The organism is Arsukibacterium sp. MJ3, assembly GCF_000987765.1.
Taxonomy (GTDB): Bacteria; Pseudomonadota; Gammaproteobacteria; order Enterobacterales; family Alteromonadaceae; genus Alishewanella.
In genome coordinates this window covers 1-57671 of sequence record NZ_LAHP01000006.1, presented here as the reverse complement: position 1 = coordinate 57671, position 57671 = coordinate 1, and the positions used below count along the sequence as shown (strand labels likewise).

The following is a 57671-nucleotide window of genomic DNA, read 5'->3' as shown; positions in this document are numbered from 1 at the left end:
CGGTCGTTGCCAGCCTTCAATGTGCCGCTGCTTAGCACGCGCGACGACCAGTTCGCCATCTGCTGCGTCTCGCGTAAGTACCGAGCCTGCACCAACGGTAGCATTTACGCCAACTGTTACCGGTGCTACCAGCGAACTGTTAGAGCCAATAAAAGCACCATTTTTAATGGTAGTAACAAACTTGTTGGCACCATCGTAATTACAGGTAATGGTACCCGCACCAACATTAACCTTATCACCAATTACCGCATCGCCTAAATAAGTTAGGTGGTTCGCCTTTGAGCCTTTACCCAGGGTGGTTTTTTTCATCTCAACAAAGTTGCCAACATGGCTGTCGTCCAACATTACTGATTCAGGACGTAAACGCGCATAAGGACCGACTGAGCAGTCGCTGCCAACGGTTGCATTATCTATCATCGAATTCGGTTTAATGTCGGTGTTAGCACCAATAGTACAATCTTTTAAAATGCAGTTAGCGCCGACAGTAACACCCTTACCCAGCACTACTTTACCTTCAAAAATAACGTTGATATCAATCATCACATCATTGCCAACTTCTACTGTGCCACGAATGTCCAGCCGGGCCGGGTCGCGCAGGTTTGCGCCGGCCAGCATTAACTTTTCAGCCTGACGTAGCTGATACGCTCGCTCGAGTGCAGCTAGCTGCAACCGGTTATTTGCGCCTTCAACTTCCATGGGATCTTGTGGCTGTGCGGTTGCAATGTCTATCCCTTCACTATGTGCCATGGCAATAATGTCGGTTAAGTAGTATTCACCCTGGGCGTTACTATTAGAAAGCTTCGCTAGCCAGCTTTTTAATTGTTTACCCGGCAGCGCCATAATACCGCTGTTTACTTCATTAATTTTCAGCTGTTCTGGGGTGGCGTCTTTTTGCTCGACAATGCCGACAACATGTCCGTTTTCACGCATAATACGACCATAACCGGTTGGGTTGGCTAAATTAACCGTTAATACAGCCAAGCCATTAGCGGGTTTAGCGACTAATAGCTGTTGCAATGTTTCCAGCCGGGTTAATGGCACATCACCGTATAAAACCAGTACAGTATCATCATCAGTAATATTGGGAACGGCTTGGGCTACTGCATGGCCAGTGCCTAACTGTTCAGCTTGTAATACCCAATGCAATGGTTGTTCACCCATAGCGGTTTGTAACGCTCCCGCACCATAACCGTAAACCAGCTGCGGTTTATCTGCACCCAGTGCCCGTGCCGTATCAATAACATGTTGCACCATCGGCCGCTCGGCCACTTTGTGTAATACCTTGGGTAAATCTGATTTCATCCGTGTGCCTTTTCCGGCCGCCAGAATCACTACATTTAATGCCATAAATAAATCTCTGTAATCATGCGTCTTTACACTAGTGTGGATATTCTAATAGATCTTGGCCAAGATTACAGGTTAGCACTAAGATTTTACTGAATGATAAAAACTATTTGTTTAAGTAGTCTTGCAATAAAAAAGCCACCCGCAGGTGGCTTTTTGACAAGCGTAGACTTACTTTTTACGCAGTTTTTGAATTACTCGCAACTGAGCGATGGCTTCAGCCAATTGCGCAGCGGCTTCGGCGTAATTAAAATCTGCACCAGCATTTTTCATTTGCTCAGTTGCCCGCTTCTGGGCATCTAACGCGGCCTGTTCATCTAAGTCTTCGCCACGTACCGCTACGTCTGCTAGCACGATGATGCCGTCGGGTTGTACTTCTAGTACACCACCGGCGACATAAATTACGTGCTCTTCACCAAACTGTTTCACGATACGGACCATGCCAGGTTTCAGAGGAGTCAGTAACGGGGCGTGGAAAGGTAATACACCTAACTCGCCCTCACTGCCTGTGACCTGCACGGACTCGACAAGGCCAGAGAAAATTTTCTCTTCAGCACTTACTACATCCAGTTGCACTGTCATCGCCATTTCGCTCTCCTAAAGCCAGTTTGCTTAAAGCTTTTTCGCTTTTTCGATTGCTTCGTCGATAGAGCCTACCATGTAAAAAGCCTGTTCTGGCAGGTGATCATATTCACCTTCCAGGATACCTTTAAAACCACGAATAGTTTCTTTAAGCGGCACATACTTACCTGGCGAACCAGTAAACACTTCAGCTACGAAGAACGGCTGAGACAAGAACCGCTGAATTTTCCGCGCACGGTAAACCAACGTCCGGTCATCATCTGACAATTCATCCATACCGAGGATGGCAATGATATCTTTCAGTTCTTTGTAACGTTGCAGTACCGTTTGTACGCCACGTGCTACGTTGTAATGTTCTTGGCCGATAACCAATGGGTCTAACTGCCGTGAGGTAGAATCCAGTGGGTCAATTGCCGGGTAAATACCCAGTGATGCAATGTTCCGGCTCAGTACTACGGTCGCATCTAAGTGCGAGAACGTGGTAGCTGGTGACGGATCGGTTAAATCATCAGCAGGCACGTATACTGCCTGGATAGAAGTGATTGAACCAGTTTTAGTAGAGGTGATCCGCTCTTGTAGCGCACCCATCTCTTCGGCCAGCGTTGGCTGGTAGCCTACTGCAGATGGCATACGGCCCAACAACGCAGATACTTCAGTACCGGCCAAGGTGTAACGATAAATGTTATCGACAAAAAACAGAACGTCACGGCCTTCTTCACGAAACTTTTCCGCCATGGTTAAGCCGGTTAACGCTACGCGTAATCGGTTACCTGGTGGCTCGTTCATCTGACCATATACTAACGATACTTTATCCAGTACGTTAGAGTCTTTCATCTCATGATAGAAGTCGTTACCTTCACGAGTCCGTTCGCCTACACCAGCAAATACTGAGTAACCACTGTGCTCGATAGCGATATTACGGATTAATTCCATCATGTTTACGGTTTTACCAACACCGGCACCACCGAACAAACCTACTTTACCGCCTTTAGCAAACGGGCAAACTAAGTCGATAACTTTAATACCGGTTTCCAGCAGAGCGTTTGACGCGGCTTGCTCTTCGTATGAAGGTGCAGCACGATGGATTGACCAACGCTCTTCTTCACCGATAGGGCCAGCTTCGTCAATCGGGTTACCTAATACGTCCATAATACGACCTAAGGTCGCTTTACCGACAGGCACCTGAATGGCTTTGCCTGAATTTCCAACCAGGGTACCACGACGTAAACCGTCGGTAGTTCCCATTGCGATAGTACGTACTGTACCGCCACCTAACTGTTGCTGCACTTCCAGCACTAAACCAGCCAGATCACCGTCAGTTACGTTTAACGCGTCATAGATGCTAGGTACCGCTTCTTGTGGAAAGTCTATATCCACAACGGCGCCAATGATTTGGACGACCTTACCTTGACTCATGATGTTTCCTCAAATTTCTCAAAACTGTTCACCTTAGCCTACAGCTGCCGCACCTGCGACAATTTCGCTGAGCTCCTGGGTAATAGCGGCCTGACGAGCTTTGTTATAAACCAACTTCAGGTCGTCCATTAAATCACCGGCGTTGTCGGTAGCGGCTTTCATTGCCACCATTCGCGCTGCATGTTCACTGGCAGCGTTTTCGACTACACCCTGATAAACCTGTGATTCAATATAACGGTCCAGCAACATATCTAAAATAGGTTGCGGATCCGGCTCGTACAGATAATCCCAGTTATGCCCTTGTTGAGCGATATCTGCTTGGGGCAAAGGTAAGAGTTGATCGATCACTGGCTCTTGCTTCATGGTATTAACAAAGGTGTTATATACCAAAAACAAACGGTCAATTCGGCCATCAAGGTAAGCCTGCAGCATTACCTTGACCGAACCAATTACATCAGCCAAACGTGGTACGTCACCTGAACCCGATTGTTGTGCTACAACTTTACCGCCAAACCGTTTAAAAAAAGTAGTAGCTTTGTTACCAATAACGGCAAATTCAGCTTCTACATTTTGGTTTTTCCAGCTTTTCATTTCCAGCACAACTTTCTTAAACTCGTTGGTATTCAGGCCACCGCAAAGACCGCGATCGGTTGAAATAATAATGTAGCCAACACGTTTAATATCACGTTCCGATAAATACGGATGACGATATTCGATGTTACCCTTAGCAATATTACCGATTACTTTGCGCATACCTTCAGCGTATGGGCGGGTTGCAGCTACGCGCTCTTGCGCTCTACGCATTTTACTGACCGCAACTTTTTCCATAGCACTGGTGATCTTGCGAGTATTATTAATACTCCCAATCTTACTTTTAATCTCTTTACCACCGGCCATGACTGTATCTCCGTTTCATTCAACGAACGGGGTGGCCGAAACCACCCACGTAACTTACCAAGTCTGAGTTGCTTTAAACTTCTCAATCGCTGCTTTGAGCGTAGACTCGATCTGATCGTTGTAGTTACCGGTTTTCGCGATATCAGCCATCAGCTCGGCGTGTTCAGCTTTCATATAGGACAGTAAAGCGTTTTCAAAATCGAGGACTTTGGCCACTTCAACGTCTTTCATAAAACCTTTTTCGATAGCAAAAATAGATAAACCCATTTCGCCAACCGTCATTGGGCTGTACTGCAGCTGTTTCATTAGCTCAGTAACCTTTTGACCATGCTCTAACTGAGAGCGGGTAGCTTCGTCAAGGTCAGACGCAAACTGGGCAAACGCTGCCAGTTCAGAGTACTGTGCTAAAGCCAGACGAATACCACCACCCAATTTCTTGATGATTTTGGTTTGCGCTGCACCACCTACCCGCGATACTGAAATACCGGCGTTTACCGCAGGACGAATACCGGCGTTAAACAAGTCTGACTCTAAGAAAATCTGACCATCAGTAATTGAGATTACGTTAGTAGGTACGAACGCCGATACATCACCCGCCTGAGTTTCAATGATGGGCAATGCCGTTAATGAACCAGTTTTACCTTTCACTTCACCATTGGTTAAACGCTCTACGTAGGCAGCATTAACTCGTGATGCGCGCTCCAGCAAACGAGAGTGAAGATAAAATACGTCGCCAGGGTAAGCCTCACGACCTGGTGGACGGCGTAACAGTAATGAAATTTGACGATAAGCAACAGCTTGCTTCGACAAATCATCATAAACTATCAGTGCGTCTTCACCACGGTCACGGAAGTATTCACCCATGGTGCAACCAGCGTAAGGTGCCAGAAACTGTAATGCTGCAGCTTCTGAAGCTGATGCTACTACCACAATGGTGTTAGCCAGCGCGCCGTGCTCTTCCAGCTTACGTACTACGTTTGAAATAGTAGAGGCTTTCTGACCGATAGCAACATAGATACATTTAACACCAGTATTTTTCTGGTTAATGATGGCATCAATTGCTAAAGCAGTTTTACCCGTCTGACGGTCACCGATTAATAGTTCGCGCTGACCACGCCCAATTGGAATCATCGCATCAACCGACTTATAGCCGGTTTGCATTGGTTGGTCGACCGATTGACGATCGATTACGCCAGGAGCTATTTTCTCAACTGGTGCATAGCCCGCAGCTTCAATTGGACCTTTACCATCAATAGGCGCGCCCAACGTATTGACCACACGGCCTAATAGTTTTGGGCCTACCGGCACTTCTAAAATACGACCTGTGCTTTTTACTTTAGTGCCTTCGGTTAAGTCCGCATACGGACCCATCACTACCGCACCCACTGAATTACGTTCTAAGTTCAGTGCTATTGCATAACGGTTGCCAGGAAGCTCAATCATTTCGCCTTGCATACAGTCTGCCAGGCCATTGATTTTGATAATACCGTCAGTAACCTGCACGATAGTACCTTCATTACGAGCTTCACTGACCACGTCGAACTGAGCAATACGACTCTTGATCAGTTCTGATATTTCAGTGGAATTCAGTTGCATTCTCTGTTCCCCATTACGACCGCAGCGTAGTTGCTAAACGATCCAGCTTTCCGCGGATCGAGCCATCAATTACCATGTCACCTGCTTTGATCAGCATGCCGCCGACCACTTCAGGATTTACACTACAGTTCAATTTAACCTTGCGAGCCAAACGTTGCGATAATGCAGTTATTAACTTGTCTTGTTGAACCTTGCTAAGCGTGATAGCAGAAGTTACCTCTACAGTAAGTTCTTTTTCATGCTCAGCTTTGAGGTTAACAAAACCAATTAATACTTCAGGCAACGCCAACAAGCGGTGATTTTCGGCCATTACTTTAATAAAGTTACGGCCCTGCTCATTGAGTTGCTCACCACATACCTGAAGAAACAGGTCGGCTTGCTTTTCAGCAATGCCAGAAGTACGCAATAAGGTAGCAATTTGGTCGTTTTTTGCAACTTCCGAAGCAAAAACAAGCATTTGCAACCAACCATCTAAATCATTCTGCTCTAAAGCAAAATCAAAAGCGGCTTTCGCGTACGGACGAGCAATATTCGTCAAATCAGACATAGCTCATCCCCATTACAGTTCTTGTACCAGTTTTTCCAAAATGTCGCTGTGAGCAGCTTCGTCGATAGAGCGACGCAGAATTCTTTCTGCACCAGCAACAGCTAATGCTGCAACTTGTTTGCGTAAATCTTCACGTAAGCGATTTCCTTCAGCTTCCAGCTCAGCTTTTGCCTGCGACAGGATATGATCCCGTTCGGCATTTGCTTTGGCGATAGCTTCGTCCAGCATTTTCGCTTCACGCTTTTTCGCTTGCTCGATGATCTCAGCCGCTTGGGCTTTAGCATCTTTTAGCTGATCTTTCGCTTTGTCCTGAGCTAACTCCAGGTCTTTTTCAGCGCGATCAGTTGCCGCCAGACCGTCAGCAATTTTTTGCTGGCGTGCTTCGATGGCATTCATCAAAGGTGGCCAAACAAACTTCATGCAGAACAGTACAAAGGCTGCAAAAGCAATCATTTGACCGATTATAGTCAGAGTCAGATTCACGTCCGCTCCTCCTCAGTTAAAGTGTTCGATTTCAGGATGTGCGCGGCTGCTTATCCAACGAACAGAATATACATGGCGATACCAACTGCGATCATAGAAATCGCATCGATCAAACCTGCCAGGATGAACATTTTAACTTGTAGTGAAGGTGCTAACTCTGGTTGACGCGCACATGACTCCAGGAATTTACCACCCATGTTGGCAAAACCTAAAGCAGTACCTAAAGCACCAAAACCGATTAACAGGGCAACAGCGATTAATTTTACCGCTTCTACCACTGCTTCTGGCATAGTTAAGATTGTTTCCATGTTTTACTCCGATAGTTAAAGTTAAAGTTAAAGTTTAAAAAATTAATGATTATCTGCGCTGGCCATACTCAGGTAAACAATGGTCAGCATCATAAATACAAAGGCTTGTAACACAATAACCAGAATATGGAATACCGCCCAGATAAAGTGTAAAGGTAACTGAAACAAACCAATGATACCGATTAAGATAAAGATCATTTCTCCGGCATAAAGGTTGCCATACAAACGCAACGCCAACGAGAAAGGCTTAGTAATTAGCGCTAACACTTCCAACAGCAGGTTAAATGGTACCAGCAGTATCTGAAGCCAAACAATTTTCGTATTAAAAGGATGTAGGGTAAGTTCTTTAATAAACCCAACAACACCTTTAATTTTAATTGAATAGCCGATCATCAGTAGAAACACACCTAATGCCAGTGACACCGTGGTGTTAATATCGGTGGTCGGAACTACTTTCATATAAACGTCTTTCGCTTCCATACCAAAAAAAGTAGCACCAATCCAGCCAGCCAGGGCAGGCAGAATATCAACCGGTACTAAATCCATTAGGTTCATCAGAAAAACCCAGACAAAAATAGTCAGTGCTAATGGCGCAATGAGTTTACTTCGGCCCTGGAAAGTAGATTTAACGTTGGAGTCGATAAATTCAATCAGCATTTCAACAAAACACTGAAATTTACCCGGAACTGCCAGAGTATCTTTGCTGGCTTTCACCGCAGCGATTCTGAACAGCCAGAGGAATAAGATACCCAAACCAATAGACCACGCTAAGGTATCGATATGTAATACCCAGAAACCCGACTCACTACACGCTTTGTTAAAAACGGTTTCGCCATTAACGGAACACATTTTTGCGTTAGTAAGGTGGTGCTGAATATGACTTGAAATGGTAGTTTCACCTGCAGCCATGTTTCTTCCCAATTATCAAAGTTTAAAAAAAATCGCCGCTGTCCATTGCGCCAGTAATGTCAGGATATATCCTGTTAATACGGCTGCTGCAACAATATCTGCTTGCTGCATTACCAGAACAAAAAAACCAATGGTCAGCAAAATTTTTAGCGAATGACCACGCATAAAGGCCGTTTTCGCTTGTTCTGCAGTGCCCCATCCCAGATACCAGAACGCAAACAGTGCAAAAACTAAATTTGGTATGGCGGCTATTAGGCCCCCTTTAAACGCCGAGCGGGCTGCCGGTTCGCCGTTTATTATGTAAAAAATCAGTGCCACTAATGCAGCTATAATAACCTGACAAGCAACCATTTTATATGCTGAAAGTCTTATCTGACGCGGGCTCAGTTCCATAACTACTCCGGCTACTTTGTCAGCGCTACTTTCAGGGTAAAAATCAGCCGCAAGTATACTTATTTAGCTTTATTTTGCAACTAAAAGCCATTTACTGACCTTTATGCCATTTATAGTTGCTCGCCCAGTTGTAGTTTTTCAATAATTCCATCAAATTCATCCAGGCTACTATAACGAATAACCAACTGGCCTTTACCTGCCTTATTGCAACTAATTTCTACCGCCGTAGCAAAGCGCTCGCTTAATCGTTGTTCAAGTGCTGCAACATCGGCATCTTTAATTTTAGGTGGTATTGCAGCTGCAGGCTCAAGGATCCGCCGTACTAATTTCTCTGTTTCACGAACAGTTAATTGCTTGTGCGCCACTAAACGAGCAGTGTCTGACTGGTTTTCATTTGCCAGTGCCAGTAACGCTCTGGCATGCCCCATTTCTATATCGCCGTGTTCAAGTAAAACTTTTACGTCCTCATTCAGGCCATTAAGTCGAAGTAAATTTGTTACTGTGGCACGCGATTTACCCACTGCGTCAGCTACCTGCTGATGAGTTAACTCAAATTCTGTTAATAAACGGTCTAGCGCTACAGCTTCTTCCATAGCATTAAGATCTTCTCGTTGAATGTTTTCAATCAGGGCAATTGCTACAGCAGCTTCATCGGGTACATTTTTAATTAAACAAGGAACATCGGCTAGTCGTGCCAGTTGTGCTGCTCGCCAGCGTCGCTCGCCGGCAATAATTTCATAACTGTTATCGCCAATAGCGCGAACAACGATTGGTTGAATAACACCTTGCGCCCGAATAGAGCTTGCTAAATCTTCTAAGGCATCTTGCGACATATCTTTTCGTGGCTGATATTTACCCGGCCTTAAAAATTCAACAGGTATTTTTTGCAATTCAGCAGAGTGCTGGTTTGCATGATGTTGTTCCGTCGTTTTATTTGACGTAAGTAAAGCATCTAAGCCCCGTCCTAAACCGCGTTTTTTCACCGACATGCGCAAAAATATCCTTTAACTTTCGTGGTTATAGTGGGATCGTTTTGTTACTAATTTTTTTATCTGAACGTCGTAACATTTCCCCAGCAAGCGCCAAATAAGCCTTAGCACCGGTAGAGTTTTTATCATAATACATAACTGGAGTACCGAAACTAGGTGCTTCTGCTAACCTAACATTGCGCGGGATCACGGCTCGGTAAACTTTATCACCAAAATGTTGTTTTAATTGCTCTGATACATCATTAGCCAACCGGTTTCGTGGGTCGTACATCGTGCGTAAAATGCCTTCAATTTTCAAATCGGCATTAATTACCGCCGCTAGCTTGTTAATAGTATCCACTAATGCCGTCAGTCCCTCTAAAGCAAAATATTCACATTGCATCGGCACTAATACGGTATCAGCAGCTGCCATGGCATTAACTGTTAACATATTAAGGGAGGGTGGGCAGTCAATAAAGATAAAATCATAGTTGTTGCGATACTCTTTTAGCGCGGTACGCAGTCGTAGTTCACGGGCAAACACATCCATCAAACGAACTTCTGCAGCAGTTACATCAGAGTTTGCTGCAACCAGGTGATAACCACCACTGGTTTCTTTTACTATTACTTCTAATAATGGTTTTTGTTCAATTAATAATTCATAAGCTGTGGCATGTACTTGATATTTATCAACACCACTACCCATAGTAGCATTACCTTGAGGGTCAAGGTCTATTAGTAACACCTTGCGTTTTGTTGCCGCCAATGATGCTGCTAAATTAACAGCTGTGGTCGTTTTACCTACTCCACCTTTTTGATTGGCAATGGCAATGATTTTTCCCACAAAGCTCCCTCGTTATGGTTTGTTGCCGGTAATAATAATCAGATGCCTGCTGGCATCAAGTTCCGGTACTTGCAATGGAATAACAGCGGCTACTTTAACAAAATCCGGCAAAGCTGCAATTTCTTCTTGCACAATGGCGCCTTTCATTGCGTAAAAACAGCCTTTTTCTGCGGGTAAATGCCGACACCAATGTACCATATCGTTAGCAGAAGCAAAGGCGCGGCTTATTACGCCATCGTAAAGTTGCACAGGTATATGATGTTCTACTCTACTTTGTACTGGGGTAATATTTACTAAACCAAGTTGCAACTTAACTTGGTTTAAAAACCTTACTCGCTTGCCTAAACTGTCAAGCAACGTAAAGTGTTTAGCAGGGTAATAAATTGCCAGTAGTACTCCAGGCAAACCCGGGCCTGTTCCGACATCAATAAAATGATCGCCTTGCAAATAAGGAGCAATAACCAGACTGTCCAATACATGTTTAATTAACATTTCTGTAGGTTCACGTACTGACGTTAAATTATATGTACTGTTCCATTTGGTTAGCAGTTGAACATATTCAATACATTTTTCTACTTGCTTATCATTTAATTGCAGACTGGTTTGAGTCAGCAACTGTTGCAGTTTATCCAACATAGCGATCCTTTCAGGCAGACCTGCGCAATAAGCCTTGTTTTTTCAGATATACCAGTAATAAAGAAATGGCAGCTGGTGTAATGCCTGATATTCGTGAAGCTTGCCCTACAGTGGTTGGCTGGTGTTGATTTAACTTCATAATTACTTCGTTTGATAAACCTTTCACCGTTGTGTAATTAAATTCTGCTGGTAATTTAGTTTGTTCATTACGTTGTTGTTTGGCAATTTCTTCTTGTTGACGATTTATATAGCCTGCATATTTAATTTGTATTTCAACTTGTTCAGCTGCTATTGGATCGGCAAGTGCAGGACCTAAACCGTCAATTTTCATCATCTCTTGATACGTCATTTCTGGTCGGCGTAGTAATTCTTCTAAACTAGCTTCTCGACTTAATGGTGTTTTAAGCAAACTATTAATGGCTGCTAAGGTACTGTGCTGCGGATGAATCCAACTTTGCCGGAGTCGTTGTCTTTCCAGCTCTACTTGGTTCATTTTTTCATTAAATATTTGCCAACGTTGATCATCAACCAGCCCTAATTCACGGCCCTTAGTTGTTAATCTGGCATCGGCATTATCTTCCCGTAGCATAAGTCGGTATTCTGCTCTGCTGGTAAACATACGGTAAGGCTCTTTAGTACCCTGCGTCGTTAAATCATCTACCAATACGCCAAGGTATGCTTGATCACGGCTCGGCGACCAGCTATCCCGTTCGGTAGCAAATAAGGCCGCATTTAAGCCGGCAAGTAGTCCTTGCGCTGCGGCTTCTTCATACCCTGTTGTGCCATTAATTTGTCCTGCAAAAAACAGTCCTTTAATGTGCTTGGTTTCTAATGAGCTTTTTAAGTCTCTGGGATCAAAAAAGTCATATTCAATGGCATAGCCTGGCCGGGTTATATGCGCATTCTCCATGCCTTTTATTGAGCGGACTATTGCTAGTTGTACATCAAAAGGCAAACTTGTTGAAATACCATTAGGATAAAGTTCGTGAGTGGTTAAGCCTTCTGGTTCAATAAAAATCTGGTGATTATCTTTATCGGCAAAACGCATTACTTTATCTTCAATTGATGGGCAATAGCGTGGGCCAATACCTTCAATTACGCCGGTATACATTGGTGAGCGATGCAAATTATCACGTATTACCTGATGGGTACGTTCATTAGTGTAAGTAATGTAGCAAGGTATTTGTGTTGGTTGATCTTTGTTGCTGCCTAAAAATGAAAAGACTGGTGTTGGTGTATCACCAGGTTGAGCTTGCATCACAGAAAAATCGACTGTTCTGGCGTCTACCCGTGGTGGTGTTCCGGTTTTTAATCGATCGACTCTGAATGGTAATTCCCGTAAACGTTTTGCTAACGCAATTGAGGGCGGATCGCCTGCTCTGCCACCAGAGAATTGTTCTAACCCAATATGTATTTGGCCACCTAAGAAAGTGCCTACTGTCATTACAACGGACTTAGCCCTAAACTTTAAACCCATTTGGGTAACAACACCTCTAACCTGATCTTGTTCAACAATAAGATCGTCGCAGGCTTGTTGAAAAATTCTTAGGTTAGGTTGATTTTCGAGTGTTTGACGAATGGCAGCACGATATAACTGTCGATCAGCCTGAGCGCGTGTTGCTCTTACAGCAGGGCCTTTTGAACTATTTAATGTTCGAAATTGAATGCCGCCCTTGTTAGCGGCAATCGCCATAGCACCGCCTAGTGCATCGATTTCTTTAACCAGATGTCCTTTGCCAATACCGCCTATTGCCGGGTTGCATGACATTTGGCCTAGTGTTTCTAAATTATGAGTAAGCAATAGTGTTTGCAAACCCATTCTTGCAGCAGCCAAAGCAGCTTCAGTGCCGGCATGTCCACCACCGACCACAATTACATCAAAGGTTTCTTGATACAACATATCTGCCTCAGCTTTGGCACAAATGCCGGTTTAAATCAGGGGGCGTATTGTAGCGCGATATAGCAGGTTTTGAAACGTCTAAAACGGCTTAGGATCCGTTTAATATATATAAGATCTTTTTAAAGATCTTTTTATTATTATTACTATTAAGCAGCCTGTTTTCAGTGGATAAGCCATTATTGCAACTGATGATCAATAACTTAAATAGGATCAGATCCTGTGATCAAGGTTGGATCAAGCGTACCTGAACGGGTGGATAACTTAACTAGTTATCCACAGGGTAAGCGGGAAATATTTTTATTAAGTGTGTAAGTACAGGTTTATCACCGCTTTTAAGCTTACTTATACACATTCTCATTTTTTATTAAGAACTTTGTTTATAAGGTGAGGATAAGCTGTTCAGTTAACCGGCGAGCCTATTTGCGCAATACACTAATTTATCAAGGTTTAAGCAGAGTATTGTTAATTTACGGTTATTTATAATGGCTAAGATGGCATTTGGTTGGTTTGATTGTGGTTTCAATTTTTATGTCTTGATTTGTTTATCTGTACTTCCTGAGAGACGAGTGGTTTTCACTCGCTTTTTTTTAGTTGCTGAATAAATTCTGGCAACCAGCTTAGCGCGTTCTCTTCTGGTAATTCTGCTGTTAATACATCAATTTCTAGGGTAAATAACAGTGGTTTTGCACCGCGTTGTTGTAATAACCGGAGCAATGTTTTGCCTGCCTGACAAAAAGTATCGTAACTGGAATCACCTAAAGTGATCACGGCGAAAGAAAGTGTGTTAAGATCACGCCGATCTTGTGCTAATTGATCCGCAAAGGGTTGAATATTATCAGGCAGATCTCCTGCGCCATAGGTGGATGTGATCACTAACCAGATGTGAGTCGGGTTTAGCTGATCCAAATCGGGTTGAAGATGAAGTTTAGTCTCATATCCCGCTTGTACCAGTGTTTCAGCAACTTGTTCTGCCACATATTCCGCTGCGCCCATTTGGCTGCCAACAAGGATTTCTATCATGGTGATCCTCTAGGTGGTAAATGTTCGACTATACTACTGGAATAAAACCGGGAAAAGCGATGTCTTTTGCCCGTTTTCGTGTTTTTACTGCATTGCAGGCTAGGTAAAAACAACAATAGCACTTACCAACAAGCCTGCGTGTGATTGAGGTTATAACAACGTATGTCTGAAATTTTGTCTTTTTCCCAGCTAATGCTGCCGGAACCGCTGGTTCGAGCGGTCACTGAACTTGGTTATGAAACGCCATCGCCTATCCAGGCGGCTGCTATTCCAAAATTGTTAGCTGGTGAAGACGTGTTAGGTCAGGCGCAAACGGGTACCGGTAAAACCGGCGCATTTGCACTGCCTTTACTTGCCCGGCTAGACCCGGCGCAAAATGATCCACAAATTCTGGTGCTGGCACCAACCCGTGAACTGGCTATTCAGGTGGCGGAGGCTTTTCAGGCTTATGCCCGATATATGCCAGCATTTCATGTGTTACCACTATACGGTGGCCAAAGCTATACCAACCAACTTAAATCGTTAAAACGTGGTTCACAAGTTATAGTTGGTACCCCAGGCCGTATTCTTGACCACTTAGATCGTGGAACATTAAAACTTGATAAACTACGTGCTATCGTGCTGGATGAAGCCGATGAAATGTTGCGTATGGGCTTTATTGACGATGTGCAAACCATTATGGATGCTACTCCGCCAGGCCGCCAGGTTGCTATGTTCTCTGCCACCATGCCCGCGCAAATTAGAGCTATTGCACAAAAGCATTTAAAAAATGCTGAAGAAATAAAAATTGCATCGAAAACCAGTACTGTTGAAAGTATTACTCAGCGCTATGTATTGCTTGATGCTAATCAAAAATTGGACGCGTTAACTCGTTTACTCGAAGGTGAAGAATACGATGCCAGCATCGTGTTTGTTCGTACCAAAAGTGCCACTGAGGAAATTGCTGAAAAATTGGGTGCTCGCGGTTATGCTGTGGCCTGTTTAAACGGTGACATGAATCAGGCGCATCGTGAGCAAACCATTCGTCGCATGAAAGCTAGCCAGCTGGATATTATTGTCGCAACTGACGTTGCTGCCCGTGGTTTAGACGTTGAGCGAATTAGTTTGGTTGTAAATTACGATATTCCGTACGACAGTGAAGCTTATGTACATCGAATTGGCCGAACGGGTCGTGCTGGTCGTGAGGGTAAAGCAATTTTATTTGTGTCACCACGTGAACGTCGTTTGTTACGTACTATTGAACATTCTACTAAGCAACCAATAGAACAAATGTCATTACCTACCGGTCAGGTAATTGAACAGCGTCGGATAGAATCATTTCGTGAACAACTGGCACAAACCATTGATTCTCAGAATTTGAGTTTTTTCCAAGAGCTGGTAACTGATTGGCGCGAAAAGTTGGAAACAACAGATGTTGATCTGGCAGCAGCTTTGTTATATCTGGCACAAAAAGAACAGCCTTTAAATGTGGCGAAACAATTTCCGGAATTACGTCAGCCGCACGCCCGTGGTGAACGGGAAGAGCGACCACGCAGTGACCGCAACGATCGTTCTGAACGATCAAGTGAGCGCTCAAATGAACGTTCAGGCGAACGGCCAGATCGTGGCCCGCGGGTGCGTCGTGAAATGAAAGGTGATTACAATAATTACCGCATTGAAGTGGGTAAAGAGCATGGTGTCCGAGCCGGTGATATTGTGGGTGCTATAGCCAATGAGGCTAACATTGACAGCCAGTTTATCGGTAATATCAAGTTGTTTGATCACTTTAGTACGGTTGAATTGCCAGCCAATATTCCGGCTGAAATTTTTCAGCATCTAAAAAAAGTTTATGTGCGAAAGCAAAAGCTGAATATTAGTATTGATACTGGCAGTACACCTGCCAGCACACCAGGTAGTACTGCAAAAAGTACTACCAATAGCGCCAGCCAAAATAGTGGTGGTGAGCGCCGTAGTGGTCCTGGTCCGCGTCCTGGCGCCGCGCCACGTAAGACAAGAGATTAACCCCGCTTTACCCTGTTAAAAATATAACCCCGCATTTGTGGGGTTTTTTTTGGCGACAGAACCACCAATAAACGTGCTAAACGGGTTTGTTTGCCAGCATGAAGTTCCTTATTGTAATGAGCGTATTTAAGCGCTAAAAATAATAAGAGATCCTTCAATTATGCTCGTTATCTTGTCTCGTGTTTCGTTACTTAGTTTGCTTGTTGTCCTGCTCAGTAGTTCTTTCAATGCCGACAGTGCTATTCGTCAAACCAAAGGTGACTTTGACGATAAATTTCGCCAACTAGAAGAAGTGTTACCCACGCCCAATATTTATCGTAATGCCGCTGGTGAACCGGGTCAGCAATATTGGCAGCAGCAAGTTAACTATAAAATGGACGTTGTGCTTGATGAAGCGTCTCGTCGGCTTAGCGCTTCGCAGCAAATAACCTATAAAAATAACTCACCTTATACCCTGAAGTATCTATGGCTGCATTTGGACCAGAATATTTTTAAGAATGATTCGATGGCCGAGATGACGACCGATTTTGGTGGTGTTGGCCGACGTGGCCCGGCAACGTCAATTGGCGACGGTGATATTACTGCCCGCCTAAGCCTGGACCAATAAAGAGTTTTTAGGTCGTGGCGAGTTTACCCTAGAATTTGGTGATTATGACGTTAAGTTAGCCGTACCAGCTGATCATATTGTGTCAGCAACCGGTGAGCTACAAAACAGTGCCAAAGTGTTAACCTCCGACCAATTAACTCGGTTAGAACAGGCTAAAACGGCGAAACGGCCGGTATTTATTGTGACCGAGCAAGAGGCGCTTGATAACGAAAAAGCAGGTACAGCTGACACAAAAGTATGGCATTTTAAAGCCAATAAGGTGCGGGATTTTGCTTGGGCTTCGTCTCGTAAATTTATCTGGGATGCGAAAGGCTATCAGCAGGGTGGTAATGAGCAACCATTTGTTATGGCCATGTCGTTTTACCCGAAAGAAAGTGGTTATTCATGAAGTAGGGCATATTTATTTCCCAATGGTGGTTAACTCGGATGAGCGGCAATGGACCTGGATGGACGAAGGGTTAAATAGCTTTCTCGATGGTGTTGCCGGTCGGGAGTGGGACCCTACCATACCATGGGGTGTTGAACCGCGTGATATTGTCGATTATATGAAGTCAGACGTGCAAGTGCCGATTATGACGCAGTCTGACAGCGTGTTAAAACTTGGCCCTAATGCCTACACCAAACCTGCGGCAGCGCTTAATATTCTGCGTGAGGTGATTTTAGGCCGCGAGTTGTTTGATTTTGCGTTTAAAGAGTATGCCACGCGCTGGAAATTTAAGCGGCCAACCCCGGCCGATTTTTTCCGCAGCATGGAAGAAGCCAGTGGTGTTGATTTGGACTGGTTTTGGCGTGGTTGGTTTTACAGCACTGACCACGTTGATATTTCGTTAGACAAAGTATACCAGTTGCGTTTAGACACGAAAAACCCCGATATCGACTTTTCTCGTGAGCGCCAGCAAGATCAAGATAAACCGATGCCGCTGTTTGTTGAGCGAAACAATGTCGAAGGCAAAGTGCTGTGGATTGATAAAAACCCGGATGTACGGGACTTTTATGACGACAATGATCGTTTTGCCGTTACTAACAAAGAACGTAATGCCTATAACAAGTTCGTGCATGAGTTAGAACCTTGGGAGCGTAAGGCGTTTGAGCGGGCAGTATCTGAAGATAAAAACTACTATGTGTTGCAGTTTAGTAACAAAGGTGGTCTGGTCATGCCTATTTTACTGCAACTGAACTATGCTGATGGTAGTTCTGAGCAGCAGTATATTCCGGCCGAGATCTGGCGCCGTAGTCCGAAAGCGGTAAATAAGCTTATTGTTAGCGCCAAAGGTAAAGTACTGCAAGAGGTGCTGGTTGACCCGAAATGGGAAACGGCAGATGTCGATATTGAAAACAATTTTTATCCGCGGCGTATTGTGCCATCGCGCATAGAGGCTTATAAAGCTGAGAAGAGTAAAGCCAAGGTTAGCCGGGATATTATGCAAGATAGTAAAACGGAGCTAAAAGATCCGGCAACAAAAGCAACAGAGCAAAAGGAAAATAATTGATCCGTTTAATATGTAGCCTGCTGTTGCTGGCCTGAGGTTTCAGCATCGTGCATTGCAGGAGTTGTGGCCGGCCCAGGTTAATACCGTTAATATTGAAGGTAATGGCGAGATTAAAAGCCTGATCTTCGATTATAAAACCGATTGGCAGCAGGTGAGTTTTTAATTTTGGCTTTAAATTTAGCTGAGCTGACACTATACAAGAAGCCCAAAGACGTATTGGAGATTATCATGATTATTGCCTGCCCTTATTGTAACGGCCTTAATCGCTTACCGGCTGATAAGCCCGCCACACAATCGCGTTGTGGTAAGTGTAAGCAGCTGCTGTTTAACGGTCAGCCTATTGAACTTACCAGTGGTAATTTTGCTGCGCATGCCGACAAAGCGCAATTGCCGCTGGTTGTCGATTTTTGGGCTAGCTGGTGTGGTCCATGTAAGAATTTTGCACCCGTGTTTAGTCAGGCGGCCAGTGAGCTAGAGCCGCAATTTCGTTTTGGTAAAATTAACACTGAGCAACAACAACAACTGGCTGCACAGTTTTCCATTCGCTCAATTCCAACCTTAATGGTGTTTAAACAGGGGCTAGTAGTAGCGCAGCAAGCCGGTGCATTGCCAAAACAAGCCTTTTATCAATGGCTTTCTACACTTAAGTAAGTACTTACTAACATTAGTAATTTTGATGGAGCTAATATGACTGAATTGCGTTTCACCCTTCGTAGCCCAGAGCTGCAAGAAGGTCATTTTATGGCGAAAGAGCATGAGTTTGATGGGTTTGGTTGTAATGGTAAAAATATTTCGCCTGAACTGAGCTGGCAACATGCGCCCTCGGCTACTAAAAGCTTTGCTATTACGGTGTTTGATCCAGATGCACCCACCAGCTCAGGCTTTTGGCACTGGCTGGTAACAGATATTCCGGCTGATGCCAAAGGCTTGGCCCGAGGTGCTGGTAAAGGCAGTTTACCGCCAGGTTGCCGCCGTTTTACGAATGACTATGGCAGTAAAGAATTCGGTGGCGCTTGCCCGCCTGAAGGCCATGGTATGCATCGCTATCAATTTACTGTGTGGGCGCTACCAGAAGACACTCTGGCGGTGCCAGATGCTGCCAGTGCCGCTGTGGTTAGCTTTATGTTAAACGCGAATGCGTTGGCTAAGGCTACCTTAACCGCTACTTACGCGCGTTAGTTATTAACGCTGGCACATTCAGAGTAATACACCCGACTAAGGCCGCATACCGTGGCCTTTTTTTCTGGGTTAAGCTGCCTTTTTAGCTACATGGATAGGTCATGCTGAGTAATTTCCTGCATCGGTATGTATTACCACAACGCTTTTATGTGTTGTTAGCCGGGTTTTTTAGCCAGTTATTGTGTCTGGGGGTAGCTCGTTTTGCTTATACCCCGTTGTTACCACTAATGCAGCAGCAAACCCTGCTGGACGATACCAGCGGTGGCATGCTGGCGGCAGTAAATTACCTGGGTTACATGGCCGGCGCATTGTTGGCAGCGAATCTTAGCGATCTAAAGCTTAAAGATCGCCTATACCGGCTAGGGCTTATATTGGCCATTGTTAGTACCTTGGGTATGGCGTTTACCGAGAACGTCTATTGGTGGGCTTGCTGGCGCTTTATTGCTGGTTTAAGCAGTGCCGGTTCAATGCTGCTTGCGTCTGCGCTTATTATGCATTGGCTATTACGCCATAAGCATCGTGCTGAGCTGGGTATACACTTTGCTGGACTGGGTTTAGGTATTGCCCTTGCTGCATTACTGGTAGAGCTGATGCTAGCCATGCAGCTTGAGTGGCACACCCAGTGGCAGTATCTGGCGGTGTGTGCGGTGTTACTGGCCATTCCGGCCTGGCGCTGGTTACCTGTACCAGAAATAAACACTTTCACCATTCAGACTAACGCCGCCGCTACGCTACCAACCTCACGTTTTATTCGTGTAATGCTGGCCAGTTATTTTTGTGCCGGCTATGGTTATGTGATTAGTGCCACGTTTATTGTCACCATTGTTGAGCGCATGCCGGGCTTGGCGGGTAGTGGTAATCTCAGTTTTATCATATTAGGCTTGGCTGCAGCGCCAGCAGTGTTGTTGTGGGATAGGATAGCCCGAAAAATAGGCTATTTAAAAGCGATTATGCTGGCCTTACTGGCGCAAATGCTGGCCATTTTATTGCCGCTTTGGCTTAGTTCTCTTGTTGTGGTGTTATTCAGTGCAGCCTTGTTTGGTGCTACTTTTATTGGTGTGGTTAGTTTAGTGCTAACTATGGCGGGGCGCTTATACCCGAGTAAGCCTGCCAAGCTTATGGGGAAAATGACGCTGGCTTACGGCAGCGCCCAGGTTATTGCTCCTGCCCTAACCGGATATATTGCCGACACTACAGGCCAATACACTATTGGCCTTTATTTAGCCGCTTTTTTTGTGGGGCTTGGTGCGCTGCTTATAGCGGTATTAATTGCTACTGATCAGACCGCACAGCAGCTGGATGGCTTAAAGTAACTATTTCCCGATGCAAAATGAGCTAAATATACGACCCAGCAAGTCATCACTGCTAAATTCGCCGGTAATTTCATTTAGGTGCTGCTGGGTTAGTCGCAGTTCTTCGGCGAGGATTTCGCCGGCAATATAGCTGTGCAGTTGTTCCTGACCGATGGCAAGGTGCTCTGCTGCTCTGTCCAGGGCGTCTAAATGGCGGCGTCGCGCCAGGAAGCTGCCCTCGGTACTGGCATCAAAACCGATACAGTGTTTTAAGTGCTCGCGCAGCGCTTCAATGCCGGCACCGGTCTTAGCCGACAGGCGATAGACCGGCACTTTGTCGTTATTGTCCGTGGTCATGGTTTCGCCGGTAATATCAGCTTTATTGCGTATTACCGTAACGCCTAAACTAGCTGGCAGGCGGTCGATAAAGTCGGGCCATATATCATGTGGATCGGTGGCGTTGGTAGTGGTGCCGTCAACCATAAATAATACCCGATCAGCCTGGACTATTTCGGCCCAGGCGCGCGCGATACCTATTTGTTCAACCTCATCGGTGGCGTCGCGAAGGCCTGCAGTGTCGATAATATGCAATGGCATACCGTCGATATGAATATGCTCGCGAAGGACGTCACGGGTGGTACCGGCAATCTCGGTTACAATAGCCGCTTCGCGACCGGCTAAGGCATTTAGCAAGCTGGATTTACCCGCATTGGGCCGGCCAGCTATTACCACTTTCATACCCTCTCGTAAAATACTGCCTTGGGCTGCCTGTTTTTTTACTGTGGCCAGATAGTCGATTATTTCTGCTAAATCGGTAGCCACTTTACCATCTGATAAAAAGTCGATTTCTTCATCGGGGAAATCTATTGCCGCTTCAACATACATTCGAAGATAAATAACTTTTTCTACCAGCTGGTGAATGCGATTAGAAAACTCTCCTTGCAACGATTGCACGGCACAGCGGGCTGCTTGCTCGCTGGAGGCATCAATTAAATCGGCGATGGCTTCAGCCTGGGCTAAATCGAGTTTATCGTTTAAAAAAGCGCGTTCAGAGAATTCTCCTGGACGGGCTATTCGCACATTGGGTTGCGCTAACACTTGTTTTAATAGCATGTCGAGTATGACGGGCCCGCCATGACCTTGCAGTTCTAATACATCTTCCCCGGTAAAAGAATTGGGCCCCGGAAAGTATAGGGCAATACCCTGATCCAATACTTGGCCGTTGCCATCAAAAAACGGCAGATAATCAGCATAACGGGCGTTAGGTAATTTATGTAACAGTGCTTGAGCCACCGCTGTTGTATCGGGGCCAGAAATGCGGATAATGCCGACACCGGCGCGGCCAGGGGCGGTTGCTAATGCGGCGATGGTGTCGGTAGTAAACATTGTAGTTACCTTTTAATAGAAAAAGCCTGTCGCGTTATGCTGACAGGCTTAGGGTGTTATTTTCAGCTAGGATTAGGCTTTTTTAGTATGTAAGCCTTTCTTTTCCATGCCTTTGTAGATAAACAACATTTGCGCCAGTGAAATCAGGTTACTAACAAACCAGTACAACACCAGACCACTTGGGAACCAGATAAAGAATACTGAGAAAGCCACTGGCATCCACATCATAATTTTCTGTTGTAGCGGGTCGGTTACTTGCATTGGTGTTAATTTCTGCATGGCAAACATGCTGATACCAAACAGTACGGGTAGAATGTACCATGGGTCTTTAGACGATAAATCGGTTATCCATAACATGAAGGGAGCATGGCGTAACTCGACGCTTTCAACAAATACCCAGTACAAGGCTAAGAATATTGGCATTTGTACAATCATCGGTAAGCAGCCGCCCATCGGGTTTACTTTTTCTTTGCGGTATAATTCCATCATCGCGGGGCCCATTTTTTGCTTGTCATCTTTATGGCGGGCTTGCAGCTCTTCAATTTTCGGTTTTAAATTACGCATCTTGGCCATAGATTCATATTGGATCTTGGTCAGAGGGTACATAATGCCTTTAACAATAACGGTGATCAGAATAATGGCCAAACCCCAGTTCACCACAAAACCCTGAATGGTGGTTAGTAACCAGAATAGTGGCTGAGAAATAAACCACAGGAAACCGTAATCAACGGTTAAATCAAGGCCATTGGCTAGCGCGGCTAATTTGTCTTGTTGTTTCGGGCCGGCATAGAAAGTGCTACCGATTACGGTACTTTCGCCTGGTTGTAGCTCTATAACGTCGCTACGACTGCCAATTACCCCTTTATTACCGGCTACCATGCTGTATAAGCGATTTTGCATCTGTTGGTCTGGTACCCAGGCCGCAACAAAATAATGTTCTAACATGGCTACCCAGCCACCTGTGCTGATTATGGACAGGTTGTTTTTTGCCATATCGCCAAAATCATATTTCTGATAACGCTCTTCGCTGCTGCCATAAGCTGCACCACGGTAAATAGGCATCATCATGCTGCCACTTTCACCGTTATCAATATTTTGTACTAGGTGCCGATAAGGTTGAAAACGTTTACTGACATCGCTTTGGTTTTGTACGTAATACTCTACCCGGACATCATATTTTCCACGGCTAAAAATAAAGCGCTTCTCAATTTGTAAGCCGTTGAAGTTAGTTACCAGTGGCACTATCAGTTGCTCGCTGCCTTCTGCCAGTTGATGTTGTTGCTGAGTAAACTGATATGGCTGACGGCTATTTGCCTGGTCATCAGGACCATCGGCGCCAATTAACCCTGATTGAGCGGTATATTCGAAGCCGGCCAGTTTTCGCATTAGCACATAAGGCAGGTCACTGCCTTTAGTTAGCGGAAATTTGGGTAAAGTTAGACCGACAATATCACCGCGGCTAGTGTCAATTTCAACGTTTAATACGTCAGTGACGACTGTTACCGTCTGGGCTGATGTTGCAACAGCAGCACTTGCTTGACCCGGCGCGTCATCACCGGTAAGCCTGATATCGTCGCTACCATTGCTGCTGTTACCAATACCAATATTTTGCGCTTGCTCAACGGTAGTGGGGTTGGCTATTGGCTGCGGGCCGTAATCTTTTTGCCATTCCTGCCAGAGGAAAAAACTGACGATTGCCAGGGCAATTACTAAAAAACTGCGTTGTGAATCCATGGGTTAGCTTTTCTCATTATGCTTATCAGGAACGGGATCATCACCGCCCTTATGTAAGGGGTGACATTTTAATATGCGTTTGCTTGCTAACCAAGCACCTTTTACCGCACCAAAGCGTTCAATAGCGGTAATGGTATAGTGTGAGCAGGTTGGATAAAACCGACAGCGTGGTCCGAGCAGCGGGCTTAACACCATCTGATAACCACGAACCAGCATTATCATCAGCTTGATGGTAAAGCGATGTACTGGCGAGCGATTTTGCTCCATAGCCGTTCCAGTTGTTTCAAAAGTTCACTATTCGGGGTGTTACTGATATCACCCTTTACCATTAGTACCAGATCGACACCGGGTAACTGGTGTTGATGCAAACGAAAGCTGTCACGCACACAGCGTTTTATACGATTGCGTTGCACGGCCAATTTAACACGTTTTTTAGCGATAGTAAGGCCTAATCTTGGGTGAATAAGCAGATTTGGTTTTGCAAGAATGGTAAACAGGGGAGAAGCAACCCGAAATGGGTGTTTGAATACTGTATCAAATTGACTGGGAGTTAACAGGCGTAACTCCCGGCCGAAGTTCAAGCTGACCACGCAGCGCTTAACAGCCGATTACGCTGATAAACGCTGACGGCCCTTAGCACGACGACGTGCTAAAACCTGACGACCACTTTTAGTAGCCATGCGGGCACGGAAACCGTGGTTACGCTTGCGTTTTAATACGCTTGGTTGAAACGTTCTTTTACTCATAATTTCATCCGTCCGGTCGAAATATTTACTAAGATTACCTGTGTTCTAGTAAATGTACCAAAACGCAGCTGACAAAAATGAGCGCGAATTTTAAGTAGTTCACGCCACAAAGTCAATGCGATCCTTGTTTTTATTCTGATCTGATCATCGTTTAGTCTTACTCTTTAATAAGTTTTCCACAGGCATACTGATCTTACTGAATAAAATAGCAGTTACTTGTTCGTTAGGTCAGAAAGTGCAGCCTATTTTATTCAGTATTATTAAATAGAATAAGGCTTTAAAGCTTATATTAAACAATAAGTTATGCTTATTTTTTTTCTGTGCTTAGTTTTTTTGAAAAGTCAATATTGAACTTGTGGATAAGTTTGTATGATAATAGTAATCTAGCAAAATGACACCAGCCTTTATTATAATTTTAACCAGGGCTTCAGGAGAGACGGTGTACCAATCAGTTTGGCATAATTGTTTACAAGCGTTGCAGGCTGAACTTCCTGCCCAGCATTTCAGTATGTGGATCAGACCTTTGCAAGCCGATAGTTCGTCTGATGCATTGATCCTCTATGCCCCTAACCGTTTTGTGTTGGATTGGGTAAGAGAAAAATACCTGAACCGGATCCTTGAACTGATCCATGATTATTGTGGTGATGACGCGCCACGTTTACGTTTAGATGTTGGTAATAGCCAGCAACAAACTAAGCGCCCGCCAGGCAACAGTCATTTGCCTCAACCAGAAATTGTTGCTACTAACGCGCCGATTGTTCGGGAAGTTGCTGAGCCTGCACCAAAAACCATTGTACGAAGTAACGTGCGAGCTAATTATACGTTTACTAATTTTGTAGAGGGTAAGTCTAATCAATTAGCCCGGGCAGCAGCGAGCCAGGTAGCTGATAATCCGGGTACTGCTTATAACCCCTTGTTTATCTACGGTGGTACCGGTTTAGGTAAAACCCATTTATTGCATGCAGTAGGAAATGGTATTCTGGCCAAGAAACCGGATGCAAAAGTTATATATATGCATTCTGAGCGGTTTGTACAAGATATGGTTAAAGCATTACAAAACAATGCGATAGAAGAGTTTAAGCGGTATTATCGCTCTGTAGATGCATTGCTTATTGATGATATTCAGTTTTTTGCCAATAAAGAACGTTCGCAAGAAGAGTTCTTCCATACTTTTAATGCATTGCTTGAGGGCAATCAGCAAATTATTTTGACCAGCGATCGATACCCGAAAGAAATAGACGGTGTCGAAGACCGGCTTAAGTCACGTTTTGGTTGGGGTTTAACCATTGCCATTGAGCCACCTGAGTTAGAAACTCGGGTAGCGATTCTGATGCGTAAGGCGCAAGAGAACCAAATTCGTTTGCCGGAAGAAGTTGCGTTTTTTGTGGCTAAACGATTGCGCTCTAACGTGCGTGAGTTAGAGGGGGCATTAAATCGGGTTATTGCAAACGCTAATTTTACCGGCCGGCCAATTACTATCGACTTTGTGCGTGAAGCGCTGCGCGATTTGTTAGCCTTACAGGATAAGTTGGTAACGATTGAAAATATTCAAAAAACTGTGGCTGAGTACTATAAAATTCGTATAGCTGACTTATTATCTAAACGTCGCTCCCGTTCTGTTGCAAGGCCACGACAAATGGCCATGGCCTTATCAAAAGAACTTACCAATCACAGTCTGCCTGAAATTGGTGATGCATTTGGTGGTCGTGATCACACTACGGTGCTGCATGCCTGTCGGAAAATCGAATCATTAAAAGAAGAAACTCACGAAATTAAAGAAGATTTTCAAAACCTCATTCGTACGTTGTCTTCATAGCGGTTTTAACAAGGTCATCCTAACTAGGGTTTAGCCATGCAATTTATTATAAATAGAGACGCCTTACTCAAGCCATTACAAATGGTCTCGGGTGCGATTGAGCGCCGTCACACCTTACCTATTTTATCTAACGTGTTGCTTGAAGTTAGTGAGCAACAGTTGGCGCTTACGGGCACCGATTTAGAAGTTGAATTGGTTGCCATAACTGATGCAGTGCAAGTACAGCAAGTTGGACGTATAACCGTTCCGGCAAAAAAATTGCTGGATATTTGTCGCAGCTTGCCTGAAAACAGTGACATTAAAGTGGTTATGCAAGCGGAGAGTTGCATTTTAACCTGTGGCAAAACCAAATTTACCTTATCGACGCTAAGTGCTGCTGAGTATCCGAACCTTGAAAGCTGGCAAGGGGAGGTTGATATTAGTATTAGCCGTCAGCAATTGCGAAAGTTATTAGATGACACGGCTTTTTCAATGGCCAATCAGGACGTGCGCTATTACCTTAATGGCTTGTTATTTGAAGTTGATAACGGCAGCTTAACGGCGGTTGGTACTGATGGTCATCGTCTAGCATTAAGTAAGTTGGTGTTATCCGGCGTTAATTTACAACAAAAGCAAATTATTATTCCGCGTAAGGGCGTGCTGGAAATTATGCGTTTGCTGGCAAATGATGATCAGCTTATTCAACTTAGCCTGGGTCAAAATCATATTCGTTTGTCCGATCAAGGTTTCACTTTTAGCAGTAAATTAATTGACGGTCGTTTTCCGGATTACCGCCGGGTATTACCTCGTAATAGTACCAAGCTGGTTACTGCGCATCGGTCTGTATTAAAAGATGCCTGTACCAGAGCGTCTATTTTATCCAATGAAAAGTATCGTGGTGTGCGTTTTACATTAAACAGCGGTGAGCTACAAATTGTTGCCAATAACCCCGAGCATGAGCAAGCGGAAGAGATCATCGAAGTAGAGTACCAAGGTGAAATGCTTGAAATTGGTTTTAACGTTGGATATTTATTGGATGTGCTTAACACTTTAAATACCGATTTAGTTATTTTGCATTTAAACGATGCTAACTCTAGTTCGTTAATTGAAGGGGTAGGAAATGAAGGTGCATCGTACGTTGTTATGCCGATGCGTCTTTAATTAATGGCACTACTGTCGTTGCAACTGAGTCAGTTTCGCAATATGACGGCATTGTCGCTGACTGCTCATGCTGAATTTAATGTAATTTACGGTGAAAATGGTAGCGGTAAAACCAGTTTGCTTGAAGCTATTTACTATTTAGCGCATGGTCGGTCATTTCGAAGTAGGGCGCATCAACGTTTGATCAAAGATGACGCTGATCATTTTACGCTACATGCCAAAATTAGTAATAACCAACAGCAATATAGCTTAGGTTTGCAGCGTAATCGCTCAGCTGAATTGCTGCTACGTTTAAACGGTGCTAACGTACAGCGGTTGGCAGAGTTTGCCAGTTTGTTACCGGTACAACTGGTTACCCCTGATAGCTTTCGATTGTTTTTCGGTGGGCCGAAAGAGCGTCGCCAGTTTTTCGATATGGGGGTGTTTCACGTGGAACCTACCTTTTTTCCGGTATGGTTGCAATTTAGCCGGGTATTAAAGCAACGAAACGCGCTGTTAAAGCAACGTCGGCGTTATGATGATGAATTTGCCTATTGGGACCAGCAATTTGCAAACCAGGCCTGGCAGTTACAAAGTCTTCGTCAGCAGTATATTAACCAACTTAATGACGCTTACACTTTATTGATAGCGGCAAACCCAATGTTACAAGATGTGACACTGCAATTGCAAAGTGGCTGGCCTGAACGTATTACCAGCGAACAAGCTTTATTAGACTTACTTAAACAAAACTTTGAACAAGACTGTCGACAAGGTTTTAGTCAATATGGACCACAGAAAGCAGACCTAAAACTTAAAAAAGCTCATTTAGCTGTTGAAGAAGTATTATCCCGTGGCCAGCTAAAAGTGTTATTATTTGCTCTTAAAATTGCCCAGAACAATGTAATTAGTAATAGTGGTAGTAAACAGCCTTTATTACTAATTGACGATTTGGCGTCTGAACTGGATAGCAGTTCAACCCAGCTCGTTTTTGACTATTTAACCCAGATTAATTCACAGGTATTTATTACTGCAATTAATGCTGATCAGGTTTCACCTTTTATTGCAGCTTCAAGCAGCAAAATGTTTCACGTGGAACAAGGTCAGATAACAGCACGGACAGATGATGATGGCCGAACAACATAATTACGATTCCTCAAGTATTAAAGTATTAAAAGGGCTAGATGCCGTTCGTAAAAGACCAGGCATGTATATCGGTGACACCGATGACGGAACTGGCTTGCACCATATGGTGTTTGAGGCTGTCGACAACTCTATCGATGAAACGCTGGCTGGTTATTGCACCGATATCTGGGTAACAATTCATAGTGATGGCTCAGTGTCAGTGCGAGATAATGGCCGTGGTGTGCCAACTGAAATGCATGAAGAGGGTGTGTCGGCCGCTGAAGTTATTATGACGGTACTGCATGCCGGTGGTAAGTTTGATGAAAATTCTTACAAAGTATCCGGTGGTTTACATGGTGTGGGAATTTCAGTTGTTAACGCCCTATCCGATAAGTTAGAGCTTACCATCCGCCGTAAAGGCCAGGTACACAACCAAATTTATCATTTAGGTGTACCGCAAGCACCGCTAGGCGTAATAGGCGAAACAAACGATACCGGTACTGCAATTCGATTTTGGCCGAGTCCAACCGTCTTTAGCGATATTGACTTTCATTACGATATTCTGGCTAAACGCTTACGTGAACTATCATTTCTTAATTCCGGGGTTAGTATTAATCTGACCGATGAGCGTAATGATAAAAAAGACCACTTTAAATATGAAGGTGGTATTGAAGCTTTCGTGCAGTATTTAAACCGCAGTAAAACCAGTGTTCACCCGAAAGCGTTTTATTTTAGTGATCAGCGCGAAGATGGTATTTCTGTTGAAGTAGCAATGCAGTGGAACGACAGTTATCAGGAAAACGTTTACTGTTATACCAACAATATACCGCAGCGCGACGGTGGGGCGCATTTAGCCGGTTTTCGCGGTGCGCTAACGCGGGTGCTAAATAACTATATAGAGCATGAAGGTTATGCTAAAAAAATGAAAGTGCAGGCTTCTGGTGACGATGCCCGTGAAGGTCTAACCGCCGTAGTCAGTGTTAAAGTGCCTGATCCTAAATTTAGTTCGCAAACGAAAGATAAACTGGTTTCGAGCGAAGTGCGTTCAGCGGTTGAAGGTATTATGGGCGAGAAGCTTAATGAATACCTGTTAGAAAACCCTGGCGATGCACGAATTATTGTTGGTAAAATTGTCGACGCCGCGCGCGCTCGGGATGCTGCACGCAAAGCTCGTGAAATGACCCGCCGCAAAGGCGCGTTAGATATAGCCGGTTTGCCAGGAAAATTAGCCGACTGTCAGGAAAAGGACCCGGCATTTTCTGAATTGTACATTGTAGAGGGTGACTCTGCAGGCGGTTCAGCTAAGCAGGGTCGTAACCGCAAAAACCAAGCTATTTTGCCACTGAAAGGTAAAATACTTAACGTTGAAAAAGCCCGCTTTGATAAAATGCTGTCATCACAGGAAGTGGGTACTTTAATTACCGCGCTTGGTTGTGGTATTGGCCGTGATGAATATAACCCGGATAAAACCCGTTACCACAGTATCGTATTAATGACTGATGCTGACGTGGACGGTTCGCACATTCGTACTTTGTTGCTTACTTTCTTCTACCGGCAAATGCCAGAATTAATTGAACGCGGTTATATTTATATCGCCCAGCCACCGTTGTTTAAAGTAAAAAAAGGTAAGCAAGAGCAATACATCAAAGATGAGCCGTCATTGGTAGAGTATTTAACGACTTTGGCACTGGATGAAGCAAGCTTACACGTAAACGCCGATGCGCCAGGTATTAGTGGCGAGCATCTGGAAAAGTTGGTGCGTACCTATCATAAAGTTAGCACTATCATTAACCGTTTAAGCCGGAAGATACCTTACAATCTGCTCAACGAACTTATTTATGTAAGCGGCCTAAGCCCGGAAAATGTCAAAAATAAAGAAGTTGTTGAAGCCTGGGTTAAAACGCTGGCTAAACGCTTAGATGATAAAGAAGGCGACGGTTCCAGCTATAAGTATGACGTGATAGAAGATCGCGAGCGACAGTTGTTTCAACCTAAGGTGATTATTCGCCAGCACGGTATCGATAATGACTATACGTTGCATTATGACTTTATTACCTCGCGTGATTATCAAAATATTGTGGCTTTAGGCGATGAAATTCGTGATCTGATTGAAGAGGGTGGTTACATTCGCCGAGGCGACAAAGTTAAACCGGTTGAAAACTTCCTTGAAGCGTTAAACTGGTTAATGGCAGAATCTAAACGCGGTTTGTACATTCAGCGCTATAAAGGGCTGGGCGAAATGAACCCGGATCAGCTATGGGAAACCACCATGGACCCTCAAAATCGCCGTATGCTGCAAGTTACCATTGAAGATGCAGTGGGTGCAGATCAGTTATTCGCTACCCTGATGGGCGACCATGTTGAACCACGACGTGCCTTTATCGAAGAGAATGCACTGTACGTTGCCAACTTAGACGTATAACTTTTACCACAAAATAAGACAGGGGCTGCGGCCCCTCAGTCATTTTAGCGAGTTAGCAGCGCATGCTTAAATACGATATTAATACCTTTCAGGGCCTTATTTTGGCCTTACAAGATTACTGGGCCCGTCAAGGCTGTGTACTTATTCAGCCATTAGATTTAGAAGTGGGTGCCGGTACTTTTCATCCTATGACATTTTTACGGTCTTTAGGGCCAGAGCCGACCAATGTGGCTTATGTGCAGCCGTGCCGTAGGCCGACCGATGGCCGTTATGGTGAAAACCCTAACCGCTTACAGCATTATTATCAGTTTCAGGTAATGTTAAAACCGTCGCCCGATAATATTCAGGAGCTGTATTTGGACTCGTTGCGCGAGCTGGGTATTGATACTCTGGTACACGATATTCGTTTTGTTGAAGATAACTGGGAATCGCCCACTCTAGGTGCCTGGGGGTTGGGCTGGGAAGTGTGGCTAAACGGCATGGAAGTTACCCAGTTTACTTATTTTCAACAGGTGGGCGGTATTGAATGCCGGCCAGTAACCGGTGAAATTACTTACGGATTAGAGCGGCTGGCCATGTACATACAGGGTGTAGACTCAATTTATGATCTAATCTGGACCGATGGCCCACTAGGCCGGGTTACCTATGGCGATGTGTTTCATCAGAATGAAGTAGAACAATCGACTTACAATTTTGAGCATGCTGATGTGCCGGCATTATTTGCCCAATTTGATCAATGCGAAAAAGAAAGCCACTACCTGATAGAGCAAGGACTGGCGTTGCCCGCCTATGAAAAAGTAATGAAGGCCTCACATGCTTTTAATATGCTGGATGCGCGTCATGCTATTTCGGTTACTGAACGCCAACGCTATATTTTGCGGGTACGCACCCTGGCTAAAGCGTGCGCTGAAGCTTACTTTGCCAGTCGGGAAAAGTTAGGGTTTCCACTGTGTAATAACAGTGTAACGTCGCAGCAGGAGGCTAAATGAGTGCACAAGATTTTCTGGTAGAAATTGGTACTGAAGAGTTACCACCTAAAGCGCTTAAAACACTGGCTACGGCTTTTGCCGATAATATAACTGCAGAGTTGGCGAAGCAACAATTAAGCCATGGCAAGGTAATTTGGTATGCGGCACCACGACGATTAGCCGTGCGGGTAAATAACCTGGCAGCTAGCCAAAGTGATAAAACAATAGAGAAGCGTGGCCCCGCTATTGCTGCTGCTTTTGCTGCCGATGGCAAGCCAACTAAGGCCGCTTTAGGTTGGGCTGCGGGTTGCGGTATCAGTGTCGAGCAAGCCGAGCGATTAGAGACCGACAAAGGTGCTTGGTTACTGCATAAACAACTGCAACCTGGTCAAAGTACCATTGCCTTGTTAGCCGACATAGTAAAAACCGCGCTGACTAATTTACCCATTGCCCGGCCCATGCGCTGGGGTAATTCTGATGCCGAGTTTATCCGGCCAGTTCACACTATTGTGATGTTATTTGGTAATATCATCATCCCTGCCACTATTATGGGGCGTAGCAGCAGCAATAAAAGTTATGGTCATCGCTTTCATGCGCCGGCGTTGGTTAACATTGCCAATGCCGATGCTTACTTATCAACCTTAAGGCAGGCCTATGTAGTAGCCGATTACCAAGAACGTAAAGCCACTATTGCCATGCAGGTAAAAGCCACTGCCGAGAGCTTAAACGCTACCGCCCAAATGGATGATGCCTTACTAGACGAAGTAGCCTCGTTAGTAGAATGGCCAGTAGTACTGGTTGGTAGCTTCGAGCAAAGTTTTTTGCAAGTGCCGGCAGAGCCACTCATTTCAACAATGAAAGATAATCAAAAATACTTCCCGTTGCTGGATCAGCAGGGCAAGTTAATAAATAAGTTTATCTTTGTGACCAACATTGACAGTAAAGATCCACAGCAAATTATTAGTGGTAACGAGAAGGTGATTCGGCCACGCTTAGCCGATGCGGAGTTCTTCTTTAAAACGGACCGTAAAATTAAACTAGTCGATCGGCTAAAAAGTTTAGAAACAGTGTTGTTTCAACAACAGTTAGGTACTTTGGCCGAAAAGTCAGTGCGTATTAGTAAGGTAGCAGGCTTTATCGCCGCAAAAATTGGTGCTGAACAAGCGGCAGCGGAACGTGCTGGCTTGCTGTCGAAAACTGATTTAATGAGCAACATGGTGGGTGAGTTTCCGGAAGTACAGGGCGTTATGGGCATGCATTATGCCCGGCTTGATGGTGAAAGCGAAACGGTAGCACTGGCGCTAAACGAGCAGTATATGCCTCGTTTTGCCGGTGACCAATTACCCAGCCGTTTAGAAGGTGCAGCGGTAGCGATTGCCGATAAACTGGATACCTTGGTCGGTATTTTTGGTATTGGCCAAATACCAAAAGGCGATAAAGACCCCTTTGCACTGCGCCGGGCCGCCATTGGTGCATTACGCATTATGGTAGAGAAGCAATTACCGCTCGATCTGATTGATATTATTGCTTTCAGCCAGCAAACGTTTGGTAGTAAGTTAACTAACCCCAAGGTAGGCGACGAGGTACTGGACTTTATGTTGGGCCGCTTCCGCGCCTGGTACCAAGATCAAGGCTATTCAGTTGACGTTATCCAGGCGGTACTGGCGCGACGGCCAACCAACCCCAGTGATTTTGATCGGCGGGTTAGTGCGGTTGCAGAGTTTAGCAAACTAGACGCTGCCGCAGCGTTAGCGGCTGCTAATAAACGGGTGGCCAACATTTTGGCAAAAGTGGCTGAGGCTATTCCACATAAAGTAAGTACTAACTTACTACAAGAGCCTGCGGAAAAAGGGCTTTATCAGGCCATTACTGACGAGCAAGCCTATCAGGCGCAAGGCCACAACTACAGCGAAAGCCTGGCGCATTTAGCGGGTATGCGTGATGTTATCGACAGCTTTTTTGACCAGGTAATGGTGAATGCCGATGACAGTGCCGTGCGCTTTAACCGGCTGGCGTTGCTCCAACAGCTACGCGAACTGTTCCTGCAAGTTGCCGATATCTCTTTATTGCAATAACGCCCTGCAACAGTAACTCTGCCGAATGTTAAATAAAAAAAGCCAGCTTAATCGCTGGCTTTTTTGTTAAATAAATCAATTTTTAAAATAAACACTATTTCTAGAGTAACAAACGGCAGGTAAGCTTTTTAAGCAAACCGTAATAATTTTATTGCTCTGCCTGCTGCACAACTGCTTTAGCATGCTCTACCAGTGCCCTAACATCAGCTAGCAGTTGTTGTGCGTCGTATACAATGCCATCTTTAATCGTGTAGCGAACACCCTGAGTCCTTACCGCCTGATTGTCAGCATTAAGGCGGTAGTGGCCAGTGCCGTACAATACCTTAAAGTTGGCTAGCGGGTTTTCAGCAACAATCACCAAGTCAGCTTTTTTACCGGGCACCACACTGCCAATCTCTTGCTCTAACCCTAAGGCAATTGCACCATTTAGGGTAGCAGATTGAATAACTTCTAACGGATTAAAGCCGGCTTCACGTAATAGCTCTAGTTCCTGAATAAACGCAAAGCCGTAAATTTTATAAATATAACCGGCATCTGAGCCTGTGGTTATACGGCCACCGTGATTCTTGAAATCTTGCAAAAATTGCATCCAAATCCGATAATTTTCACGCCAACGCACTTCGTTCTCTGTGGTCCAATCAAACCAATATGAGCCATGTGCATAGCGATTTGGAGTGAAAAAACGGGTTAAGGTGGGCAGCGTATAATCCTGATGCCACTCTGCATTGCGCTGTGCCGCGGCATTACGGCTGGCTTCGTAAATGGTCAGGGTGGGATTAATGGTAAAGTCTAGTTTAATTAGCTCGTCGCGTACGGCATTCCATTTATCAGAGCCTGGTGCTGCAGTTTGAGCCCATAACTCACCCGCTGCGGCAAAGCGGTCTTGCTCATTTTGATAATTATAGTTTACCGGATAGTTTTGAATGACCTGGCCGTTAAACAGTGCTTCAGGTAAGCCATACCAATGCTCCATTGAGCCTAACCCCATACGGGCGCTATCAAGGACGTTGGTGCGTGCTACATTAAGCTGCGCATGGTGCATCATAGTACCAAGTTGTTGCTTATCGGCTTCATCCAATGCGGCTGCCATAATAGCTGGAGTAGCACCAAAAAACTTAATACCGGCAGCACCAGCCTTTTTAACATCTTTAACCCACTTTCTTGCCTGATCAGGGTTAAACACCGGTTGGGCCAAACCCTGACCAAAGCCGACATAAGGCACAATGCGCGGCGCCACTATGCTGTTTCTAGCTGAGGCTTTAACGTGTTTTAAGGTCCAAGCCAGGCCGTTAAAACTACCCGGCTCGCGCACGGTGGTAATGCCATGTGCCAGCCAAAGCTTAAACACATACTCGGCCGGAATACTGTTGGCCGAGCCGCCAATATGGCCATGCATATCAACAAAGCCAGGCAGAATATACATGTCACTAACGTCCATTTCGATATCACCGGCGTTGGCCTTTGGTCTGCCTTCGTTTAACACCGGCACTTCGGGGTAGCCCACTATCACTACCTGGCTAATCCTATCGTTTTCAATAACAATATCTACCGGGCCTATTGCCGGTGCGCCCTCGCCACTAATTAACGTGCCACCGCGAAGAATTAGTCGCTTATAAGGGCCCTCACCCTGGTTTCGCTCGGGTGCGGATGGGGTGCGTTCAGCAGTCTCTGCCATAGCGGGTAAGCTAGCCATGGTAGTAAAAGTTAATAGTAGGGTGCAAAGCAGCAGATGCTGGCGCATAGCGTATCCTAAATTGTTATAACCTAAAGCTCTGGTCTGGATGTAGAGTACTAAAACCAGTGTGCCAAGGCTTGAAAACTAACGCCAGCAATTAGCATTAAAATGCACTAACTAAAACGTGAGCGGTATAAATCGGCCACGGCACTAACAAAAGCAACTTCATCGTCAGTCCAGCGTTTAATCACCGCGGTTTGTTCACAGCAAATAATGCCGCTGAGTTTGTCGCCACGATAAATAGGCACATCGAGTAACGATTTAATATTAAATGGTTTTAAAAATAACTCGGTTAGATCTTTGGTAGCAGGGTCGTTCTGTGCATCTACCGCCCGTATCACTTTTTTCTGATCTAGTGCGGCAAAGTATCCCGGAAAACTCCAGCGGTCGATTAGCAGCGGTTCCTGACTAAAGCCAGTGTCTTTATCTAGCAACATTTCACAGCGTAGCAAATCATCATCGGTAAATAGCCATAATCCAACTTGCTGAATTTTCAGATCAGCAAGGCAGCACTGCAGTATTTGCTGCCGGGCTTCGCTGTTTGAAATGTTCTGATTTTGTAATGCATGGCGAAGTTGCCCAAGATCGGATGACATATAAGGTTCCATAACAACGTTAATCTCCAAGATAGCAAAGTGAAACACCGGCGTAACACTAAAAATAAATGGTTTTAGCCGATTTTGCCACTATCGCTTTAATCGGCATCGAATCTTTAATTAAAAGCCACAACATTACACGCTACTCCATAGCATGACATACAACGTAAACAGTATAAAATTGGTGTATTCAAGTCAAGTTGAGTGCTGCAAGGTAGTGTAACTAAACAAAATAGTGATTTTTATTTTAATTCTTACTCTTTTTCACCAAATACCGATACGGCAACACGCTTGTATCGCTGGCCAGTAACTGATGATCCATAAAGCGGCAAAATGCGGGGATATCGCGGGTGGTGGCCGGGTCGTCGGCGATGATCAGCAAAGTGTCACCGACTTGCATTTTTCGAATAGTTAAGCGAGTCATCATTACCGGCTCGGGGCAGCGCAGGCCTATGGCATCTAGGGTGTGGGTGGCGCTGTTAAAAAGCGGGTCCATCTTTACTCCGATAATCATCTAATAAAACTTAGTGTTGCCCGCCGGCGCATAATGCACTCTTCAGGTTACGGCTGTAGGTTGCAAAACCCACTGTGTTCGCTAGAGCAACTACTCCGGGCTTCCTGCTCTTCGCAGGAGCCAGCTAAAGCTGTTCAAATTCGTTCCTGACGAATTTGTCGCTCGGGCTAGCGCCCTCACTCAGACACTCTGTGGCTGTGCCAGTGGGGTTCCAGTCATCGCCAGCTAACACAACACTTAATAAATCAGCCAAAAAATAAGGGCCGTTAAAACGGCCCTTATTCTATGCGATTGTGCTTTTAGCTACCAGCATCTTGCTGCCAGCTTATGGACGCTCAAAAACCGTGGCAATACCCTGGCCTAAACCAATACACATGGTCGCCAGGCCAAACTTACCGCCTTTATCTTCCATTATGTTAATTAAAGTGGTGCTAATACGCGAGCCTGAGCAACCCAGAGGGTGGCCAAGTGCAATGGCGCCACCGTTCAGGTTTACTTTTTGCTCTTTCACATCCAGTAAGCCTAAATCTTTCATTACTGGCAGGGCTTGTGCCGCGAACGCTTCATTTAGCTCGGCGTAGTCAATGTCGTCAATGGTTAAGCCGGCCATTTTAAGCGCTTTTTTCGACGCAGGTACCGGGCCGTAGCCCATAATAGACGGGTCGCAACCTGCCACACCCATGCCGCGAACATAAGCCCGAATGGGCAGGCCCAAGGCGTTGGCTTTTTCTTCGCTCATTACCAGCATGCCTGAAGCGCCGTCAGACAGTGCTGATGAGGTGCCGGCAGTAACAGTGCCGTTAGCCGGGTCGAAGACGGGCCGTAACTGGCCAAGGCCTTCTACTGTGGTTTCCGGGCGAATAACTTCGTCGTAATCCATCAGCTTTAGCACACCATCGGCGTCGTGGCCTTCGGTCGGAATAATTTCGTTTTTAAAGCGGCCTTCATCGCTGGCTTCTTGGGCTAAACGGTGTGAGCGGGCACCAAATTCGTCTTGTTGCTGACGGCTGATACCATGCATTTTACCCAGTAATTCCGCAGTTAAGCCCATCATGCCTGAGGCTTTAGCGATAGTTGTCGATAAACCCGGGTGAAAATCGACGCCGTGATTCATAGGCACATGGCCCATATGTTCAACGCCACCAATTAAATACACCTCGCCCATGCCGGTTTGAATAGACTTAACCGCGTCATGCAGCGCCTGCATTGATGAACCGCATAAACGGTTTATGGTTACGGCCGGCACTGAGTGTGGAATACCCGCTAACAACGAAGCATTGCGGGCAATGTTAAAGCCTTGCTCTAGCGTTTGCTGCACACAACCCCAAATTATGTCATCAATATCACTGGGGTTTAATGCCGGGTTACGTTCAAGTAATGCAGCCATCACATGAGCCGACAGTTGCTCTGCTCTAACGTTACGGTACATACCATTTTTCGAGCGCCCCATTGGGGTGCGGATACAATCTACTATTACAGCATTTTTCATTATTCTGCTCCTGCGCTTAAACCGGGAAGAAACGCTGGCCGTTATCGGCCATAGCGCGGGTTTTATCTGTAACCTGATAAATTTCGCCTAAATGCGCGTATTTATCGGCCAGGGCAACAAAGTGCTTTAAACCAATGGTGTCGACGTAGCGCAGTGGCCCACCACGAAACGGCGGGAAGCCAAGACCAAAAATCAGGCCCATATCGGCTTCAGCGGCTGATTGCACAATGCCTTCTTCTAAACAGCGAATGGTTTCATTAATCATCGGCACCATTACCCTGGCAATAATCTCATCAGGAGTAAAGTCTTGCCTGGTGCTCGCAATTTCGGCTAGCAGTGCCACGCTTTTCGGGTCAATATCTTTTTTCGGCTTACCTTTGGCATCTTTACTGTACGCATAAAACCCCAGGCCGTTTTTCTGACCATAGCGCTCAGCGTTATACATGGCGGCTACCGGGTCTTTCTCTAATTTAGCCATCCGGCTAGGGAAGCCCTCTGCCATTACATCGGTACAATGAAAGGCGGTATCTAAGCCCACTACATCCAGCAAGTAGGCCGGACCCATTGGCCAGCCAAATTGTTTCTCCATTACTTTATCAACCTGGGCAAAGTCGGCACCATCCAGCACCAATTTGCTAAAGCCAGCGAAGTAGGGAAACAATACACGATTGACAAAAAAGCCCGGGCAATCGTTAACCACGATAGGTGATTTACCCATTCGTGCGGCGAAAGCTACTACTGCTGCAATGGTTTCATCACTGGTGTCTTTACCCCGAATAACTTCTACTAAGGGCATGCGGTGTACCGGGTTAAAGAAGTGCATGCCACAAAAGTTTTCTGGCCGGCTGAGGTTTTTTGCCAGCGCATTAATGGAAATAGTTGAGGTATTTGAGGTTAAAATGGCGTCGTCGCTAATTAAGCCTTCAACTTCTTTTAACACCGCCCCTTTAATTTTTGGATTTTCTACTACCGCTTCTACCACGATATCAACATCTTTAACCAGTTCGTTACTCAAAGTAGGGGTAATGCTAGCAATCACTTTTGCCATGCCGGCAATGTCGAGTTTTTTACGCTCAACTTGTTTACTCAGCAGTTTAGTGGCTTCGCCCATGCCCAAAGCCAGTGCTTTATCGGCAATGTCTTTCATTATCACCGGTACGCCTTTTAACGCAGACTGATAAGCAATACCACCACCCATAATGCCGGCGCCTAACACCGCCGCTTTTTTAATGGTTTTGGTGGCAATTTTACCGGCTTTTTTTGCTTTGCTTTTAATTAGCTGGTCATTGAGGAACAAACCAACTTGGGCCGTCGCGGCGTCTGTTTTAGCCAGTTTGGCAAAACCGGCATTTTCCAGCGCCATGGCGCCCGCTCTGTCTAATGTTGCAGCGGCTTCAATAGTTTGTACTGCCGCCATTGGCGCGGGGTAATGTTTGCCTGCTGTGGCAAAAACCATGCCTTTGGCAGTGCTGAAGCACATAGTAGCTTCTATTTTATTCAGTTTTAATGGCTGTAACTTAACCGCTCGTTTTTTCTGCCAGTTCAAACTGCCGGCAATAGCGTCTTCCAATACACTTAGCGCGGCGTCCAGTAGCTTTTCTGGTGCTACCACTGCATCAATTAAGCCCACTTTTTGTGCCTGGTCGGCACTGTGGTCTTTGCCAGTGGTAATCCATTCCATCGCGTTGTCGGCACCAATAATCCGTGGTAAGCGCACGGTGCCGCCAAAGCCAGGCATTAACCCTAGTTTAACTTCAGGTAAGCCTATGCGGGTACTGGTATCGGCTACCCGATAATCACAGGCCAGGGTCCACTCGCAACCGCCACCTAACGCAAAACCTTTAATTGCAGCCACGGTTGGCACAGGCAAGTCTTCACATAAATCGAAAATATCAGAGGCTTGTTTAATCCACGGTATCAGTTCAGATTCAGGGCGCTGAAAAGTGGTTAAAAACTCGGTAATGTCCGCACCAACAATAAAGGTGTCTTTGCTACTGGTAAAGATCACACCTTTCAGGTTACTGTCAGCGTGCAGTAGCTCTAACGCTTTCTTACAGTCTGTTAGAGTTTGTTGATCAAACTTATTAACAGAGCCTGCGGCCGCAAAAGTAAACCGGACGATACCAGGCTTACTATATTCAACACTAATGGTGTCACTCTGGTAGATCATAAATATGCTCCTTGGTCGCGTTGTGGGGTGGTTGTCGCAACTGGTACGATGAGGTTAACTGGCTCAGTGTGTCGTGCTTTACTGAAAATTTCAACCGTTATTTAAACAGGTGTTTGAATAAGTCAGTTAAACAGTGCCAGTAACTATAGTTGTTTTTTCATGTTTCGCTGTTTACAGAGGTATGTCGTGATTGGTTTTCGTGCATTATTAATAACCACTGCGGTGGTGTCCTGCGCATTTACAGTCGGTGCGGCTGAACAGGATAAGTTACAACAGCAGCGTGAGCGCTTTACAACGCTGGAAAACAGTATTGGTAACGTAAGCCGCACCCAGGCTGATGCCTGGCTGGCCGAACTAGCTGATTATCCTTTACAGCCTTATTTGCGCTTAAGAAGGCTGCAAAATTTACTGAATGCCCACGAGGCGATAGAAACGTTTTTACAGCAGTATCAGGGTACCCCAATGGACTGGCCACTGCGCCGACCTTGGTTGATGCGACTGGCTGAGCAACAACAGGCTGAGCGGTTTTTGGCTAATTTTCCTGGTTCATCAGATCCAGAACTAACGTGTCTGGCTCTGCGGTTTCAGTTACAAACCAAGACGTTAGCTACGGAGGATATCTGGCGGCAAACGCAGCAATTGTGGACCGAGGGTAAATCGCAACCGCGGGCTTGTGACCCATTGTTTAGTGCATGGCGCAAAAGTAATCCGTTACAACCTGAAACCATTCGTCACCGTCTACAATTGGCAGCTGAAGGCGGCGATGCTCAGCTGATCCCCTATTTAAAAACCTTATTACCGACCAACGAGCAGTATTTAGCCGATTTATGGCAAAAAACCCGGCATAACCCTGCGGTAATAGCCGGGGCGAAATTTTTCCCCGGTAAACATATTACCGAGCGGGATATTTTAGCCTATGGTTTAAAACGGTTGATCTGGCGCTCACCGGATCAAGCCCTAAAAACTTGGCAACGTCATGTTAATGACCCCTATTTTACTAGAGCGCAGCGGTTGGATGTACAGCGTCAGTTTGCCATAGCGTTAGCCAGTAAAGGCGATAGCCGGGCCGACAACTGGCTAACCACGCTTCCACCCGAGCTATTTGATGCTAACCTGGCGCAATGGCAGGTGGCTCATGCGCTACGCGAACTAGACTGGCCAAAAGTACAGCAGGTGGTGGAAGCATTGCCAGCGGAATTACAAGGAGATATTAACTGGCGATACTGGCGGGCCCGCGCATTGGAAGAGCAGGGTAATACAGAACAGGCCAATGCTGAATTTACCGAAATAGCTCGTCAGCGCCATTATTATGGTTTTATGGCGGCGGCTAAGTTGGGCTTGCCGCCGAGTTTGGCCCATAACCCAGTGCAAGTAAGTGATGCAGAGATTAGCCAATTACGCCAGCATCCTGCGGTGCAGCGCGCGCAGCAATGGCTGGCACTGGGCCGGTTGACAGAAGCGCGGCGTGAATGGAATCACTTACAAGTTAACTCTGATCAGCAACAAAAAATTACCTCGGCTAAATTGGCCAGCCAGTTGCAATGGCACGAGCAGGCCATTTTTTCGCTGGCCGATGTGGGGTATTGGGATGATGTTGAATTGCGGTTCCCATTAGCGTATCAGCAGGAAATGCAATTATCGGCGGATAAATTTAATATTGACTCGGGCTGGAGTATGGCGATTGCCCGGCGTGAAAGCTCGTTTATGGCCGATGCAAATTCGCCAGCCGGTGCTCGTGGTTTAATGCAGATTATGCCGGGCACTGCCAACGACATTGCCAAAAAACAGGTGCAAATTCGTCAACTGTACAACCCGGTCATCAATATTGATTATGGTAGCGACTACCTGAATTACTTAAAGCGGCGCAACGACGGCAACTTGTTAAAAGCCACTGCCGCGTATAATGCTGGTTATCGGCGGGTTATGCAGTGGATCCCCCAGGATTATGCCTTGCCGGCTGATGTGTGGGTTGAAACTATTCCATACCGGGAAACCCGCGAATATGTAAAAGCCGTTATGGCGTATTATCAGATATACAATATACGGATGAATGTGGCGCAGGATGTTTTTAAACCGCTGGTGGCCATGAAGATTGGGGTGATAGTGGAATAGTGCTACTATTGCGTTCATCAGAAACACAATTATTAAAAGGTAGCTATGAACTCAGGTTATCAGGCGTTATATCAGGCGCATATTGCCGAATTACAGCAGCGTACCCAGCAAGTGCTGGCCCGAGAAAATCTGGATGCGTTAATTATTCACTCCGGCCAGGCCAAACGTAAATTTCTGGATGATATGGATTACCCGTTTAAAGCCAATCCGCATTTTAAAGCATGGTTGCCGGTAGTTGATAATCCACATTGTTGGTTATTAGTGGATGGCGTGAATAAACCGAAGCTTATTTTTTACCGGCCTAAAGATTTCTGGCATAAGGTGCCTGATGAGCCAGCTGATTTTTGGGCCGAGCATTTTGATATTCAGTTGTTGGATAAAGCCAATAAAGTGGAAACACTGCTACCTTACGACAAAGCTCGCTTAGCCTATATAGGCGAGTACCTGGAGGTTGCCCATGCGCTTGGTTTTAGCGAAATAAACCCCGAGCCGGTATTAAGTTATCTGCATTATTACCGCGCGTATAAAACCGGATATGAATTGGGGTGTATGCGCCAGGCAAACGGCATGGCAGTAGCCGGCCATCAGGCGGCTAAAAAGGCATTTTATGCCGGTGGCAGCGAGTTTGACATTCAACTGGCTTATCTGGCTGCGGTTGGTCAGACTGAAAATGAAGTGCCTTACGGCAATATTGTTGGCTTGAATCAGCATGCTGCTATTTTACATTACACCGCACTAGAGCGGAACAAGCCGGCAGCGCATCACTCCTTTTTAATTGATGGCGGGGCCGAGTTTCACGGCTATGCTGCCGATATTACCCGTACTTACAGTTTTAACCGCACTGATGAGTTTGCCCAGCTGATTGGCGCAGTAAATAAATTAGAGTTAGTGCTGGTTGACGGTTTAAAACCAGGTATCAATTACGCTGATCTGCACTTGCAATGTCATCAGGGCATTGCGCAAATTTTACATGACTTCGACTTTGTCCGACTGGATCCGGCAGAGATAGTAGAACGTGGCATTAGCCGGACTTTTTTCCCGCATGGCCTGGGGCATCACTTAGGTTTACAGGTGCACGATGTTGGCGGCTTTATGCTAGATGAGCGTGGTACCCATGTTGCGCCACCAGAAAGCCATCCGTTTTTACGCTGCACCCGGCTGATTGAACCAGATATGGTGTTTACCATAGAGCCCGGTTTGTATTTTATCGACAGTTTACTGGCCGATTTAAAGCAAACCGACGCGGCGGCTAGCCTTAACTGGCAAAAAATAGACGCGTTCCGTCAATTTGGTGGTATCCGGATTGAAGACAACATTATTGTTCATCGAGAACGTAATGAAAATATGACCCGGGATTTGCAGCTCGCCTGACGGGGCGCTAAGGGACGCTATGCAATATCGCTCTATTATTCGGATCCTGGGCTTACTGGTTGCTATTTTCAGTATCACCATGATCCCGCCGGCATTAGTGGCTTTTGGTTATAAAGACGGTGCAGGTGTTCCCTTTATTTTATCGTTTATTGTATGTTTAGCGATGGGTTTTAGCATCTGGTACCCTAACCGCGGCTATCGTTCAGAGTTAAAAGTACGTGACGGCTTCTTAATTGTTGTGCTGTTCTGGACGGTATTAGGGGCGGTGAGCGCTATTCCGCTGTTACTCGCCAGTAATCCTGATTTGGGGCCGGCTGATGCCTTTTTTGAGGCTTTTTCTGGCTTAACCACCACCGGCGCCACGGTGCTGACCGGCATCGAAACATTACCGAAAGCTATTTTGTATTATCGTCAACAACTGCAATGGCTTGGAGGCATGGGGATTATTGTATTGGCTGTGGCTATATTGCCATTGTTAGGGGTGGGTGGCATGCAGCTTTATCGGGCAGAAACTCCGGGCCCGGTTAAAGACAATAAAATGACGCCGCGAATTGCCGATACCGCTAAGCATTTATGGTACATCTATTTGGCGATAACCATAGCCTGTGCGTTAGCGTTTTATCTGGCGGGTATGTCGGTGTTTGATGCCATCTGCCATGCCTTTTCAACAGTCGCTATTGGCGGGTTTTCAACCTATGACGCCAGTATAGGTTATTTTAACAGCGCCACTATTAATATGATTTGCGTGGTATTTTTGCTAATCAGTGCAGTTAATTTCCCGCTGCACTTTGCCGCAGTGCGTGGTAAGAGTGTTACCACATATTTTCGTGATCCGGAATTTAAAGTCTTCCTGGGTATTCAAGCCAGCTTAGTGCTTATTTGTTTTTTAGTATTATTAAATACCAATGTGTATGAAAGTGGTGGTGAAGCACTTAATCATGCGGCCTTTCAGGCAGTATCGATATCGACTACTGCAGGTTTTACCACCGATGGCTTTTCAACCTGGCCATTGTTTTTACCTATTTTATTAATTTTTTCTAGTTTTATTGGTGGCTGCGCCGGCTCTACCGGTGGTGGTATGAAAGTGGTGCGGGTTATATTGTTGTTCTTACAAGGCCGTCGCGAACTCAACCGCTTGGTGCATCCCCGTGCGGTATATGCTATTAAGCTGGGTCGTCGGCCAGTAGAAGACCGGATTGTGGAAGCCGTATGGGGGTTTTTTGCCGCCTATGCGGTGGTGTTTGTCGTCATTATGCTGTCATTGATTTTAACGGGCATGGATAATATCAGTGCGTTTACCGCGACAGCAGCCTGCTTAAATAACCTGGGGCCGGGTTTGGGTGAAGTTGCCGCCAATTTTGGCGCCATCCCTGACGCCAGTAAGTGGATACTTATCTTGGCTATGGTGTTTGGTCGGCTGGAAATATTTACCTTGCTGGTACTTTTTACCCCTACGTTCTGGCGGGATTAAGCTAAAAAACGGCTAACCATTAAAATGAGCGGTCACCATCGTTAAAATGGTTAGCCGCGTTGTCAGTAAGAACGTTTAGTAATAGCGTCAGATGAAAATGGCGCTAACCTGGAATAATTTTTCAACTTCTACAATATGCTTTTTATTCACCATAAACAAAATGACATGATCGTTTGTTTCAATTACTGTGCTGTCGTGTGCAATCACCACTTCGTCACCGCGCACGATGGCGCCGATGGTGGTGCCGGGTGGTAGTTTTAAGTTGCCAATAGTTTTGCCGGCCACTTTGCTGGTGCTACTGTCGCCACGTACTATAGCTTCAATGGCCTCAGCAGCACCGCGGCGTAACGAGTAGACATTAACAATGTCACCGCGCCTGATATGGGTTAACAGCGCAGAAATGGTTGCTTGCTGTGGTGATATGGCGATATCAATTTCACCACCCTGCAATAAGTCGACATAGGCGCCACGTTTAATCAGCACCATGGTTTTCTGGGCGCCCATCCGCTTAGCCAACATGGCCGACATGATATTGGCTTCATCATCGTTAGTTACTGCAATAAAAACATCAATTTGTTCGACATTTTCTTCTTCTAGTAACTCTGGATCTGAAATATCGCCAACATAAACCAGGGTGCTGTCCAGGCTTGAGGCCAGAAATTCTGCCCGCTCTTTGCTGCGTTCAATTAATTTTACGCTGTGGGTTTTTTCAAGCGCTCTGGCCAAGCCAAAACCGACATTGCCACCGCCGGCTATCATAATACGGCGGTAACTCCGTTCGAGCTTTTGTAGTTCGCTCATTACTGCCCGGATATGTTTAGTTGCGGCGACAAAAAACACTTCATCATCTGCTTCAATAATCGTAGTGCCAAGCGGTTTAATCGCATTGCCGCGCCGATAAATAGCCGCTACCCGTGTTTCTATATTGGGCATGTGCTCTTTTAAGGCTGACAGCGCATGGCCAACCAGTAGACCACCGTAGTAAGCGCGAACGGCAACCAGGCTTACTTTGCCTTCAGCAAATTCCACTACCTGTAAGGCGCCTGGGTAATCAATTAAGCGCCGGATGTAATTGGTAACGAGCGCTTCCGGGGCAATAAAGTGATCGACTGGCATATCGTCTTTATTAAATAGCTCATCACGGTATTTCAGGTATTGGTTAGTACGAATACGAGCAATTTTAAGCGGAGTGTTAAAAATACTGTAAGCCACCTGACATGCCACAATATTAACTTCATCACTGTTAGTTACCGCTACAATCATGTCAGCATCTTCGGCGCCGGCTTTTTTCAGGACATCGGGATGCGAGGCATGGCCATGAACCACTTGCAAATCGAATCTATCCTGTAAATTTCGCAATTTCTCTAGGTTGGTGTCAACCAGGGTAATATCGTTTTGCTCGCCTACCAGGTTTTCTGCCAATGTGGCACCAACCTGACCTGAACCTAAAATAATGATTTTCATCCGGCGTTGATATCCTGTGGCGCTTTTTGCAGTAGCGCATAGTAAAAGCCATCACTGTTCTGCTGACCCGGTAATAATTGCCAGCCCGGCTGCTCTGCTTGTTCAGGGTTGGCGGCTGCGGCAGGCAACAGTATTAAGCGTTGTTGCGTTATGCTTTGTAAGTGCGCATCAGGGGTGCTTTGCAGAAACCGATTAATTTGCTGACTATTTTCGGCGGGTAAGACACTGCAGGTAGCATAGAGCAGTTGGCCACCCGGTGCCAATAACGACCAGCATTGTTGTAAAATGCGGTATTGCAGTTCAACCAATGGCGCAATATCACTTTTTTTACGCAGCCAACGAATATCCGGATGACGCCGGATAACACCTGTAGCTGAACAAGGAACATCTAGTAATATTTTGTCAAATAATTGGCCGTCCCACCATGAAGTAGGGTTGGCGGCATCCGCTGTCAGTACCGTGGCATGTAGGTCAAGACGCAGCAAGTTATCACGAACCCGCCCTAATCGCGCCGGATCTTTATCCAGCGCGGTTAGCTTGGCTGTTGGCGCCAATTCCAGCAAGTGACTGGTTTTGCCACCTGGGGCACAGCAGGCATCAAGAATTCGTTGCTCATTTTGCGGTGCCAGCAGCCATCCGGCATATTGTGCTGCGGCATCTTGCACTGAAAACCAACCCTGATGATAGCCCGGCAGTTCAGTCACATCGCAAGGTTGTGCTAGTAATACCGCACTAGGTAGTGCGTTGATTGGTTGGCTGCAATCAATATCTTCTGCGGTCAATGCGGCGCAAAAATCGTTACTGCTTATTTTTTGAGTATTGACCCGCAACCACAGAGGCGCTTTGAGTTGATTGGCAGCTAAAATAGCAGGCCATTGCTCCGGATAGGCAGCTTGCAGCGCGCTAATTAACCAGCCTGGATGATTAAACTGCACAGCTTGGTTAGCGTGGCTACAGTCAAATAATTGTGGTTGTCGCTGCACGTTACGCAGAACGCCATTAATTAACTTGGTTAGCGACTGGCCTTTTAAATGGCGAGCGGCTTCTACCGTAGCATTAATGGCGGCATGATCGGGTACCCGCATAAAGTGCAGTTGGTAAATACCAACGTAAATTAAAAATTGTAGAACGCGGTAGTTTTTTACCAGCGGTTTTTGCATTAGCTTGGTGCACACTTGCTCCAGTTGCGGCAGAGTGCGCATTACGCCAAAACATATTTCCTGCAACAGCGCCTTATCCAGCGGGTTAACAATGTGAAGCTGAGCTTTAGGTAATACATCAGATAATGAGCGACCCTTATCTATCACCTGATAACAACATTCCGCCGCCAGTGCCCGGCAGTCACGATTCATATTGCAGCCTGCAGGTTAGTGCCAACAGTAAACCAATCAGCCCGTCCATTTAAAAAGTCGGCAACTGCCATTGGCTTTTTACCCGGAGGTTGCAGTGTAGTAAGTACTAACACACCATCAGCGCAAGCCACATTTATACCATGCTTATTGGCGGCAATAACCTGCCCGGCTGTGAATGCTTGTTCACTTTGACACCAACTGGCCTGCCAGATTTTTACCGTGCCTTGTGGTAGTTGTAAATAGCTTGCAGGCCAGGGATTAAAAGCGCGAATTTCAAGGCTAAGCGTTGCGGCGCTTTTGTTAAAATCGAGCAGGCCTTCCTCTTTCTGTAATTTTTCAGCATAACAAGCGGCGCTATTATCTTGCGATTCTGCCTTGGATTGTAATGCCGGAAGCTGCGCTAGTGCTTCGATTAACGCAGTTGGCCCCAACTGTGCCAGGCGGTCATATACACTGGCACTAGTATCTGAAGGCTCAATAGCACAACTTACTTTACTAAGCATAGCGCCAGTGTCCAGCCCTTCATCCATCTGCATGATGGTAACGCCTGTTTGCTTATCGCCGGCCCAGATAGCACGCTGTATGGGTGCCGCGCCGCGCCAGCGTGGCAACAGTGAGCCATGCACGTTTATGCAACCTAAGCGTGGGCTTTGCAGTATGACCAGCGGTAAAATAAGGCCATAGGCCACTACTACCATAACATCGGCATTAAGTGCGGCCAGTTCAGCTTGCGCCGCTGCCTTTTTCAACGACTTTGGTTGAAAAACCGGTAACTGATGTTGCTCGGCTAATTGTTTAACGGCGCTGGGCTGTAATTTTTGGCCACGTCCTGCCGGGCGATCGGGCTGACTATACACCGCTATAACCTGATGGCAGCTATCAATTAATGCCTGCAAATGGCGGGCGGCGAAGTCGGGTGTGCCGGCAAATATAATACGTAAAGGCTGAGTCACTGTGTTTCCTGTGTTATAACGCGTGGCGCTGGGCCATTTTAGCTTCTTTTTCCAATTTCTTGCGAATACGTTCACGTTTTAACGGTGACAGATAATCAATAAAAAGTTTGCCAATCAGGTGGTCCAGCTCATGTTGCAGGCAGATTGCCAGTAAGCCTTCAGCTTTTAGCTCAAAAGGTTCGCCATGCCGATTAAGTGCTTTTACCTTAACGGTAGCGGCGCGTTCAACTGAAGCGTAGTTTTGGGGGACAGATAAACAGCCTTCTTCATAGCTGGTGCTGCCATCTTGCTCGATTATTTCTGGGTTAATGAATACCAAAGGGTCATCATGTTGTTCAGATAAGTCAATTACCACCACTCGCAAATGGACATCAACCTGTGTCGCCGCCAATCCGATACCATTTTCATCGTACATGGTGTCGAGCATGTCATTGACTAACTGCTTGATTTCAGTGGTAACGTCGGTCACTGGTTTAGCTTCAGTGCGTAAACGATCGTCCGGGAAATGTAATACTTTTAAAACTGCCATAACACCTACAAAAATATGCTTTATTTCAATTGTTGTGATATGTTTTAATTTTAGCCATTAATTCGCTGTATTAACAGCGTAGTGTGCAATAATTACAACAAGAATAAGTTCAAGGAAGCAGGCATGCTGAAAAAAATTGCAATATCTGTGGTCGTGTTGTTCTGTTGGCTGTCATTTAGCCTGCAGGCAGACGTCCTACAAATCAGACAGGATGCTCCCGCTTCCTATGTGGTAAAAAAAGGTGATACCTTGTGGGATATTTCTGCGTTGTACCTTAATGAGCCGTGGTTATGGCCTCAATTGTGGCAAATGAACCCCCAGGTTGATAATCCACATTTAATATATCCAGGCAATGTGCTTACCCTAACTTACGACAGTATGGGACGGCCAAGATTGGCTGTGAATGATAACGTTAAGCGCTTGTCGCCTGAAGTTCGAAAGACGCTGAAGGGTGACGGTGCCATAACGACCTTGCCGTTAAGTATGATTCGACCTTTCCTGACTTACGAGCAAGCATTGAGCGAAGAACAAATTGCGGCGATGCCTTATATTTTGGGCACTAACACTGCCACAAAGATGGCAGCAGAAACGCATACCCTTTATGTTAAAGGGATATTGCAGCCGGGAACTTCTTACGGAGTATATCGTAAGGGTAAAGCCTACGTTGATCCAGAATCAGGTTCAGTGCTGGGTTACGAGACGAGTCTTATTGCCACTGCACGGGCGTTTCGTTCAGGTCGCGAAGCAACGGAAGATAGCCCGATAGAGGCAGCGTCGCTGCAAGTGTTAAGCGTTAAACGGGAAATTAAACAAGGTGATCGGGTTCTGCCCGCACTGGAAGGCCAATCACTACCGGCATTTTTCCTGATTAGTAAACCAGAAAATAACGTTGATGGTACCATTATTGACACTACCTCACAGTTACGTGAGTTTTCGAAAATGGACATTGTTGTGCTGAATCGTGGTTTAATTAATGATATGAAAGCCGGCCATATGTTGGGTATATATCGACAATCACCAGCAGTTATAGACGGTGAAGATGGCCCGGTTTATGTAGAAGATGCCAGTAAGTTGCAAAAAATGTTCCGTAACTTTGGTGATAACAGTATTAGCATGCCACGGGAAAAAGTGGGTGAGCTGATGGTCTTTAAGGTAGCAGAGCGGGTAAGCTTTGCTATTGTCACTAGTACCCGTCGCCCAATACGGGTTGGAGACGCTATCGCCAACCTATAAGTTACCTGATGGAGCCAGTTCGCCATGGATGAACTTCGCAACTGGCTCGCTTTAGCTTCTGTACATGGCTTGGATGGCCTGAAGTTTCAAAGCTTAAGCGAGCATGTTCCTCTGGCCGAGTTGGTCAGGTTGCCAATAAGTACCTTACGTAATGTTGGCCTGACCCCTCGTCAGGCTGAATTGCTTGCAGTACATGGGCTGCGACGGGCTGACATGGCACTGGAGTGGCTGGCGCAATCAGATGAGCATCATGTTGTTACTTTTCACGATCCGCGTTATCCACCACTTTTAAAGCAAATTAAACATCCCCCATTATTATTGTTCGTTAAAGGGCAGGCAGAATTGTTGCCACGCCAGCAATTAGCCATGGTCGGCACTCGCCAGCCAACACCTACAGGCCGTAAAGTTGCTCAAAACTTTGCTGCAGAGCTAGTGCAGCAAGGTTATCTGATCACCAGCGGCATGGCCCGAGGTATCGACAGCGAAAGCCATAAAGGTGCCTTACAAGGCGGTGGTTTTACCATCGCGGTATTAGGGCATGGTTTGCAACAGATTTATCCGGCGAGCAACAAAGCCCTAGCTGAGCAAATTGTCGCCAGCGGAGCCTTAGTAAGCGAGTTTTTCCCTGATGTACAGGCAAGAGCGGAGTTTTTCCCTCAACGTAACCGCATTGTGGTTGGTGTAAGTTCGGCCACTATAGTAGTCGAAGCGGCGTTGAAAAGCGGTTCGCTTATTAGTGCAAACCTGGCAGCCGAGTGTAGTAGGGATGTTTTTGCCGTGCCTGGACCAATTTATAGTCGTCAATCTGCTGGGTGTCACTGGTTAATTCAACAAGGCGCTAAACTTGTCACGTGCGTGGCCGATATACTGGAAGAGTGGCAATTTTTTGCCCAGAATGGTTTAAGTCCTATTGCTGAAGCGGAAAAAAAGTCTGCACCAGACTTGTCTATGCAGCAGTTGTTAGCTAACGTGGGCGACGACGCTACGGCAATAGATGTGATTGCACAGCGATCTAACATGTCAGTGGCAGACGTATCCATAACCTTGCTGCAGTTAGAAATAGCCGGTGAGGTGGCAGTGGTACCCGGTGGTTACATTAGAGTGAGGAGTGGCTGATTATGTTTGATATCCTCGTATATCTGTTTGAAAACTATATTCATAATGAATCTGATATTTATGTAAACCACGCAGATCTGACTAAAGAACTGAGCCGTGCTGGTTTTCATGATGACGATATTTTTAAAGCACTGAAGTGGCTCGACAGCTTGTCTGCTTTGCAGGAAAGTCATGTTAAGCCTTATTTAACTAAAGGCAATTCTACGGCGGTAAGAATTTACACTACTGAAGAGCAGCGCAAGTTAGATGTTGTTGATCAGGGTTTTCTGTTGTTTTTAGAACAAATTAATGTGCTGGATGCCAATACCCGGGAAATGGTAATTGATCGGGCAATGGATTTGGACAGTGCTGCCATTAGTCTGGAAGATTTAAAATGGGTGGTTTTAATGGTGCTGTTCAACGTGCCTGGCCGGGAAACAGCCTACGCCCAAATGGAAGATTTGATTTTTGATGAGCCTGCTGGGCCGCTGCATTAAGCGGCCTGAGTAAGAATGACTGACGACACCCCGCTATTTAAGCTGCCGCATCAGCAGCAGCATTGCCCATTATGTCACCATGCGTTGCAAATAAAGTCGTCGAAAAATGGCGCGTTTTTGGGATGCAGTGCTTATCCGATTTGCCATTATATTAAACCGTTACAGCAGCACGATAATGCGGTAGTTAAGGTGTTAGAAACTGAAGCCTGCCCGAAGTGTGGTGAGTGGTTAGCGGTAAAAAATGGCCGTTATGGCATGTTTATAGGCTGCATCGGTTATCCTGCATGTGACTTTGTGGTTGATCAGCATGAAGAGCATAAAGACAGCGCGCAATTTAGCTGTCCAAAGTGTAAAAAAGGCCAGCTAACAGAGCGGATTAATAAATTTGGAAAACACTTTTTTGGTTGCAATAGCTATCCGGACTGCACGTTTTTGCTGAATGACAAGCCCCAGCATGGTTCTTGTTTTTATTGCGGCTTTGCTTTGCTGCAAGCTAAAAAGAATGGCGTATACTGTGCCAAAAAAGGCTGTGAAAAAAAACAGCCGGCTACGGATACAGCCGGCGAGGTAACTTAGTCGGTTAATTTGCTTAGCATCTTTTCTAGCTCGGGAAAGGCTGCTGCTGGCAACAAGTCGATAAGTTTGGCAAAGCGGGCTTTTAGCTCAGCCAGCGAGCTAGCCGATAGATTAATATGCCCCATTTTCCGGCCAGGCCGTTTGCTTTTGCCATACCAGTGTAAATGTAGCCCGGGCATGCCCAAAATTGCTGGTGGTGTGCTATCTTCGCCAAGAATATTAACCATTAGGCTGGGGCGTAATAACTCGGTACTGCCAAGTGGCAAGCCGGTTACTGCGCGCAAATGATTTTCAAATTGGCAGACATCTGCCCCTTGCTGGGTCCAATGCCCTGAGTTGTGAACGCGTGGTGCAATTTCATTAACCAGTAATTCACCCTCAACCTCAAAAAATTCAATGGCTAATACACCAACATAATCCAGACTGCTGGCTATTGCTGCAAACATTTGTTCTGCGCGTTGTTGCAGTTGGCGTGGTAGTGGCCGTGCCAAGGATACACTTAGCACGCCATTGACATGATGGTTTTCAGTTAACGGGTATACTCTCACCTCTCCACTGCCTGCTCTTACCCCAACCAGTGATAGTTCGCGGTTGAAGCGAATAAATTGCTCTGCCACAATAGCCTGTTTACTGTCTGTTGCTAAAAAGTCAGCCATTTGCTGCCATACGCCAGTGCAATCTGCCTGATCTTTTAAACGCCACTGACCTTTGCCGTCATAGCCGGCCAGCGCACTTTTGAATACCAGCGGTAAACCTAGCTGATTTACTGCATCGTTAAAATCGTCATGATTATTTATTACGCTATAGCGAGCACTAGCAACACTACAGCGTTCTAATAGCGCTTTCTCCTGGCGCCGATCAGCCCCAGCCAAGATCGCAGCGCTACCTGGATAAAATTTACCGCTTTGCTGGCACTGTTCCAGCACGGCTAACGGGATATGTTCAAACTCTGCTGTAACCACATCAACATCAGCCAGTGCTTTAGCCAGGCCAGCTCCCAGTTTTTGCTGGGTTAGAGGATGGATAATGTCATCAGTATTGACGTCATAGGCACTTATCGTGATATTAAGAGGCGCCCCGGCTAACGACATCATGCGTGCCAGTTGGCCCGCACCCAGCACTAGCACGTTCATAGTAGCACCTTGGCTGGGTCGGGTTGGCTCAGCACACTATCGGTTTGCGCTTGGCGAAAGGCATCAATTTTAAGCATTAATTCCGGATTGCTTGTTGCCAGAATTTGCGCCGCCAGTAAACCGGCATTGGCTGCGCCAGCGTCACCTATAGCTAAAGTACCTACTGCTACGCCTTTGGGCATTTGCACTATTGATAATAATGAATCAATACCTTTCAGCGCTTTTGATTGCACCGGAACGCCCAGTACCGGCAAACTGGTAAAAGCTGCTGCCATGCCAGGTAAATGTGCGGCTCCGCCTGCGCCGGCAATAATCACTTTTAAACCGCGGCTGGCGGCGCTGCTGGCATAGTCAGCCAGAAGATGTGGCGTGCGGTGGGCTGATACCACCCGAGTTTCAAAACTAACACCAAAGAAATCCAGCATATCTGCTGCCAGCTTCATGGTAGGCCAGTCTGAGGTTGAGCCCATTATAATACCCACTTGCATTCTGGTTTCCTTCTGATCTTAATGAACTGAGATGACTTAGGCGCTATTATAGCGGCATCTGAGGCTGAATAGAATTTTTCTGTTAGTCGGCGTCAGCCCAGCGAAATTCGGGGTGGCATTAGCGGTCAAATAGTTAGGAGGTAATATGGCAGATAATCAGTCTTTACAATTACAACAAGTACAACAATTTTTACAGCAGTTGCAAGACGATATTTGTGCCTCGTTGCAGCAAGCCGATGGTAAGGGACAGTTTGTAGAAGATGCCTGGCAGCGAGCCGAAGGTGGTGGTGGCCGCAGTCGGGTGCTGACTAATGGTGCGGTGTTTGAACAGGCAGGTGTTAATTATTCGCATGTGTATGGTGCACAAATGCCGGCATCAGCAACAGCGCATCGGCCGGAACTGGCAGGGCGTAGTTTTCATGCTTGTGGCGTATCTTTGGTGTTGCATCCGCATAATCCGCATTTACCCACTACGCATGCTAATGTGCGATTTTTTATAGCTGAGAAAGCAGATGAAGAGTCAGTCTGGTGGTTTGGCGGTGGTTTTGATTTAACGCCTTATTACCCTTATGAAGAAGATGTACAGCACTGGCACAGTGTAGCCAAAGCGGCAGTTGATCCTTTTGGCGCAAAATACTATCCGGCCTATAAAAAGTGGTGCGACGATTATTTTTATTTGAAACACCGCAATGAAACCCGCGGTGTCGGTGGTTTATTTTTTGATGATCTTAATGCACTCGGCTTTGAACATAGCTTTGGTTTGATGCGGGCGGTGGGGGAGGCTTTTTTACCGGCTTATTTGCCGCTTATTACCAGACGCAAAGATATCCCTTACACTGAACAACAACGACAGTTTCAGTTGTATCGCCGCGGCCGGTATGTTGAGTTTAATCTGGTGTACGACCGGGGAACCTTATTTGGCTTACAAAGTGGTGGCCGCACTGAGTCTATTTTAATGTCAATGCCGCCTCTGGTGCGCTGGCAATATGGTTATCAGCCAGCGCCTGGCAGCCCCGAAGACCAGCTATATCAACGCTACTTGCAACCACAAGACTGGCTGAGCCTTAACAAATAACACGAAGACTTAATCATATGACTCGCCAGTGGCCCAATAGACTGGTAAATCACATTTTGTAGTAGTGGCTTTTCAACCACTTCATCCAGTGATTGTACCGCGGTTTCGCCGCCCATTAATTGATACGTAGTTTGCTCTGGAGTAGGATAGTGCTTACTATCTTGCGGGTTTTTTAAAAATCATCTGTATTAATTTCTTGAGGGACATCAGTTGTGGACCGTTATGCTGTATTTGGTAATCCAATAGGCCAGTCAAAGTCACCTTTTATACATGGTCAATTTGCCATGCAGTGTGCTCAGTGCTTGCAGTATGAGGCTGTTTTAGCCCCGGTTGATGGTTTTGCCGACAGTTGGCAGCAGTTTGTGGCAACCGGCGGTAAGGGGGGTAATGTTACGGTGCCGTTTAAAGAGCAGGCTTATCAATTAGCCGAGGTGCTTTCTGAACGAGCTGAGCAAGCCAGAGCGGTTAATACCCTATATTTTAATAGTGACGGTCAACTGTGTGGGGATAATACCGATGGTATTGGCTTGGTGTCTGATTTAAAAAGAATCGGTATAAGTTTGCAAGATAGCACGGTATTGCTACTGGGTGCTGGTGGTGCCTGCCGCGGTGTAATAGGTCCGTTGCTGGATAGCGGTATAAAACAGCTGGTATTGGCAAATCGCACAGTTAGTAAAGCGGTAGCTATCGTGGCAAACTTTGATAGCAGAGTGATCCCAAGTGATGTTACCGATATCCCGGCACTAAATTATCAGCTGGTTATTAATGGCACTTCATCAGGCTTAACTGATGAACGCCCTGATATTGCAGCTAAACATCTGACAGCCTGTCAGTTAGCCTATGACATGGTTTATGGAGCAAAACCCACTGCTTTTATGCTTTGGGCAAAAGCAAACGGTGTGCCACAGCAAGCTGATGGTTTGGGTATGCTATTATCACAAGCAGCTGCCGCATTTACGATTTGGCGTGGTGTTATACCAGATATTGAGCCCGTTATGGCTCTGCTTAAACAGCAGTTCGCGGCATGAACCAGCAGTTAATTTTTAATAATGACTTTGATATTGATCTACGGCGCAATGCAATAGCCTTTAGCTGTTTAGTGTCGGGTTTGAAAGTAGGCTGTTTTATTAGTATACCGACAACCTTCAGCGCTAAGGAATTTTTAGCCGAAATTAAGGCAGATGCTTTTAGCTGGGAAGATAGCGCCGAGCAAGCCATTGCTGACGACGCCTTTACTACCGAGGGTGAAATTTGGCTTTAGCTTTTTGCTTCTGCTAAATAGTCGTTCTTTAAGGTGACATAATTTGCCGCTGACTCAGCCAGAAAGGCTTTTTCAGCTGCGTTTAACTGTCTTGCCTGTTTCACCGGGCTACCGACATATAAATAGCCGCTATGTAGGCGCTTACCCGGAGGGACTAAACTGCCTGCGCCTATAATAACGTCATCTTCAACAACTACATCGTCCATAACGATAGCGCCCATGCCGACCAATATACGATTGCCCAACGTGCAGCCATGTAGCATAACCTTATGGCCTACGGTAACGTCTTCGCCAATAAGCAGTGGTGAGCCGGCTGAGTTGTGAGTGCTTGGCCTGGATAAGTGCAACACAGAACCATCCTGTATATTAGTGCGCGCGCCAATTCGAATATAATTAACATCACCTCGTGCTGCCACTAAAGGCCAGATACTGACATCTGCACCAAGCTCAATATCACCAACCAATACGCTAGACTCATCTACGTAAACACCTATTGCCAGTTTCGGCAGTATTCCTTTATATGCTCTAATCGACATGAAAACCTCCAGTGCTGAATTATTGTGCAGCAAATGCTGCTAAAAAACACGTTTCGTTGAAACTTTGTCCGAACGATCTGAAAAACGTAAGTTTTATTAGTTTAACGCTTGCAGCTAGCAATAAACACCCTATAATGCGCGCCATGCCAAGGGGTACTGCGGGTTGGGTACACTGGGTGAGATAAGCCGGGTAGCAAAAATCTTCTAAAAAGACGCTTGAC

At 45.8% G+C, this 57671-nt stretch carries 56 protein-coding genes (1 of these 56 running past the window's edge); 24 read left to right on the top strand and 32 right to left on the bottom strand.

What is annotated here, in order from left to right; genetic code table 11:
• The 15 genes from glmU to mioC form a co-directional block, all read right to left on the bottom strand.
• On the bottom strand, positions 1-1347 hold the 5' portion of the coding sequence (gene glmU / locus VT06_RS06255; RefSeq protein WP_046553433.1) for a bifunctional UDP-N-acetylglucosamine diphosphorylase/glucosamine-1-phosphate N-acetyltransferase GlmU. Its footprint begins 18 nt before the window's first position; 1347 of the gene's 1365 nt are visible here — the first part of the coding sequence; the start codon lies at positions 1345-1347; its stop codon lies off the left edge, out of view.
• 168 nt (positions 1348-1515) lie between these two features.
• Positions 1516-1932, bottom strand: coding sequence for a F0F1 ATP synthase subunit epsilon (locus VT06_RS06250; protein WP_046553432.1), 417 nt, complete (start codon positions 1930-1932; stop codon positions 1516-1518).
• Positions 1933-1956: 24 nt separating this feature from the next.
• Positions 1957-3342 (bottom strand): F0F1 ATP synthase subunit beta, encoded by a 1386-nt coding sequence (gene atpD / locus VT06_RS06245; protein WP_046553431.1) that lies wholly within the window; start codon positions 3340-3342, stop codon positions 1957-1959.
• A 33-nt stretch (positions 3343-3375) separates the two neighbouring features.
• Complete coding sequence (atpG, locus tag VT06_RS06240; RefSeq protein WP_046553430.1) at positions 3376-4239, bottom strand: F0F1 ATP synthase subunit gamma; 864 nt, start codon at positions 4237-4239, stop codon at positions 3376-3378.
• A gap of 54 nt (positions 4240-4293) precedes the next feature.
• A complete protein-coding gene (atpA, locus tag VT06_RS06235; protein WP_046553429.1) occupies positions 4294-5835 on the bottom strand; it encodes a F0F1 ATP synthase subunit alpha in 1542 nt (513 codons plus the stop codon).
• Between the two features lie 13 nt (positions 5836-5848).
• Complete coding sequence (gene atpH, locus VT06_RS06230) at positions 5849-6382, bottom strand: F0F1 ATP synthase subunit delta (RefSeq protein WP_046553428.1); 534 nt, start codon at positions 6380-6382, stop codon at positions 5849-5851.
• 12 nt (positions 6383-6394) lie between these two features.
• On the bottom strand, positions 6395-6865 hold the full coding sequence (gene atpF, locus VT06_RS06225) for a F0F1 ATP synthase subunit B (RefSeq protein ID WP_046553427.1): 471 nt from the start codon (positions 6863-6865) through the stop codon (positions 6395-6397).
• A 50-nt stretch (positions 6866-6915) separates the two neighbouring features.
• Positions 6916-7155, bottom strand: a complete 240-nt coding sequence (gene atpE / locus VT06_RS06220; RefSeq protein ID WP_152658987.1) for a F0F1 ATP synthase subunit C — start codon at positions 7153-7155, stop codon at positions 6916-6918.
• A gap of 60 nt (positions 7156-7215) precedes the next feature.
• A complete protein-coding gene (gene atpB / locus VT06_RS06215) occupies positions 7216-8082 on the bottom strand; it encodes a F0F1 ATP synthase subunit A (protein WP_046553425.1) in 867 nt (288 codons plus the stop codon).
• Between the two features lie 15 nt (positions 8083-8097).
• A complete protein-coding gene (locus VT06_RS06210) occupies positions 8098-8475 on the bottom strand; it encodes an ATP synthase subunit I (protein ID WP_046553424.1) in 378 nt (125 codons plus the stop codon).
• 110 nt (positions 8476-8585) lie between these two features.
• On the bottom strand, positions 8586-9464 hold the full coding sequence (locus tag VT06_RS06205; RefSeq protein ID WP_046553423.1) for a ParB/RepB/Spo0J family partition protein: 879 nt from the start codon (positions 9462-9464) through the stop codon (positions 8586-8588).
• Positions 9465-9492: 28 nt separating this feature from the next.
• A complete protein-coding gene (locus tag VT06_RS06200) occupies positions 9493-10287 on the bottom strand; it encodes a ParA family protein (protein ID WP_046553422.1) in 795 nt (264 codons plus the stop codon).
• A 12-nt stretch (positions 10288-10299) separates the two neighbouring features.
• A complete protein-coding gene (rsmG, locus tag VT06_RS06195) occupies positions 10300-10923 on the bottom strand; it encodes a 16S rRNA (guanine(527)-N(7))-methyltransferase RsmG (RefSeq protein ID WP_046553421.1) in 624 nt (207 codons plus the stop codon).
• A 10-nt stretch (positions 10924-10933) separates the two neighbouring features.
• The gene (mnmG, locus tag VT06_RS06190; RefSeq protein ID WP_046553420.1) at positions 10934-12823 is read right to left on the bottom strand and encodes a tRNA uridine-5-carboxymethylaminomethyl(34) synthesis enzyme MnmG; all 1890 of its coding nucleotides are present in this window, start codon (positions 12821-12823) and stop codon (positions 10934-10936) included.
• A gap of 573 nt (positions 12824-13396) precedes the next feature.
• On the bottom strand, positions 13397-13843 hold the full coding sequence (mioC, locus tag VT06_RS06185) for an FMN-binding protein MioC (protein ID WP_046553419.1): 447 nt from the start codon (positions 13841-13843) through the stop codon (positions 13397-13399).
• Positions 13844-14005: 162 nt separating this feature from the next.
• Between mioC and VT06_RS06180 the strand changes: the two genes are divergently transcribed.
• The 8 genes from VT06_RS06180 to VT06_RS06160 all read left to right on the top strand — a co-directional run bounded on the left by VT06_RS06180 (position 14006) and on the right by VT06_RS06160 (position 20433).
• Complete coding sequence (locus VT06_RS06180; protein WP_200897922.1) at positions 14006-15844, top strand: DEAD/DEAH box helicase; 1839 nt, start codon at positions 14006-14008, stop codon at positions 15842-15844.
• Between the two features lie 160 nt (positions 15845-16004).
• Positions 16005-16451 (top strand): hypothetical protein, encoded by a 447-nt coding sequence (locus VT06_RS18420; RefSeq protein ID WP_200897921.1) that lies wholly within the window; start codon positions 16005-16007, stop codon positions 16449-16451.
• Between the two features lie 79 nt (positions 16452-16530).
• Positions 16531-16839 carry a hypothetical protein gene (locus tag VT06_RS18415; RefSeq protein ID WP_200897920.1) on the top strand — a complete coding sequence of 103 codons (309 nt, stop codon included), beginning with the start codon at positions 16531-16533 and terminating at the stop codon, positions 16837-16839.
• A complete protein-coding gene (locus VT06_RS18410; RefSeq protein WP_235357371.1) occupies positions 16781-17941 on the top strand; it encodes a M1 family aminopeptidase in 1161 nt (386 codons plus the stop codon). The genes VT06_RS18415 and VT06_RS18410 overlap by 59 nt, the downstream gene beginning before the upstream one ends.
• Positions 17942-17972: 31 nt before the next feature.
• A complete protein-coding gene (locus VT06_RS18825; protein ID WP_369796892.1) occupies positions 17973-18104 on the top strand; it encodes a DUF6702 family protein in 132 nt (43 codons plus the stop codon).
• Between the two features lie 65 nt (positions 18105-18169).
• The gene (trxC, locus tag VT06_RS06170; protein WP_046553418.1) at positions 18170-18592 is read left to right on the top strand and encodes a thioredoxin TrxC; all 423 of its coding nucleotides are present in this window, start codon (positions 18170-18172) and stop codon (positions 18590-18592) included.
• A gap of 36 nt (positions 18593-18628) precedes the next feature.
• Positions 18629-19120 (top strand): YbhB/YbcL family Raf kinase inhibitor-like protein, encoded by a 492-nt coding sequence (locus VT06_RS06165; RefSeq protein ID WP_046553417.1) that lies wholly within the window; start codon positions 18629-18631, stop codon positions 19118-19120.
• Positions 19121-19221: 101 nt separating this feature from the next.
• Positions 19222-20433 (top strand): YbfB/YjiJ family MFS transporter, encoded by a 1212-nt coding sequence (locus VT06_RS06160; protein ID WP_046553416.1) that lies wholly within the window; start codon positions 19222-19224, stop codon positions 20431-20433.
• Here VT06_RS06160 and mnmE read toward each other — a convergent pair whose 3' ends face one another.
• From mnmE to rpmH, 5 genes are all read right to left on the bottom strand, one after another.
• On the bottom strand, positions 20434-21798 hold the full coding sequence (gene mnmE / locus VT06_RS06155) for a tRNA uridine-5-carboxymethylaminomethyl(34) synthesis GTPase MnmE (RefSeq protein ID WP_046553415.1): 1365 nt from the start codon (positions 21796-21798) through the stop codon (positions 20434-20436).
• Positions 21799-21870: 72 nt separating this feature from the next.
• Positions 21871-23532 (bottom strand): membrane protein insertase YidC, encoded by a 1662-nt coding sequence (gene yidC, locus VT06_RS06150; protein WP_046553414.1) that lies wholly within the window; start codon positions 23530-23532, stop codon positions 21871-21873.
• Between the two features lie 3 nt (positions 23533-23535).
• Positions 23536-23799 (bottom strand): membrane protein insertion efficiency factor YidD, encoded by a 264-nt coding sequence (gene yidD / locus VT06_RS06145; protein WP_046553413.1) that lies wholly within the window; start codon positions 23797-23799, stop codon positions 23536-23538.
• Positions 23754-24122, bottom strand: a complete 369-nt coding sequence (rnpA, locus tag VT06_RS06140; protein ID WP_046553412.1) for a ribonuclease P protein component — start codon at positions 24120-24122, stop codon at positions 23754-23756. Before rnpA ends, yidD begins: the two co-directional genes overlap by 46 nt.
• Positions 24123-24140: 18 nt before the next feature.
• Positions 24141-24278 carry a 50S ribosomal protein L34 gene (gene rpmH / locus VT06_RS06135; RefSeq protein ID WP_046553411.1) on the bottom strand — a complete coding sequence of 46 codons (138 nt, stop codon included), beginning with the start codon at positions 24276-24278 and terminating at the stop codon, positions 24141-24143.
• Positions 24279-24717: 439 nt separating this feature from the next.
• On the opposite strand from rpmH, the gene dnaA reads away from it, so the two are divergent.
• The 6 genes from dnaA (at position 24718) to glyS (ending at position 33800) form a co-directional block, all read left to right on the top strand.
• Positions 24718-26094: a chromosomal replication initiator protein DnaA gene (gene dnaA, locus VT06_RS06130; RefSeq protein WP_046553410.1), complete on the top strand. Its 1377-nt coding sequence runs from the start codon at positions 24718-24720 to the stop codon at positions 26092-26094.
• Positions 26095-26130: 36 nt separating this feature from the next.
• A complete protein-coding gene (gene dnaN, locus VT06_RS06125) occupies positions 26131-27234 on the top strand; it encodes a DNA polymerase III subunit beta (RefSeq protein ID WP_046553409.1) in 1104 nt (367 codons plus the stop codon).
• Between the two features lie 3 nt (positions 27235-27237).
• The gene (recF, locus tag VT06_RS06120) at positions 27238-28356 is read left to right on the top strand and encodes a DNA replication/repair protein RecF (protein ID WP_046553408.1); all 1119 of its coding nucleotides are present in this window, start codon (positions 27238-27240) and stop codon (positions 28354-28356) included.
• Entirely contained in the window at positions 28340-30757 is a 2418-nt protein-coding gene (gyrB, locus tag VT06_RS06115) for a DNA topoisomerase (ATP-hydrolyzing) subunit B (protein WP_046553540.1), read from the top strand. The genes recF and gyrB overlap by 17 nt, the downstream gene beginning before the upstream one ends.
• 62 nt (positions 30758-30819) lie before the next feature.
• On the top strand, positions 30820-31746 hold the full coding sequence (gene glyQ / locus VT06_RS06110; protein WP_046553407.1) for a glycine--tRNA ligase subunit alpha: 927 nt from the start codon (positions 30820-30822) through the stop codon (positions 31744-31746).
• The gene (glyS, locus tag VT06_RS06105; RefSeq protein WP_046553406.1) at positions 31743-33800 is read left to right on the top strand and encodes a glycine--tRNA ligase subunit beta; all 2058 of its coding nucleotides are present in this window, start codon (positions 31743-31745) and stop codon (positions 33798-33800) included. The genes glyQ and glyS overlap by 4 nt, the downstream gene beginning before the upstream one ends.
• A gap of 148 nt (positions 33801-33948) precedes the next feature.
• Here the strand turns inward: glyS and VT06_RS06100 are convergent, their stop codons facing one another.
• From VT06_RS06100 to fadB, 5 genes are all read right to left on the bottom strand, one after another.
• Positions 33949-35541: an amidohydrolase family protein gene (locus VT06_RS06100; protein WP_046553405.1), complete on the bottom strand. Its 1593-nt coding sequence runs from the start codon at positions 35539-35541 to the stop codon at positions 33949-33951.
• Between the two features lie 107 nt (positions 35542-35648).
• Positions 35649-36131, bottom strand: a complete 483-nt coding sequence (locus VT06_RS06095; protein WP_046553404.1) for a GAF domain-containing protein — start codon at positions 36129-36131, stop codon at positions 35649-35651.
• Between the two features lie 247 nt (positions 36132-36378).
• Entirely contained in the window at positions 36379-36627 is a 249-nt protein-coding gene (gene tusA, locus VT06_RS06090; RefSeq protein ID WP_046553403.1) for a sulfurtransferase TusA, read from the bottom strand.
• 343 nt (positions 36628-36970) lie between these two features.
• Complete coding sequence (fadA, locus tag VT06_RS06085; protein WP_046553402.1) at positions 36971-38134, bottom strand: acetyl-CoA C-acyltransferase FadA; 1164 nt, start codon at positions 38132-38134, stop codon at positions 36971-36973.
• 16 nt (positions 38135-38150) lie between these two features.
• The gene (fadB, locus tag VT06_RS06080; protein WP_046553401.1) at positions 38151-40304 is read right to left on the bottom strand and encodes a fatty acid oxidation complex subunit alpha FadB; all 2154 of its coding nucleotides are present in this window, start codon (positions 40302-40304) and stop codon (positions 38151-38153) included.
• Positions 40305-40490: 186 nt separating this feature from the next.
• On the opposite strand from fadB, the gene VT06_RS06075 reads away from it, so the two are divergent.
• Genes VT06_RS06075 through VT06_RS06065 form a run of 3 tightly spaced genes read left to right on the top strand, consistent with a single transcriptional unit; the run spans position 40491 to position 45258 of the window.
• Positions 40491-42416: a transglycosylase SLT domain-containing protein gene (locus tag VT06_RS06075; protein WP_200897919.1), complete on the top strand. Its 1926-nt coding sequence runs from the start codon at positions 40491-40493 to the stop codon at positions 42414-42416.
• Between the two features lie 45 nt (positions 42417-42461).
• On the top strand, positions 42462-43787 hold the full coding sequence (gene pepQ, locus VT06_RS06070; protein WP_046553400.1) for a Xaa-Pro dipeptidase: 1326 nt from the start codon (positions 42462-42464) through the stop codon (positions 43785-43787).
• Between the two features lie 19 nt (positions 43788-43806).
• Positions 43807-45258 carry a TrkH family potassium uptake protein gene (locus VT06_RS06065; RefSeq protein WP_046553399.1) on the top strand — a complete coding sequence of 484 codons (1452 nt, stop codon included), beginning with the start codon at positions 43807-43809 and terminating at the stop codon, positions 45256-45258.
• Positions 45259-45345: 87 nt separating this feature from the next.
• Here the strand turns inward: VT06_RS06065 and trkA are convergent, their stop codons facing one another.
• Genes trkA through def form a run of 4 tightly spaced genes read right to left on the bottom strand, consistent with a single transcriptional unit; the run spans position 45346 to position 49556 of the window.
• The gene (gene trkA / locus VT06_RS06060; RefSeq protein WP_046553398.1) at positions 45346-46722 is read right to left on the bottom strand and encodes a Trk system potassium transporter TrkA; all 1377 of its coding nucleotides are present in this window, start codon (positions 46720-46722) and stop codon (positions 45346-45348) included.
• Positions 46719-48074 (bottom strand): 16S rRNA (cytosine(967)-C(5))-methyltransferase RsmB, encoded by a 1356-nt coding sequence (gene rsmB / locus VT06_RS06055; protein WP_046553397.1) that lies wholly within the window; start codon positions 48072-48074, stop codon positions 46719-46721. Before rsmB ends, trkA begins: the two co-directional genes overlap by 4 nt.
• Positions 48071-49027, bottom strand: a complete 957-nt coding sequence (gene fmt / locus VT06_RS06050) for a methionyl-tRNA formyltransferase (protein ID WP_046553396.1) — start codon at positions 49025-49027, stop codon at positions 48071-48073. The genes rsmB and fmt overlap by 4 nt, the downstream gene beginning before the upstream one ends.
• Before the next feature lie 13 nt (positions 49028-49040).
• Positions 49041-49556 (bottom strand): peptide deformylase, encoded by a 516-nt coding sequence (gene def / locus VT06_RS06045; protein ID WP_046553395.1) that lies wholly within the window; start codon positions 49554-49556, stop codon positions 49041-49043.
• Positions 49557-49679: 123 nt separating this feature from the next.
• Here def and VT06_RS06040 point away from each other — a divergent pair, with 123 nt between their 5' ends.
• Genes VT06_RS06040 through VT06_RS06025 form a run of 4 tightly spaced genes read left to right on the top strand, consistent with a single transcriptional unit; the run spans position 49680 to position 52957 of the window.
• Positions 49680-50789 carry a LysM peptidoglycan-binding domain-containing protein gene (locus VT06_RS06040; protein ID WP_046553394.1) on the top strand — a complete coding sequence of 370 codons (1110 nt, stop codon included), beginning with the start codon at positions 49680-49682 and terminating at the stop codon, positions 50787-50789.
• A 24-nt stretch (positions 50790-50813) separates the two neighbouring features.
• Positions 50814-51905 carry a DNA-processing protein DprA gene (gene dprA, locus VT06_RS06035; protein WP_046553393.1) on the top strand — a complete coding sequence of 364 codons (1092 nt, stop codon included), beginning with the start codon at positions 50814-50816 and terminating at the stop codon, positions 51903-51905.
• A 2-nt stretch (positions 51906-51907) separates the two neighbouring features.
• A complete protein-coding gene (locus tag VT06_RS06030; protein ID WP_046553392.1) occupies positions 51908-52381 on the top strand; it encodes a DUF494 family protein in 474 nt (157 codons plus the stop codon).
• Between the two features lie 15 nt (positions 52382-52396).
• Positions 52397-52957: a type I DNA topoisomerase gene (locus VT06_RS06025; protein ID WP_046553391.1), complete on the top strand. Its 561-nt coding sequence runs from the start codon at positions 52397-52399 to the stop codon at positions 52955-52957.
• Here VT06_RS06025 and VT06_RS06020 read toward each other — a convergent pair.
• Entirely contained in the window at positions 52954-54090 is a 1137-nt protein-coding gene (locus VT06_RS06020) for a 5-(carboxyamino)imidazole ribonucleotide synthase (RefSeq protein WP_046553390.1), read from the bottom strand. The two genes, VT06_RS06025 and VT06_RS06020, sit on opposite strands and share 4 nt — an antisense overlap.
• Positions 54087-54578 carry a 5-(carboxyamino)imidazole ribonucleotide mutase gene (purE, locus tag VT06_RS06015; protein WP_046553389.1) on the bottom strand — a complete coding sequence of 164 codons (492 nt, stop codon included), beginning with the start codon at positions 54576-54578 and terminating at the stop codon, positions 54087-54089. The genes VT06_RS06020 and purE overlap by 4 nt, the downstream gene beginning before the upstream one ends.
• Positions 54579-54723: 145 nt before the next feature.
• On the opposite strand from purE, the gene hemF reads away from it, so the two are divergent.
• The 3 genes from hemF to VT06_RS06000 all read left to right on the top strand — a co-directional run bounded on the left by hemF (position 54724) and on the right by VT06_RS06000 (position 56914).
• Entirely contained in the window at positions 54724-55653 is a 930-nt protein-coding gene (hemF, locus tag VT06_RS06010; protein WP_046553388.1) for an oxygen-dependent coproporphyrinogen oxidase, read from the top strand.
• A 212-nt stretch (positions 55654-55865) separates the two neighbouring features.
• A complete protein-coding gene (gene aroE / locus VT06_RS06005) occupies positions 55866-56681 on the top strand; it encodes a shikimate dehydrogenase (protein WP_082122457.1) in 816 nt (271 codons plus the stop codon).
• Positions 56678-56914 carry a DUF1488 family protein gene (locus VT06_RS06000; protein WP_046553387.1) on the top strand — a complete coding sequence of 79 codons (237 nt, stop codon included), beginning with the start codon at positions 56678-56680 and terminating at the stop codon, positions 56912-56914. The genes aroE and VT06_RS06000 overlap by 4 nt, the downstream gene beginning before the upstream one ends.
• On the opposite strand, the gene VT06_RS05995 is transcribed toward VT06_RS06000, so the two are convergent.
• Positions 56911-57450, bottom strand: coding sequence for a gamma carbonic anhydrase family protein (locus tag VT06_RS05995; RefSeq protein WP_046553386.1), 540 nt, complete (start codon positions 57448-57450; stop codon positions 56911-56913). The two genes, VT06_RS06000 and VT06_RS05995, sit on opposite strands and share 4 nt — an antisense overlap.
• Positions 57451-57671 lie beyond the last annotated feature (221 nt).

Coding starts and splice junctions, on each gene's coding strand:
- glyS (WP_046553406.1), top strand. CDS start 31,743: ATGAGTGCACAAGATTTTCTGGTAGAAATTGGTACTGAAGAGTTACCA.
- VT06_RS06040 (WP_046553394.1), top strand. CDS start 49,680: ATGCTGAAAAAAATTGCAATATCTGTGGTCGTGTTGTTCTGTTGGCTG.
- VT06_RS06025 (WP_046553391.1), top strand. CDS start 52,397: ATGACTGACGACACCCCGCTATTTAAGCTGCCGCATCAGCAGCAGCAT.
- VT06_RS06065 (WP_046553399.1), top strand. CDS start 43,807: ATGCAATATCGCTCTATTATTCGGATCCTGGGCTTACTGGTTGCTATT.
- trxC (WP_046553418.1), top strand. CDS start 18,170: ATGATTATTGCCTGCCCTTATTGTAACGGCCTTAATCGCTTACCGGCT.
- tusA (WP_046553403.1), bottom strand. CDS start 36,627: ATGGACCCGCTTTTTAACAGCGCCACCCACACCCTAGATGCCATAGGC.
- VT06_RS06095 (WP_046553404.1), bottom strand. CDS start 36,131: ATGTCATCCGATCTTGGGCAACTTCGCCATGCATTACAAAATCAGAAC.
- VT06_RS06205 (WP_046553423.1), bottom strand. CDS start 9,464: ATGTCGGTGAAAAAACGCGGTTTAGGACGGGGCTTAGATGCTTTACTT.
- VT06_RS06165 (WP_046553417.1), top strand. CDS start 18,629: ATGACTGAATTGCGTTTCACCCTTCGTAGCCCAGAGCTGCAAGAAGGT.
- glyQ (WP_046553407.1), top strand. CDS start 30,820: ATGCTTAAATACGATATTAATACCTTTCAGGGCCTTATTTTGGCCTTA.
- fadB (WP_046553401.1), bottom strand. CDS start 40,304: ATGATCTACCAGAGTGACACCATTAGTGTTGAATATAGTAAGCCTGGT.
- fadA (WP_046553402.1), bottom strand. CDS start 38,134: ATGAAAAATGCTGTAATAGTAGATTGTATCCGCACCCCAATGGGGCGC.
- atpG (WP_046553430.1), bottom strand. CDS start 4,239: ATGGCCGGTGGTAAAGAGATTAAAAGTAAGATTGGGAGTATTAATAAT.
- VT06_RS06100 (WP_046553405.1), bottom strand. CDS start 35,541: ATGCGCCAGCATCTGCTGCTTTGCACCCTACTATTAACTTTTACTACC.
- mnmE (WP_046553415.1), bottom strand. CDS start 21,798: ATGTTTACTACCGACACCATCGCCGCATTAGCAACCGCCCCTGGCCGC.
- atpA (WP_046553429.1), bottom strand. CDS start 5,835: ATGCAACTGAATTCCACTGAAATATCAGAACTGATCAAGAGTCGTATT.
- trkA (WP_046553398.1), bottom strand. CDS start 46,722: ATGAAAATCATTATTTTAGGTTCAGGTCAGGTTGGTGCCACATTGGCA.
- mioC (WP_046553419.1), bottom strand. CDS start 13,843: ATGATAGAAATCCTTGTTGGCAGCCAAATGGGCGCAGCGGAATATGTG.
- mnmG (WP_046553420.1), bottom strand. CDS start 12,823: ATGTTGTATCAAGAAACCTTTGATGTAATTGTGGTCGGTGGTGGACAT.
- rsmG (WP_046553421.1), bottom strand. CDS start 10,923: ATGTTGGATAAACTGCAACAGTTGCTGACTCAAACCAGTCTGCAATTA.
- rsmB (WP_046553397.1), bottom strand. CDS start 48,074: ATGAATCGTGACTGCCGGGCACTGGCGGCGGAATGTTGTTATCAGGTG.
- atpB (WP_046553425.1), bottom strand. CDS start 8,082: ATGGCTGCAGGTGAAACTACCATTTCAAGTCATATTCAGCACCACCTT.
- VT06_RS06210 (WP_046553424.1), bottom strand. CDS start 8,475: ATGGAACTGAGCCCGCGTCAGATAAGACTTTCAGCATATAAAATGGTT.
- dprA (WP_046553393.1), top strand. CDS start 50,814: ATGGATGAACTTCGCAACTGGCTCGCTTTAGCTTCTGTACATGGCTTG.
- VT06_RS06180 (WP_200897922.1), top strand. CDS start 14,006: ATGTCTGAAATTTTGTCTTTTTCCCAGCTAATGCTGCCGGAACCGCTG.
- rpmH (WP_046553411.1), bottom strand. CDS start 24,278: ATGAGTAAAAGAACGTTTCAACCAAGCGTATTAAAACGCAAGCGTAAC.
- VT06_RS06030 (WP_046553392.1), top strand. CDS start 51,908: ATGTTTGATATCCTCGTATATCTGTTTGAAAACTATATTCATAATGAA.
- VT06_RS06160 (WP_046553416.1), top strand. CDS start 19,222: ATGCTGAGTAATTTCCTGCATCGGTATGTATTACCACAACGCTTTTAT.
- dnaN (WP_046553409.1), top strand. CDS start 26,131: ATGCAATTTATTATAAATAGAGACGCCTTACTCAAGCCATTACAAATG.
- VT06_RS06000 (WP_046553387.1), top strand. CDS start 56,678: ATGAACCAGCAGTTAATTTTTAATAATGACTTTGATATTGATCTACGG.
- purE (WP_046553389.1), bottom strand. CDS start 54,578: ATGCAAGTGGGTATTATAATGGGCTCAACCTCAGACTGGCCTACCATG.
- yidD (WP_046553413.1), bottom strand. CDS start 23,799: ATGGAGCAAAATCGCTCGCCAGTACATCGCTTTACCATCAAGCTGATG.
- atpH (WP_046553428.1), bottom strand. CDS start 6,382: ATGTCTGATTTGACGAATATTGCTCGTCCGTACGCGAAAGCCGCTTTT.
- VT06_RS06250 (WP_046553432.1), bottom strand. CDS start 1,932: ATGGCGATGACAGTGCAACTGGATGTAGTAAGTGCTGAAGAGAAAATT.
- def (WP_046553395.1), bottom strand. CDS start 49,556: ATGGCAGTTTTAAAAGTATTACATTTCCCGGACGATCGTTTACGCACT.
- gyrB (WP_046553540.1), top strand. CDS start 28,340: ATGGCCGAACAACATAATTACGATTCCTCAAGTATTAAAGTATTAAAA.
- VT06_RS18420 (WP_200897921.1), top strand. CDS start 16,005: ATGCTCGTTATCTTGTCTCGTGTTTCGTTACTTAGTTTGCTTGTTGTC.
- atpD (WP_046553431.1), bottom strand. CDS start 3,342: ATGAGTCAAGGTAAGGTCGTCCAAATCATTGGCGCCGTTGTGGATATA.
- VT06_RS18410 (WP_235357371.1), top strand. CDS start 16,781: ATGAGCAACCATTTGTTATGGCCATGTCGTTTTACCCGAAAGAAAGTG.
- yidC (WP_046553414.1), bottom strand. CDS start 23,532: ATGGATTCACAACGCAGTTTTTTAGTAATTGCCCTGGCAATCGTCAGT.
- atpE (WP_152658987.1), bottom strand. CDS start 7,155: ATGCCAGAAGCAGTGGTAGAAGCGGTAAAATTAATCGCTGTTGCCCTG.
- recF (WP_046553408.1), top strand. CDS start 27,238: ATGGCACTACTGTCGTTGCAACTGAGTCAGTTTCGCAATATGACGGCA.
- VT06_RS05995 (WP_046553386.1), bottom strand. CDS start 57,450: ATGTCGATTAGAGCATATAAAGGAATACTGCCGAAACTGGCAATAGGT.
- VT06_RS06020 (WP_046553390.1), bottom strand. CDS start 54,090: ATGAACGTGCTAGTGCTGGGTGCGGGCCAACTGGCACGCATGATGTCG.
- hemF (WP_046553388.1), top strand. CDS start 54,724: ATGGCAGATAATCAGTCTTTACAATTACAACAAGTACAACAATTTTTA.
- pepQ (WP_046553400.1), top strand. CDS start 42,462: ATGAACTCAGGTTATCAGGCGTTATATCAGGCGCATATTGCCGAATTA.